Below are 56,123 nucleotides of genomic sequence, written 5' to 3'. Positions count from 1 at the left end.
AGCCGCTGGAAAGCGACCGATCTGTTCCTTAAAGATGTGCAGGTGCTGATCTCCGAGCTGTCGATGGTGGAGTGTACCGACGAATTGCGTGCCCTGGCCGGCGCCGAGGGCGCTCAGGAACCGTACCGTTACCTGATGAAGAAACTGCGCACTCAGCTGATGGAGACCCAGGCCTGGCTGGAAGCGCGCCTGAAAGGTCAGAAGCTGCCGAAACCGGCGGGACTGATCACGCAGAACGAGCAGCTGTGGGAGCCGCTGTACGCCTGCTATAAATCGCTGCAGGCCTGCGGCATGGGCATTATCGCCAACGGCGAACTGCTCGACACCCTGCGCCGCGTGAAGTCTTTCGGCGTACCGCTGGTGCGTATTGATATCCGTCAGGAAAGCACTCGCCATACCGAAGCGCTGGGCGAAATGACCCGTTACCTCGGGATCGGCGATTACGAAAGCTGGTCAGAAGCCGACAAACAGGCTTTCCTGATCCGCGAACTGAATTCCAAACGTCCGCTGCTGCCGCGCCAGTGGGAGCCGAGCGAAGAGACCCGCGAAGTTCTCGACACCTGCAGAGTGATCGCCGAGGCGCCGCGCGGATCGATCGCCGCCTACGTGATCTCGATGGCCAAAACGCCGTCCGACGTGCTGGCGGTTCACCTGCTGCTGAAAGAGGCCGGGATTGGCTTCGCCCTGCCGGTGGCTCCGCTGTTCGAAACGCTGGACGACCTGAACAACGCCAACGACGTCATGACCCAGTTGCTGAATATTGACTGGTACCGCGGCTTTATCCAGGGCAAACAGATGGTCATGATCGGCTACTCTGATTCCGCGAAAGACGCAGGGGTGATGGCCGCCTCCTGGGCGCAGTACCAGGCGCAGGATGCGTTGATCAAAACCTGTGAGAAAGCCGGGATCGAACTGACGCTGTTCCACGGTCGCGGTGGCTCCATTGGCCGCGGCGGCGCGCCGGCCCACGCCGCGCTCCTCTCGCAGCCGCCGGGAAGCCTGAAAGGCGGCCTGCGCGTTACCGAGCAGGGTGAGATGATCCGCTTTAAGTACGGCCTGCCGGAAGTCACCATCAGCAGCCTGTCGCTCTATACCAGCGCGATCCTCGAAGCCAACCTGCTGCCGCCGCCGGAACCCAAACCGCAGTGGCGCGACATCATGGCCGAGCTGTCCGACGTGTCGTGCAAGATGTATCGCGGCTATGTGCGTGAAAACAAAGATTTCGTACCTTACTTCCGCTCCGCCACTCCGGAGCAGGAGCTGGGCAAACTGCCGCTGGGTTCGCGCCCGGCAAAACGTCGCCCGACCGGCGGCGTCGAGTCGCTGCGCGCCATTCCGTGGATCTTCGCCTGGACCCAGAACCGCCTGATGCTTCCGGCCTGGCTGGGCGCTGGCGCTGCGCTGCAGAAGGTAGTCGAAGGCGGAAAACAGAGTGAACTGGAAGCGATGTGTCGCGACTGGCCGTTCTTCTCCACCCGCCTCGGCATGCTGGAGATGGTTTACTCGAAGGCCGACCTGTGGCTGGCGGAGTATTACGATCAGCGCCTGGTGAAACCGGAGCTGTGGGCGCTGGGTACCGAGCTGCGCAAGCTGCTGGCTGCCGATATCAACGTCGTGCTGGCCATCGCCAACGACTCCCATCTGATGGCCGACCTGCCGTGGATCGCCGAGTCTATCCAGCTGCGTAATATCTATACCGATCCGCTGAACGTCCTGCAGGCGGAACTGCTGCACCGTTCACGCCAGGCTGAAGAAGAGGGCAAAGACCCGGATCCGCGCGTTGAACAAGCGCTGATGGTCACCATCGCCGGCGTCGCCGCCGGTATGCGTAACACCGGCTAATCGATGTCTTCCCCCGGCCGCCCGGCCGGGGGATTTTTCACCCGTTTTAGTGGTGCAACATCTCATCAACGATCTGTTCTTTATGCAGCGCATACGGATAATAGGTCGGCCAGTTATCCATCTCTTTCAACAACGCTTCCTGTGATTCATTACCCATGAAAATATGGAAATGCTGCGATTTACGCGGACCAATGATATGGTCGCTGAACTGGACATATTTTGGCGCGTTGGCATCGCCCTGCTGGCACTCGAACAGATAACGTACGCCCTTCTTACCGGAGGCGTAATGCAGAATTTTGTAGCCTGAATAGCGGTATTTGCAGCTGTTGACGGCCTCGCCGACGTGGAACTCAATCACGTCATCTTCAATGCCAATCTGTTCCACATCGGTGGCGTAGCCCTTCTTATAATAGGCGCGATACTCCTCCACGCTCTTGCCGCCGGGCTTTTTCGCCTTCTGCTCCAGCACCGGATCGAGATCGCCGTTGAGCAGATATGGGTTCACCGACTGCCAGACGCCCTCCCAGTCGCTCAGCGCGCGGTCCTGCACATCTTTATCCGCAAAAATGCCTTCGCTGGCCTGACGCTCCACTTCGGTTAGCGCCGGCCCATGGCTATGGTTGCCGTGGGCGAACGCCTGGGCGCTGGCGAGCGCCATGCCGAGTCCCAAGGCCAGCAGGGGGATCTTTCTGGTCATTACTCTCTCCTGAGTTTGTTATCAATGGCGACAAATTGTTACGATATAACATATCTTAAGTGAGAAGCAATAGCGACAGGCTGGCGCTTTTACCGCTGGAATAATGTCCGGTATGATGAAAAGGTTGATGCGCGGGGCGGAACAATGATGGACAACGATATCAATCAACTTATTGATGCATTGCTAAAAAAGCAGACCAGCCTCGGCCGGGTTTATTTCGCCGGCGAGACGCGCTCGCCTGCTGAACCGGTGGTGCAGGTTGATTTTCCCCGTCTGAATATCCTCCTCGATGGGCAATTGCGCGACCAGGCGCTCGGCGATAACGCCCCGCCCCTGGAGACCCATGACGTGCTCTATATTCCTGGCGATAGCTGGAACTGCCCACAGTGGCAGGCGCCCTGCCTGCTGTTAAGCATCCTGTTCGCTAAGCAGCAGCTGGAGTGCTCGCTGCAGCACTGGAATGGCAAGACGATCGCCGTTGTTGAAAAACTACAGGCGCTGCGTCGCGGGCCGCGCGTCGGTTCCTTTCTGCTGCAGGCGCTCAACGAGATCCGGATGCAGCCGCAGGAGCAGCAAACCGCCCGCAGCATCGTCATCAGCCTGCTCAGCCACTGCCATGATCTTCTCGGCAGCCAGGCGCAAACCTCCTCGCGCAGCCAGGCGCTGTTCGAGGCAATCCGTCAGTACATCGAGGTCCATTACCCGGAGCCGCTGAGCCGGGAATCGGTCGCCCAGGCGTTCTATCTCTCTCCTAACTATCTTTCTCATCTGTTCCAGAAATGTGGGCCAATGGGCTTCAATGAATATCTGAACCACATTCGTCTCGAACAGGCCCGTATGCTGCTGAAGGGCCACGATATGAAAGTGAAAGACATCGCCCACGCCTGCGGCTTCGCCGACAGTAACTACTTCTGCCGCCTGTTCCGCAAAACCACGGAACGCTCGCCGTCTGAATACCGCCGCCAGTACCATAGCCAGCTGACGGAAAAATCATCCCCGGTAAAAAACTAGATTTTTGTGTGTTAAACCTGACTTTTGCGCGCGCTATAGTTTCCTCTCATCCCCGTCAGTGCCGATAAATGTGATCTAAATCATCCTTAATCGCGATGCGTACATTTATCCAGTTTTTGGCAAATTTGTCATCTGGCGATCCTTCAAACGAAAGCCGTATGCTTACCTCAACGACAGCACCGAATTAAGCATTGAGGAAAACACTATGGAACTCTATCTGGATACCGCCAACGTCGCCGAAGTGGAACGCCTGGCCCGCATCTACCCGCTGGCCGGGGTGACCACCAACCCGAGCATTATCGCCGCCGGAAAAACACCGATCTGGGATGTACTGCCGCGCTTGCAAAAAGCCGTTGGCCCGGAAGGGATTCTGTTCGCGCAGACCATGAGCCGCGATGCGCAGGGCATGGTGGCAGAAGCCAAACGCCTGAGCAACGCCGTGCCGGGCATCGTGGTCAAAATCCCGGTCACCGCCGAAGGCCTCGCCGCTATCAAGCTGCTGAAGAAAGAAGGCATCCCAACCCTTGGCACCGCCGTCTACAGCGCCTCACAGGGTCTGCTGGCCGCGCTGGCCGGCGCAAAGTACGTCGCGCCTTACGTTAACCGCGTCGACGCTCAGGGCGGGGACGGCATCCGCATGGTGCAGGAGCTGCAATCCCTGCTGGAAATGCATGCGCCCGAAAGCAAAGTGCTGGCGGCGAGCTTCAAAACGCCCCGTCAGGCGCTGGATTGCCTGCTGGCTGGCTGCGAAGCCATCACCCTTCCATTAGATGTAGCGCAACAAATGCTCGGCACCCCTGCGGTAGAGTCAGCCATAGAGAAATTTGAACAGGACTGGAATAACGCCTTTGGCACGCTGAACCTGTAACCGGACCCGCGCGCCGCCTGCGGGCGGCATCACGGTCATCGAGGAGGAATCGTAATGGATCGCATTATTCAATCACCAGGCAAATACATTCAGGGCGCAGGTGCCATCAAGCGCCTTGGCGACTATCTGAAACCGCTGGCCGAACGCTGGCTGGTCGTTGGCGATAAATTCGTGCTGGGATTCGCGGAAGAGATGCTACGCAAAAGCCTGGCCGATGCCGGCCTGGCGGCGGAAATCGCGCCGTTTGGCGGTGAATGTTCGCATAATGAAATCAATCGCCTGCGCGATATCGCCGGCAGTGCGAAATGCACCGCCGTGCTGGGGATCGGCGGTGGTAAAACCCTGGATACCGCGAAAGCCCTGGCCCATTTTATGAAGGTGCCGGTGGCGATCGCCCCCACCATCGCCTCCACCGATGCGCCGTGCAGCGCACTGTCGGTGATTTACACCGACGAAGGGGAGTTCGACAGCTATCTGATGCTACCGCATAACCCTAACATGGTCATTGTCGATACGCAGATCGTTGCCGGCGCGCCGGCTCGCCTGCTGGCAGCCGGAATTGGCGATGCGCTGGCCACCTGGTTCGAAGCCCGCGCCTGCTCACGCAGCGGCGCCACCACCATGGCGGGCGGGAAATGCACCCAGGCGGCGCTGGCGCTGGCCGAGCTGTGCTACAACACCTTACTCGAAGAGGGTGAAAAAGCGATGCTGGCCGCCGAACAGCACGTGGTCACTCCGGCGCTGGAGCGGGTGGTGGAAGCCAACACCTATCTGAGCGGCGTCGGTTTTGAAAGCGGTGGCCTGGCGGCAGCCCACGCAATTCATAACGGCATGACGGCCATCCCTGACGCTCACCACTATTATCACGGTGAAAAAGTGGCGTTCGGCACCCTGACGCAGCTGGTGCTGGAAAACGCGCCGGTGGAAGAGATCGAGACCGTCGCCGCGCTATGTCACAGCGTTGGGCTGCCGATCACCCTGGCGCAGCTGGATATCAAAGGCGACATCCCGACCAAAATGCGCCTGGTGGCGGAAGCCGCCTGCGCTGAAGGCGAAACCATTCACAATATGCCGGGCGGGGTTAACTCCGACCAGGTCTACGCCGCGCTGCTGGTCGCCGACCAATATGGCCAGCGCTTCCTGCAGGAATGGGAATAATCCAGAGCAAAACAAAACACCCGGCGTCAGCCGGGTGTTTTTTATGTTTATCTGCCGGACGTGTCGCCCACTGGCGGCGGAAACGACAAGCACTCAGGCCGGACGCACGCCCAGCGTATGGCAGATGGCGTAGCTCATTTCGGCGCGGTTCAGGGTGTAGAAGTGGAAATCTTTTACCCCTTCCCGGCTTAAAATCTTCACCATGTCCATAGCGATGTTAGCCCCCACCAGCTGACGGGTTTCGGCATCGTTATCCAGACCTTCGAACATTTTCGACATCCACACCGGGATACGAACGTTGGTCATATCCGCAAACTTTTTCGCCTGTTTAAAGTTGGATACCGGCAGGATACCCGGAATAATTTCCACGTCGATGCCCGCTGAGACGCAGCGATCGCGAAAACGCAGGTAGCTTTCCACATCGAAGAAGAACTGGGTGATCGCGCGGTTGGCGCCTGCCTCGACTTTGCGTTTCAGGTTGAGTAAATCCGCCTGCGCGCTTTTCGCTTCCGGATGCACTTCCGGATACGCGGCGACAGAGATATCGAAATCCCCCACCTCTTTCAGCAGGCTGACCAGATCGGCGGCATACATCTCCGGTTTACCGCTGCCCGGCGGCAGGTCGCCGCGCAGCGCGACGATATGGCGGATGCCGTTGTTCCAGTAATCCTGGGCGATAGTGCGCAGCTCATCGCGAGTCGCATCGATACAGGTCAGGTGCGGCGCCGCTTCCAGACCGGTTCGCTCTTTAATGCCCTTGATGATGCTGTGGGTGCGATCGCGCTCGCCGGAGTTCGCGCCATAGGTCACCGAGACAAACTTCGGTTTCAGACTGCTCAGGCGATCGATGGATTTCCACAGGGTTTGCTCCATTTCACTGGTGCGCGGCGGAAAGAATTCAAAGGACACATTAATCTGGCCCTGGACTTCCGCCAGGCTCTGATTCAGGGCTTCCCGCTGATTGGCGTGAAAAAAGCTCATACCTTACCTCATCAATCGCATGTAATGGCTGTTGTATTGCGAACTTCTATACGTTTAGACGTCCAGATGTAAAAATGACGGAAAAGCGCGCGGGCGTCAATAGAAAAATCTGCGTAAAGAGTGAGGAAAAGGCCGCCAATATGAAAAAAATTCATCTTCCGGCCAGAATGGATGCCGCGCAGGAAGAATTCGATCCGATGAAATTTGAAGCAGTTCAAAAAACCAGCATCTCCCCATGTTGGCCATAGCGATTGTTATTGCAGCCGCTTATCGCTTGGTTCAGAGTAAGTAGAACGTTCTACTAGAACGTTCTACTTACGCAATAATGCTTATAAAATCTATTCGGGGATATCACCATGAGTCTGTGGTCAGGGTTCATAAAATCATTATCAAAACTGTCGATGATCGGCCGCGCCTTGATGCTGCCGATTTCGCTCCTCCCGGCCGCCGGCTTACTGTTGGCCTTCGGGGATAAATTCCATATGCCCTTGATGATGAACGCCGGCGGTATCATTTTTGATAACCTGCCAATGCTGTTTGCAATTGGTTCAGCCGTGGGGCTGGCATCAGAATCGGGTATCGCTGCGCTGTCGGCAGCCGTCTCCGTCTTCATCACTAATATCACCATTAGCACTGTGCTCGGCATTACGCCGGAGATGGCCTCTCAGGGCGGAAAATATGCCATGGTCGTCGGCATCCCGACGCTGCAGATGGGGGTTTTTGGCGGTCTCATCTGCGGTATTCTCGCGGCGTGGTGCTATAACCGCTTCCATGCGATGCAGTTGCCTGAGTTCCTTGGCTTCTTCTCGGGTAAGCGTTTCGTGGCGATCGCCACAGCATTTCTCTCATTTATCCTCGGCCTGCTGTTGCCTTATGTCTGGCAACATATCCAGGCTGGTATTGACTCACTGTCGATGGTGGTAAACGGCGACAACCAGGCTGCATCGACCTTTATTTTCGGCCTTGTTGAACGGGCGCTGATCCCACTGGGACTGCACCACATATGGTATCCCTCTTTCTGGTACTCTTTCGGCGATTACACCACTCAGGCAGGCCAGGTGATCCACGGCGACCAGACCATCTGGTTTAAAATGCTGGAAGAAGGAGTGAAATCTTTTAGCTCCGATAGCTACCAAAACGCTGGGAAGTTTATGCAGGGGGAATTCCCGCTTATGCTGTTCGCGCTTCCAGCTGCCTGTCTGGCGATGTATCACGAAGCGCATACTAAGAATAAAAAAATCGCGGCCGGTATTCTCTTCTCTGCCGCGCTGACCTGCTTCCTGACCGGCATTACCGAACCCGTAGAATTTACCTTTATCTTCGTGGCGCCGATCCTGTACGTCTTCAACGCCATCATGGCGGGGCTCTCGTACATGACAATGTATCTGCTGCATGCGCATATCGCTAAATCCTTCTCGGCGGGGCTAATTGACTATATCTCCTTCGGTATTCTGCCGTCGCTGAATGGCTATCAAACCCACTTCCTCAACGCGGTTATCGTTGGCGTGCCGATGGGGCTGATTTATTATTTCACCTTCCGGTTCGTTATCCGTCGCTTTGATGTGAAAACACCAGGCCGTACCGATATCACTGTCACCGCCGATGATAAAACCGACGCGGAGCTGGCAACGGAGATCGTCAATCTTCTCGGTGGTTCACAAAATATCGATTCCGTCGGGGCTTGTATCACCCGCTTGCGCCTGGAAGTGGCTGAGCGCGATGCGGTTGATAAAGATGGCCTCAACGGCATCGGCGCACGCGGGGTGGTCTTCGTCGGCGATAACGGCATCCAGATTATTTTTGGCGCCAGGGCGCAATTTATCGCGCAAACCATGTCGGGGATGATTGGCAAATAACAAGAAGGTGTTATGGTGTGGAAGTAGGCTTACCGTGGGTAAGCCTATGTCTGCGATCTGACGGTAATACACGCGTTGTCATGGAGCGATTTTGAAGAAAGTCAGCATTATAGATGTGGCGAAACTGGCCGGCGTCTCCGTTTCGACGGTGTCGCTGGTATTACGCCAGAAAGGGAAGATCTCCGACGCCACCATCGAAAAAGTCAACGCGGCCATCCAGGAACTTGGCTATGTACATAACGTCGCCGCCGCTAACCTTCGCGCCAATACCACCAATTTGATCGGCCTGATCCTGCGCGACTTCAACGACAGTTTTTCCATTAAAGTGATGGCGAATATCGTCCAGGAGCTGGAGAAGCAAGGCTATATGGTGATCCTCGGCCAGCCGCGCGACGATCATGACTATCTGGCCCGCTGCCTGCTGTCGTTTAAACAGCAGGGCGTCGCCGGCGTGATATATCTGGATGCCGATACCACCAGCAATGCGCTGCCTGCGGCGTTACAAGCATGTCCTCTGCCGCTGGTCGCCGTCTCGCAAACGCCGCTCTCCGGCCATCATGACCAGGTGGTCCGCGATAATCGCCAGGCCGCCAGTATCGCCGCCCGCTATTTGATTGAACGCGGCCATCGCTACATCGCCTATATTGGCGGACAGGATAATGACCTGATTCGTCAGCAGCGGCTGCTTGGCTTATACAGTACGCTGGAGAAAAACGGCATGACCGTACGGGAGGAATTTGCTCCTGCCTGCAGCGACAATACGCAGGCTGCCAGTATCGCTACCCGCCAGTTGCTGGAAAAAAATAATGCCATTACCGCCCTGCTGTGCCACTCACCGGATGCAATGATTGGCTGCCTCAGCGGCATTCATCAGGTTGGACGCACGGTGGGAAAAGATGTCTTTCTCACTCAGCAGGTGGCGCTGGTGGGTTTTGAAGACATGATGCACGTTAATTTGACCTCGCCATCCTTCACTTATGTCTCTTCCGCCAGCGAAGAGACAGGACGTCAGGTAGCCTCGCTCATTATCCGCAAAATCAAAGAACCTGCCCTGCCGACCCAGCACATTACCCTTTCCGGACAGCTGGTGGCTCGAGAGTCAGCCTGAGGCTAGCCAGTCGTCAGGTGCTCATCCAGCAGTGAGAGCCATTGCTGCACGGATTCTGCCCGGTGAGGCGCATAGATCACCCCAAGGCTTAACGGCATGCTGTCGCCTTCAGCGACAGGACAGAACACCACCCCCTGACGCTGGATTGCGGAAAAGGACGCCGGCAGGAGGATCATGCCTTCCCCACGCGCAATTCGCGCCAGCAGCACATCATGTTCGGCAGGCTCTTCCACATAAGCGGGGGTATAGCCAGCCCGGTCGAAAATGCGTCGCGTATAGTCAAAGAAATCGGGGTTACGCTCACGTTTAAACCAGAACAGCGGCCGGTGATTGAGCGCGCTTAGCGTTAACGCTGATGTGGCGGCTTCCGGCCAGGAGGCTGGCACTGCCGCGATAAGCGGCTCCTGATACGGCAATGGGTGCAGGTGCAGCCCTTCAGTATTGAGCGGCAGCGCAACCAGCGCTGCATCGAGTTTGCCTTTGCGCACCTGCTGAGCCAGCGCCGGTGAAGCGTGGCGGGTGATATGCAACGCGCGGGTATGTTCGCTCAGCGCAGATTCAACAGCGGCGAAAATGCCTTGTTCGAAGGCGGTCGTCATGCCCAGACGCAGAGACGGCGGCGAGTGAACGGAGAGCTCACTCAATGCCGCCAGCGTGCGTTCCTGGAGCGCCAGCATGGGCCGAATCATCGCCAGCACCTCTCTGCCCGCGTCGGTAAGGATCAGGCCTTTGCTATGGCGCTGAAACAGCGTCACCCCCAGCTGCGCTTCCAGATGGCGCATATGGCGACTCAGCGGCGGCTGCGAGATAAATAACCGCTGCGCCGCCCGGCTGATGTTATTTTCCTCCGCCACCACCGCAAAGGCGCGCAGCAGGCGGATATCGAGAGAATGCAATCGCGAAGTTGTCATACTGAAAAGGTATCACGAAAAGGGTATTACTCAAGTCCGGCAAACTTCCCTACCCTTCCTCTCAACGCATCATCACAGAGAGGAAAAAACGATGTCCAGCGAACGTTATATCACCGGTCAGGAAATGCTTCAGCGTGTGGACGGTCGCGGCGGGGAAGCCGTCGTCGACAGCCTGCGGGATATCGCCCCCGACTTCGCCCGCTATCTGATTGAGTTCCCCTTCGGCGATATTTACGCCCGGCCAGGGCTTGATTTGCGCAGCCGGGAAATCGCCACCATCGCCGCGCTCACCGCGCTGGGTAACGCCGAGCCGCAGCTGAAAGTGCATATTGCCGCGGGATTAAATGTTGGTCTGACGCAAGAGGAAATTACGGAAGTGATCATGCAGATGGCGGTCTACGCCGGATTCCCGGCGGCGCTAAACGGCCTGTTTGCCGCTAAAGCGGTTTTTGCGGCGCACTAACAAAAAAGACCAGGCCTGGCCTGGTCTTTTTCTCGGGATTACAGCAGCTGCGCCAGACGGTTAATATCCGACTGGATCGCCCCGGCGGTCACGTCACGCCCGGCGCCGGGCCCGCGGATCACCAACGGATTATCACGATACCAGCGGCTTTCGATAGCAAACACGTTATCGCACGGCAGCAGCGCCGCCAGCGGGTGCTCTTCGCGTACCGCTTCCACGCCGACGCGAGCTTTGCCGTTGGCATCAAAGCGCGCCACGTAGCGGAGCACCAGCCCCATCTCGCGGGCCGCCTCCAGGCGCTGCAGCATCTGCTCGTTCAGCTCTTCGCCATTCTCAAAGAAGTGATCAACCGAACCCTCTTCACAGTGCGCCGGGACCAGTGATTCCACGCGCACCTGATCCGGTTCGATGTCATAGCCCGCTTCCCGCGCGAGGATCACCAGCTTGCGCATCACATCTTTACCGGACAGATCGACACGCGGATCCGGCTCGGTCAGCCCCTGCTGCCACGCCTGATCCACCAGGTCGGTGAACGGCACGGTGCCATCGAACTGCAGGAACAGCCAGGAGAGCGTTCCCGAGAAGATACCGCTCAGGCCGAGGATGGTATCGCCGCTGTCGATCAGGTCGCGCACCGTATGGTTCACCGGCAAGCCGGCGCCCACGGTGGCGTTATACAGCCAGTGGCGCCCCGTCTTCTCAAACGCGTCGTGGATCTGGCGATACTTATCGCTGCTGCTGGCCCCCGCCAGCTTGTTGGCGCTGATCACGTGGAAGCCATGGCTGGCGAAATCAAGATACTGGTCGGCCAGCTGTTCGCTGGCGGTGACGTCCAGCACCACTAAATCATCGTACGGGTGCGCGCGCATCCACAGGAACAGCGACTCTTCATCCTGCTCCACCGCTTCATCGTTGAAGAAAGCTAGCGCCCGGCTGGCGTCCAGCCCGTCATAGTTCAGCAGACTGCGTTTACTGTCGACCACGCCGGCGAGAACAAACTCAAAGCCGGTGCGCGCCGAGAGCGTGGTTTGTTCACGGGCGAACAGCTCCAGCCAGCGGGAACCGATGTTTCCTTTGCCGAACAGCATCAGGCCAATACGCTTTTCGGCACGAAACAAGGACTGGTGCAGCCCCTGGATCAGGCTTTCCGTCGGCCCGGCGCGCAGCACGGCCACCAGGCTGATTCCTTCTTCCGACTGCCAGGTGAACTCCACTGGCTGCCCTTTCAGCTGCTGCCAGAAACGGTGGCAATGCAGGGGGTTACGGGTGACGCCAGCGCCCACCATCGCCACCAGCGCCAGCTTCTGACGCAGACGCAGCTCGCCCGGCAGACCTGCTTCATCGAGCAGCTTCAGCGCGCTGTCGGCCACCTCGGAGGTATAGCAAAACTGCAGCAGCTTGCGGTCGGCATGGACGCCAACGGCTAACGGGCGCAGCTGGGCGCGTTTGAGCAGGGCGTCCAGCTCTTTATGCGCCAGTTTGAAATCTTGACCGGCCGGCACCTGGAACTCCACCAGGCAGACGTCGTCATGGCTGGTGACAATCCGGGCGCCAGTACCGGAGGCCAGTACGCGCTCAATGCGCGTGGAACCCTGTTCCGGCGTATAGCTACAGCGTAACTGCAGATCGATATCGCTGGCGGAAACCGGCTGTAGCGTGCGGGCATGGAGCACCGGCGCGGCCAGACGCGCTAACTCGCTGGCTTCGTCCAGACGCAGCAGCGGCAGCAGACAGGCGTCTTTCACCTTGCGCGGATCCGCGCTGTACACCCCGGCGACGTCGCTCCAGATAGTGACGCGGGAAGCGCCCGCCAGCGCACCGATCTGGGTGGCGGAGTAGTCAGACCCGTTACGGCCCAGCAGGACGGTTTCACCGGCCTGGTTGCGGGAGATAAAGCCGGTCACCACCAGACGTTTGTTAGGATGCTGCGCCATCAGCTGCTGCAGCAGTGGATAGGATAATCCTTCATCCACCTGCGGCTGCGCGGCACGTTCCGCGCGCAGGAACGCGCGCGCGTCAAGCCAGGCGGCTTCCATTCCCAGCTGGTTGAGAACCGCCGCCATCAGGCGCGCGGACCACACTTCCCCATGGCCGACCACTTCCGCATAGACCGCTTCGGAAACCCCGCCGTCCAGCAGACCAGCCAGACGCTCAAGGTCGTGGATAAAGGCGGCTATCAGCGTATCCGCCGCCGCAGGCTCCACCAGACCGCCAATCAGTTCGGTGTGATAGCGGCGAAGCGACTGCTGAACCTGATGCGCAGCAAGGCGATCGCTCTGGCTAAGCTTAAGCCAGCTGATCAGCTGGTTGGTGGTGCTGCCAGCGGCGGAGACGACCATCATGTCCCCCGCCTGCGAATACTCCTTCATGATCCCCGCGACGCGCAGGTAACATTTCGCATCCGCTAAACTACTCCCACCAAATTTGTGCAGCTGACGACCCTTCGCCCCTGCCTGCGCAATCACACTCATCTTTATTCCTCGTTTGCTGCCCGGAAGCCATTTTCCAGGTCGGCAATTAAATCTTCACCATCTTCAATACCGGTCGAAATACGCAGGAGCGTTTCTGAAATTCCGGCGGCGGCACGCGCTTCAGGCGCCATGCCGGCATGCGTCATCGTTGCCGCATGGGAAATCAGGCTTTCAACGCCCCCCAGCGATTCCGCCAGTGTAAACAGCGACAGCCCGCTCAGGAAACGGCGCAGCGTCTGCTCGTCACCGTCCAGCTCGAAGCTTAACATTGCGCCAAAACCTTTTTGCTGACGCGCCGCAATTTCATGCCCCTGGTTTTCCGGCAGCGACGGATGATACAGCTTTTTCACCAGTGGCTGGGTTTTCAGATACTCGACAATCGCCAGGGCATTACGCTGCGCCACTTCCATGCGTGGAGAAAGCGTCCGCAGCCCGCGCAACAGCAGATAGCTGTCGAAGGCGCTGCCGGTGACGCCAATATTATTCGCCCACCATGCCAGTTCGGTGACAGTCGCCGGATCGTTGGCAATCACCACCCCGGCCACCACATCAGAGTGACCATTAAGGTATTTAGTACAGGAGTGCAACACCAGATCGGCGCCCAGCGCCAGCGGGTTTTGCAGCGCCGGACTCAGGAAGGTGTTATCGACCACGCTGATCGCCCCGGCTTCGCGCGCCAGACCACAGATTTTCGCAATATCCACTACCCGCAGCAATGGATTACTTGGGCTTTCGACCAGCACCAGCTTCGGTTTTTCCGCCAACGCCGCCCGCAGCGCCTGCTCATCGTTTTGATCGACGAACTGAACGCGATAGCAGCCGCGCTTCGCCAGGCTATCGAACAGACGGTAGCTGCCGCCGTAGCAGTCATGCGGCGCCACCAGCAGATCGCCAGGCTTAAGGAACACCGTCGTCACCAGCAGGATCGCCGACATACCGGTATTGGTCAGCACCGCGCCAGCGCCGCCCTCCAGCTCCGCTAAGGCACGCTGCACCACATCACGCGTCGGGTTGCCGCGGCGGGAGTAGTCGTGAGCGCGAGGTTCATTAAAGTCGGTGAAGTTATAGGTACTGGAGAGGTGGATCGGCGGGACAACGCAACCGTACTGCTCGTCGTCATTTAAACCGCTACGCACTGCGATGGTGGCCTGTTTACGCGTCATGTTGGGAAGTTCCTGGGCTGAATCGGTGAAAAGTCAGGCTCCAGAGTAATCATTGTCACAATAGACGTCAATACATCTGGACATCTAAACTTCTTTGCGTATAGATTGAGCAAAGTGCAAATAGCCGTTAAAATTATATGCATTAGCGCACGTCGGCGGCGGCTTATCTCATGTCAGAAAGCCTGCGCTTACGGTAAACTACGCGCAATTATAGCCCGGGCGGAATATTCTGGCCCTTCACTAATAAACAGAGGATTAAGGTATCTCATGGCTGAATGGAGCGGCGAATATATCAGCCCATACGCTGAGCACGGTAAGAAGAGTGAGCAAGTAAAGAAAATTACGGTTTCCATTCCTCTGAAGGTGTTAAAAATCCTCACCGATGAACGTACGCGTCGTCAGGTGAATAACCTGCGTCACGCGACCAACAGCGAGCTGCTGTGCGAAGCGTTCCTGCATGCCTTTACCGGACAACCGTTGCCTAACGATGAAGACCTGCGTAAAGAGCGCAGCGATGAGATCCCGGAAGCGGCGAAAGCGATTATGCGTGAACTGGGTATCGACCCGGATACGTGGGAATACTGAGACAATAAAAAGGGCGGAAGCACTCTTCCGCCCTTTTTCTTTCTCGCCCAGGCAGGCGAGAGACACAAAAAAGCCGCCCTGAGGCGGCTTCTTCTGGCAACTTACTTGCTGCCCGGGATGCTGAAGCGCTTGTTGAAGCGGTCAACACGGCCACCGGTAGCAACATCACGCTGTTTGCCGGTGAAGAACGGGTGGCATTTGCCGCACACGTCGAGGTTCAGGTCATGACCTACAGTGGAGCGGATTTTCATGACATTACCGCAAGAACAGGTAGCAGTAATTTCGTCGTAATTTGGGTGAATACCTTTTTTCATGGGAGAACCTCAGTTAAGGCCGCGTCGCTCTTCCAGCCCTAACGCCAGACACCACGCGATATTAGTAATTTCCCGTCGCCCTCTACGCTGCTGACAGCGTGAAGCACACGGTAATGGTCAATCTTCAATGCGATATAAAGCGCATCAAAGGCGGCGAATCATACAGAATTTGACCAGCATATGCAAACTGATCCGCGCCGCCTTATCGTAATGTGTATACTATCCCGCCAGATTTCAAGTCAGGAAGATGACATGCCCGTCGCCCACGTTGCCCTACCCGTTCCGCTACCGCGCACCTTTGACTATCTGCTGCCTGACGGCATGGCGGTCAAAGCGGGCTGTCGGGTGCGGGTGCCGTTCGGCAAACAGGAGCGGATCGGCATTGTCGCGGCGGTCAGCGAGCGCAGCGAGCTGCCGCTGGACGAGCTAAAACCGGTCGCGGAAGCGCTGGACGACGAACCGGTCTTCTCCGGTACCGTCTGGCGGTTGCTGATGTGGGCGGCTGAGTACTACCATCACCCGATCGGCGATGTGCTGTTCCATGCGTTGCCCATTCTGCTGCGCCAGGGCAAACCCGCCAGCGCTACGCCGCTGTGGTACTGGTTCGCCACCGAGCAGGGGCAGGCCGTCGATCTTAACGGTCTGAAACGCTCGCCGAAGCAGCAGCAGGCGCTGGCGGCGCTGCGCCAGGGCAAAATCTGGCGTCATCAGGTCGGCGAACTGGAATTTAATGAAGCGGCGCTGCAGGCGCTGCGCGGCAAAGGGCTGGCGGAGCTGGCCTGCGAAGCGCCTGCCCTCACCGACTGGCGCAGCGCGTATTCGGTGGCTGGCGAACGCCTGCGTCTTAATACCGAGCAGGCCACCGCCGTCGGCGCGATCCACAGCGCCGCCGATCGCTTCTCCGCCTGGCTGCTGGCGGGTATTACCGGCTCCGGGAAAACGGAAGTGTATTTGAGCGTGCTGGAGAATGTGCTGGCGCAGGGGCGCCAGGCGCTGGTGATGGTGCCAGAGATCGGCCTGACGCCGCAAACCATCGCCCGTTTTCGCCAGCGCTTTAACGCGCCGGTGGAAGTCCTGCACTCCGGGCTCAATGACAGCGAACGTCTCTCGGCCTGGCTGAAGGCGAAAAACGGCGAAGCGGCCATTGTGATCGGCACCCGCTCCTCGCTCTTTACCCCGTTTAAAGACCTCGGCGTCATCGTCATCGACGAAGAGCATGACAGCTCCTACAAGCAGCAGGAGGGCTGGCGCTACCATGCCCGCGACCTGGCGGTATGGCGCGCCCACAGCGAACAGATCCCGATAATTCTCGGCTCGGCGACGCCGGCGCTGGAGACCCTGCATAACGTCCGCCAGGGCAAATACCGCCAGTTAACCTTAAGCAAACGCGCGGGCAATGCGCGCCCTGCCCAGCAGCACGTGCTCGATCTCAAAGGGCAACCGCTGCAGGCAGGTCTGTCTCCCGCGCTGATTGGCCGTATGCGTCAGCATCTGCAGGCGGATAACCAGGTGATCCTGTTTCTTAACCGCCGCGGCTTTGCGCCAGCGCTGCTGTGCCACGACTGCGGCTGGATAGCGGAATGTCCGCGCTGCGACAGCTACTATACGTTGCACCAGGCGCAGCACCATCTGCGCTGCCACCATTGCGACAGTCAGCGCCCTATCCCGCGCCAGTGCCCCTCCTGCGGCTCCACGCACCTGGTGCCGGTGGGTATCGGCACCGAACAGCTGGAGCAGGCCCTGGCGCCGCTGTTTCCTGACGTGCCTATCTCGCGTATCGACCGCGATACCACCAGCCGCAAAGGGGCGCTGGAAGAGCATCTCGCCGCCGTCCATCGCGGTGGGGCGCGTATTTTAATTGGCACCCAGATGCTGGCCAAAGGCCACCACTTCCCAGACGTCACCCTAGTCTCCCTGCTGGACGTCGACGGGGCGCTGTTTTCCGCGGATTTCCGCTCCGCCGAGCGTTTCGCTCAGCTCTATACCCAGGTCTCCGGGCGAGCGGGGCGGGCAGGAAAACAGGGCGAAGTGATTCTGCAAACCCACCATCCGGAACACCCTTTGCTGCAGACCCTGCTGTATAAAGGCTACGACGCTTTCGCCGAACAGGCGCTGGCAGAGCGGCAGACAATGCAGCTACCGCCGTGGACCAGCCATGTGCTGATTCGTGCGGAAGACCATAACAACCAGCAGGCGCCGCTGTTTTTACAACAGCTGCGCAATCTGCTGCAGGCCAGTCCGCTGGCCGACGACAAGCTATGGGTGCTCGGTCCGGTTCCGGCGCTGGCGCCGAAGCGCGGCGGCCGCTGGCGGTGGCAGATATTGCTGCAGCATCCTTCGCGGGTGCGCCTGCAGCATATCGTCAGCGGTACGCTGGCGCTGATCAATACGCTGCCGGAGGCGAAAAAAGTGAAGTGGGTGCTGGATGTCGATCCTATTGAAGGGTAAGCCTTCTCTTGCGAGCCGGATCGAAAAATTCAACAAGCATCACGTTTTTCATGAAAATTCTGTAACTCACTGCCGCGACTATCTGATAAAAAAGATGCAGCAGTTAGCGCGCAAGGGAAATGCCAGCGCCATTCAGCGAGGAGAAACCAGGTGAAGCCCAAAAAACAAGTGGTTGCCGCCACCATGAAAGACGTCGCCTTAAAGGCAAACGTTTCCACGGCAACCGTGTCCCGAGCGTTGATGAACCCTGATAAGGTGTCGCAAGCCACCCGTAACCGGGTCGAGCAGGCGGCGCTGGAAGTCGGCTATTTACCGCAGTCGCTCGGACGCAATATGAAGCGCAACAAATCGCGGACGATCCTCGTGATCGTTCCGGATATCTGCGATCCCTTTTTTAGCGAAGTGATCCGCGGTATTGAAGTCACTGCCGCCGAGCATGGATATCTGGTGTTAATCGGCGATTGCGCCCACCAGAATCAGAAAGAAAAAACCTTTATCGACCTTATCATCACCAAGCAGATTGACGGCATGGTGCTGCTCAGCTCGCGCCTGCCGTTTGACGCTAGCGTGGAAGAGCAGCGCAATTTGCCACCGATGGTCATGTCGAACGAGTTCGCGCCGGAACTGGAGCTGCCCACCGTCCACATCGATAACCTGACGGCGGCCTTTAACGCGGTAAACTACCTTCACGAGCTGGGACACCAGCGTATCGGCTGCATCGCCGGCCCGGAAGATATGCCGCTGTGCCATTATCGCCTGCAGGGTTACGTGCAGGCGCTGCGCCGCAGCGGTATCACCGTTGATCCGCACTATATCGCTCGCGGCAACTTTACCTTCGAAGCTGGCGCCAATGCGCTGGAGCAGCTGCTGTCGCAGCCGGTACCGCCCACGGCGGTCTTTTGCCATAGCGATGTGATGGCGCTGGGCGCCTTATCGCTGGCGAAACGCCGCGGTCTGAAAGTGCCGGACGACCTGTCGATTGTCGGCTTCGATAACATCGCGTTGTCTGAATTTTGCGATCCGCCATTGACCACCGTGTCACAGCCGCGTTTTGATATCGGCCGTGAAGGAATGCTGCTATTACTTGAGCAAATGCAGGGTCATAACGTGAACAGCGGCTCGCGCCTGCTCGATTGCGAACTGATAGTTCGCGGCAGTACGCAAAAAATCAGACGATAACCATCAGGCTTTCGGGCCTGCTCTTCTGGTCAAAGGCCCGCCGCTTAAGTAACATGGCGGGCTGACGAACGAATATAAGACAGCGAAACGATAGTGGCACAACGAGATTATGTACGCCGCAGCCAACCGGCTTCTTCGCGGCGCAAAAAGAGCACTACCCGAAGCTCAAGGAATAAGCAAAGCAGCCTTCCGGCAATTTCACCGGCTATGGTGGCGATCGCGGCGGCTGTGCTGGTGGCCTTTATCGGTGGACTCTATTTCATTACGCACCATAAGAAAGAAGAAGCGGAAGCGATGCAAAATCGCCAGGCCGCCGGCAACGGCTTGCCGCCAAAACCGGAAGAGCGTTGGCGCTATATTAAAGAGCTGGAAAGCCGACAGCCGGGCGTTCGCGCGCCGACCGAACCGACCGCCGGCGGCGAAGTGATGAAACCGGAGCAGCTGACTGACGAACAGCGCCAGCTGCTGGCCCAGATGCAGGCCGATATGCGTCAACAGCCGACTCAGCTGACCGAAGTGCCGTGGAACGAACAAACGCCGGCCCAGCGCCAGCAGACGCTACAGCGCCAGCGTTTAGCGCAGCAACAGCAGCAGGCGCAACAGCAACAGTGGGCGCAAACTCAGCCGCAGACCGTGCAGCAGCCGCCGCGCGTTCAGCAGCCGAAGCCGGTCCAGCAGCAACAGCCGAAGCAGACCGCGTCAAACCAGCAGCCGTACCAGGATCTGCTGCAGACGCCAGCGCATACCAATACCACGCAGCCGCGTACCCAGGCCGCGGCGCCGGTAACTCGGGTGGAAGAAGCGCCGAAAACCACCGCCGAGAAGAAAGACGATCGTAGCTGGATGATCCAGTGCGGCTCCTTTAAAGGCGCCGAGCAGGCCGAAACCGTCCGCGCTCAGCTGGCTTTCGAAGGGTTTGCTTCGCACATCACCACCAACAACGGCTGGAACCGCGTGGTCATTGGCCCGCTGAAAGGCAAAGAAAGCGCCAACGAGATGATCACCCGCCTGAAGATGGCTGGACACGCGAACTGCATTCGTCTCGCCGCCAGGGGTTGAAACCCTCAAAAACCCCCCCATCTATAATTGCATTCGGCCCCGCGGACAGCGCGGGGCCCCTGTTCCGCTTTTGCAACCAAGGGGTCTGCTCGTGACTACAATTGTAAGTGTTCGCCGTAACGGCCATGTTGTTATTGCCGGTGATGGCCAGGCCACGCTGGGCAACACCGTAATGAAGGGCAACGTGAAAAAAGTGCGTCGTCTGTACAACGACAAAGTGATTGCCGGTTTCGCTGGTGGCACCGCCGACGCCTTCACGCTGTTCGAACTGTTTGAACGTAAACTGGAAATGCACCAGGGCCATCTGGTGAAGGCCGCCGTTGAGCTGGCTAAAGACTGGCGAACCGATCGGATGTTGCGCAAGCTGGAAGCGCTGCTGGCCGTCGCGGACGAAAACGCGTCGCTTATCATCACCGGTAACGGTGACGTGGTACAGCCGGAAAACGATTTGATTGCTATCGGCTCCGGCGGTCCTTACGCCCAGGCCGCGGCCCGCGCGCTGCTGGAAAACACCGATATGGGCGCGCGCGATATCGCCGAGAAAGCGTTGGATATTGCAGGTGATATCTGCATCTATACCAACCATTTCCACACCATCGAAGAATTACCTTCTAAAGCGTAAGGATCTCCCATGTCTGAAATGACCCCACGCGAAATTGTCAGCGAACTGGACAAACACATTATCGGCCAGGACGCCGCCAAGCGTTCTGTTGCTATCGCCCTGCGTAACCGCTGGCGCCGGATGCAGCTTAACGAAGAGCTGCGTCATGAAGTCACGCCGAAAAACATTCTGATGATCGGCCCAACCGGCGTCGGTAAAACCGAAATCGCTCGTCGTCTGGCGAAACTGGCCAACGCGCCGTTTATTAAAGTTGAAGCGACGAAGTTCACCGAAGTGGGCTATGTCGGTAAAGAAGTGGATTCTATCATCCGCGATCTGACCGATGCGGCGATCAAAATGGTGCGTATGCAGTCCATCGAAAAGAACCGTTACCGCGCGGAAGAGCTGGCTGAAGAGCGCGTACTTGACGTGCTGATCCCACCGGCGAAGAACAACTGGGGCCAGACTGAGCCGTCGCAGGAACCGTCTGCGGCGCGCCAGGCGTTCCGTAAGAAACTGCGTGAAGGCCAGCTGGACGATAAAGAGATTGAAATCGATCTCGCCGCGGCGCCGATGGGCGTTGAAATCATGTCCCCTCCGGGCATGGAAGAGATGACCAGCCAGCTGCAGTCCATGTTCCAGAACCTCGGCGGCCAGAAGCAGAAACCGCGTAAGCTGAAAATCAAAGACGCGATGAAGCTGCTGATTGAAGAAGAAGCGGCCAAACTGGTCAATCCGGAAGAGCTGAAGCAGGAAGCCATCGACGCTGTAGAGCAACACGGTATCGTCTTTATCGACGAAATCGACAAAATCTGTAAGCGCGGCGGCAACACCTCCGGCCCGGACGTCTCCCGTGAAGGCGTACAGCGCGACCTGCTGCCGCTGGTGGAAGGCTGCACCGTCTCCACCAAGCACGGGATGGTCAAGACCGACCACATCCTGTTCATCGCCTCCGGCGCGTTCCAGGTGGCCAGCCCGTCCGATCTGATCCCGGAACTGCAGGGGCGTCTGCCGATCCGCGTTGAGCTGAAGGCGCTGACCACCCACGACTTTGAGCGCATCCTGACCGAACCAAACGCCTCCATCACCGTGCAGTACAAGGCGCTGATGGCGACCGAAGGGGTGAATATCGAATTCACCGAAGACGGTATCAAGCGTATCGCTCAGGCCGCATGGCAGGTAAACGAAACCACCGAGAACATCGGCGCGCGCCGTCTGCACACCGTGCTGGAGCGCCTGGTGGAAGATATCTCCTATGATGCCAGCGAGATGAACGGCCAGACCGTCACTATCGATGCCGAATATGTGAGTAAGCACCTGGATGTTCTGGTGGCAGATGAAGATCTGAGCCGTTTTATCCTATAATCCGGTGCAATGCATTTTCATCACTGTTGATGGGGGCTATCGCCCCCATTTTTATTGGCTAGAATAACTATGACTGATATCAGCCGTTCTCAGGCGTGGCTGGAAAGCCTGCGTCCTAAAACGTTACCGCTGGCATTTGCCGCGATTATTGTTGGCACCGTCCTTGCCTGGGAGCAGGGACATTTTGATCCCTGGGTCGCCCTGCTGGCGCTGATCACCGCCGGCTTGCTGCAAATTCTTTCCAACCTCGCCAATGACTACGGCGACGCGGTCAAGGGGAGCGATAAACCGGACCGCATCGGGCCGCTGCGCGGGATGCAGAAAGGGGTGATTACCCCCCAGCAGATGAAGCGCGCCCTGATTGTCACCGTCGCGCTGATCTGTCTGTTTGGTCTGGCGCTGCTGTGCGTCGCCTGGCAGAGCGTCGGCGATTTCATCGGCTTCCTCGCGCTGGGTGGCTTGTCGATCGTGGCCGCCATCACCTACACGGTGGGCACCCGCCCGTATGGTTATATCGGCCTTGGTGATATTTCGGTACTCGTTTTCTTCGGCTGGCTGAGCGTCCTCGGCAGCTGGTATCTGCAAGCGCATAATGTGGAAGCGGCCATCTTTCTGCCGGCAACGGCCTGCGGTCTGCTGGCGACCGCCGTGCTGAACATCAATAACCTGCGTGATATCGACAGCGACCGGCAGAACGGGAAGAACACCCTCGCCGTGCGCCTGGGGCCGGTGAATGCCCGCCGCTATCATGCCTGCCTGCTGCTCGGCGCCCTGCTGTGTCTGGCGCTGTTTAACCTGCTGGCGCTGCATTCAGCCTGGGGCTGGCTGTTTATTCTCGCCACGCCGCTGCTGGTCAAACAGGCGCGTTACGTCCTGCGCGAATCCGATCCGCTGGCGATGCGGCCGATGCTCGAAAAGACGGTCAAAGGGGCTTTACTGACCAACCTGCTGTTTGTTATCGGGATTATTGCCAGTAAGCTGGCGGCTTAACTGACAAATATCAATTAACAATTGATGATTTTGCCAACAATGCGATTCGCGGGATATACTAAAAACTCTCGCAGCAACTGAACGTTAAGCCTATGAAATACGATACTTCCGAGCTTTGTGACATCTACCAGGAAGATGTCAACGTCGTGGAACCGCTGTTCTCTAACTTTGGAGGACGGTCGTCGTTTGGTGGACAGATCATTACGGTAAAATGTTTCGAGGATAACGGGTTGCTCTACGATCTGCTCGAGCAGAATGGCCGTGGTCATATTCTCCTGATCGACGGCGGCGGCTCAGTACGACGCGCGTTAATTGACGCTGACCTGGCGCGTCTGGCCGTACAGAATGAATGGGAAGGGTTGGTGGTCTATGGCGCGGTGCGCCAGGTTGACGACCTTGAGGAACTGGATATCGGCATCCAGGCGCTGGCGGCCATTCCGGTCGGCGCAGCTGGCGAAGGCATCGGCGAAAGCGACGTGCGCGTCAATTTCGGCGGCGTGACCTTCTTCAGCGGCGACCATCTGTATGCCGATAACACCGGGATGATCCTGTCGGAAGACCCGCTGGATATCGAATAAGCCTTGCGCCATAAAAAAGGCCTTCTCCATGAGAAGGCCTTTTGTTTATCCGGCGCGTAACTTAGTACAGTTTCTTCGCGCAATCCAGCCAGTCGTTCTTGAACGGACGCTTCATGTTCTCGATGGCATCGATGATGTCGTGGTGCACCAGCTTCTCGTTCTGGATGCCGACGCAACGGCCGCCATGGCCCTGCAGCAGCAGCTCAATCGCATAGGCGCCCATGCGGGAAGCCAGGATACGGTCGTAAGGAACCGGGGAACCGCCGCGCTGAATGTGGCCGAGGACGGTGGCGCGGGTTTCACGGCCGGTCTCTTTCTCGATGTAGCTGGCCAGCTCGTCAACGTCGCACATGTGCTCGGTGATCGCCACGATAGCGTGTTTTTTCCCTTTCGCGATGCCGGCTTTGATTTCAGCCACCAGATCGTCGCGGGTATATTCCACTTCCGGCACCATGATGAACTCACAGCCGCCAGCAATCGCCGCCGCCAGAGTCAGGTCGCCGCAGTAACGGCCCATCACTTCCACCACGGAGATACGCTGGTGCGAAGAGGAGGTGTCGCGCAGACGGTCAATCGCTTCCACCACGGTGCTCAGAGCGGTGAAGAAGCCGATGGTGTAGTCAGTGCCTTTGATATCGTTGTCGATGGTGCCCGGCAGGCCGATGCACGGGAAGCCCATCTCGGTCAGGCGCATCGCCCCCATGTAGGACCCGTCACCACCGATAACCACCAGCGCGTCCAGGCCACGCTTCTTCATGTTTTCGATAGCCACAGCGCGGATGTGTTCTTCGCGGAATTCCGGGAAGCGAGCGGAGCCCAGGAAGGTGCCGCCGCGGTTGATCATGTCGGAAACGCTGTAACGGTCGAGCTGAACCATACGGTCTTCGTACAAGCCGAGGTAACCGTCATAGATTCCAAAAACTTCCAGACCTTCCGTTAATGCCGCGCGCACAACGCCACGAATTGCTGCGTTCATGCCCGGCGCATCACCGCCACTTGTCAACACACCGATTTTCTTAATCATGACTACCTCTGAACTTAGGAAGCAAAAAATAATTCTGTTGCCTGAAGCGCTCCCTCACCAGGAGTGCACGACGCTAATGACAATAGTATATCAAACGCTTCAAGCTGAATTGATTCAGGTCAGACCAAACGGCGGTAATTTATACAAAAAATGCCGAGCTGACCCACATTTTTACATCGAATTTACAGACTATAACCTAACGCTCAAAAAAGCCCTGCTGCGCCGCTGGCACCACAGAACTGGGATCCTGATGGATAATGACATCGGATCCCGGGAAACGGCGCAGAATCGCCTGCTCCACCTGGTCTGCAATCACGTGGGCTTGCACCAGCGGGAGGTTATCTTCCATTTCCAAATGAATCTGAATAAAGCGGGTCGGCCCTGACTGCCGCGTTCGTAGATCGTGCGCCCCGCGGATGCCGGGCCATGCGGTCACGATGGTGATAATGTCCTGACGCTCCTCGTCAGGCAAAGCGCGGTCGAGTAACGACTGAACCGCCTCATAGCCCATCCGCAGCGCGCTATATAAAATATAGATGCCAATTCCTAAGGCAAACAACGCATCGGCGCGATGCCAGCCGTACCAGGATAGGCCCAGCGCCACCAGAATGGCGCCGTTCATCATAACATCAGACTGATAATGAAGCATATCCGCCCGCACCGCCTGGCTCTGGGTTTTTCGCACCACCCAGCGCTGGAAAGTCACCAGCGCCAGCGTGCTGACGAGAGCGATCAGCGTCACAACGACCCCGACGCCGGCGGCCTGCAGCGGCTCCGGACGCACCAGGTGCTGAATACCGGTGAGAAACAGGAACAGCGCCGAGCCGGAGATAAACATGCTTTGCGCCAGCGCCGCCAGCGACTCCGCTTTGCCGTGGCCAAAGGTGTGTTCTTCATCAGCCGGTTGCAGCGAATAGCGAACCACCAGCAGGTTGGTCAGCGAGGCGGCAATATCCACCAGCGAATCCACCAGCGCAGCCAGAATACTGACTGAACCGGTATACCACCACGCAAAAATTTTGATCAAAAGTAACGCAGAGGCCATCGCTGTCGCAGCGATAGCGGCGCGGCTGACCAACCGGCCATAAGATTGATTCATATAGGCTCCTTCTCCTGCACTGCGCTTAGTATAACCTGAACTTGTGACGCTCACGGGAAAGGCGAAGAAGTTGATTTGCCGAAAAAAGGGCAAAAAAAACCCCCTCATCATGAGGGGGGAAGACAGGGATGGTGTCTATGGCAAGGAAAACAGGGTTTGTTACTGGGGTTGCAGGGTGTTGCTACTACTCGAAAGCATCATCGCTGAGCCTTTCTGCATCCTTGCAACCTCACGCAACTGATCCATACGTTGCTGGTGCTTAGCATTTAAAACCGCTTGCTGCTCTGGCGTAAGCAGGTGGTACATCTGGTTGCGGACCTTAGCCATCTCGACCTGGCGAGCAACCTGTTCCTGCGCCATCTTTTCTGCCTGAGCGCGCACAGCGTTTTCATCAAAATTTTCTGCGGTGACAAGGCGATGCATTGTCTCCATTTCGCTAACATTAACGGGGAGCCTGTCGTGGCGTGCCCGTTGCATAAGATCCCGTAACTGCTGACGTTGCTGCTCGGTTAAACTTATGCCGTCAAACATATGGCTCTGGCTACCGCGCTGTCCCCCTTCGTCTCCGGGGAGCCAGTTAACGCTGGTAACGACTTCAGCGGCCTGGCTAATTGCACTTAGCGCCAGCGTTGAGGCCATGACGGCAGCGATAACATTGCGCATCACATACTCCCAAAACGTTTGTGTCGCGATTCAACGAGAGACAGTCTACGATTCAGGCTGCAAACATGCGTCAGGGGGTGTAAAACAACGTAAAGTCATGGATTAGCGGGCCTTGATGACGTAATTTCTGCCTCGGAGGTATTTAAACAATGAATAAAATCCTGTTAGTTGATGATGACCGGGAGCTCACCTCCCTGTTAAAAGAGCTGCTCGATATGGAAGGTTTTAACGTGCTGGTGGCCCATGATGGGGAACAGGCGCTGGCCCTTCTGGACGACAGCATTGATTTATTGCTGCTCGACGTAATGATGCCGAAGAAAAACGGTATCGATACGCTTAAAGAGCTGCGTCAGACACACCAGACACCGGTTATCATGCTAACAGCGCGCGGGAGCGAGCTGGATCGCGTTCTCGGCCTCGAGCTGGGCGCAGATGACTATTTGCCTAAGCCGTTCAACGATCGTGAACTGGTGGCGCGTATACGCGCGATTCTGCGCCGTTCCCACTGGAGCGAACAGCAGCAGACGACCGAAGCCGGTTCGCCGACCCTGGAAGTGGATGCCTTAAGCCTCAATCCGGGCCGTCAGGAAGCCAATTTCGATGGCCAGACGCTGGAGCTCACCGGCACCGAGTTCACCCTGCTCTATCTGTTAGCGCAGCATCTCGGCCAGGTGGTGTCACGCGAACATTTAAGCCAGGAAGTGTTAGGCAAGCGCCTGACGCCGTTCGACCGCGCTATCGATATGCATATTTCCAACCTGCGGCGTAAGCTGCCGGAGCGCAAAGATGGCCATCCGTGGTTTAAAACGCTGCGTGGCCGCGGGTATCTGATGGTTTCCGCTTCATGATTGGAAGTTTGACTGCACGCATCTTCGCCATCTTCTGGCTCACGCTGGCGCTGGTGTTGATGCTGGTGCTGATGTTGCCCAAACTGGACTCCCGGCAGATGACCGAGCTGCTGGAAAGCGAGCAGCGTCAAGGCATCATGATCGAGCAGCACGTTGAGGCCGAGCTGGCCAACGATCCGCCGAACGACCTGATGTGGTGGCGTCGTCTGTTTCGCGCCATCGATAAATGGGCGCCTCCTGGGCAACGCCTGCTGCTGGTGACCAGCGAAGGCCGCGTGATCGGCGCAGAACGCAACGAGATGCAGATCATTCGCAACTTTATCGGCCAGGCCGATAACGCCGATCATCCGCAGAAAAAACGCTATGGCCGCCTGGAAATGGTGGGCCCGTTCTCCGTCAGGGATGGGGAGGATAACTATCAGCTGTATCTGATCCGTCCCGCCAGCACCTCACAATCCGACTTTATCAACCTGCTGTTTGACCGGCCGCTGCTGCTGCTGATCGTCACAATGCTGGTTAGCGCCCCGCTGCTGCTGTGGCTGGCGTGGAGCCTGGCGAAACCAGCGCGTAAGCTGAAAAATGCCGCCGACGAGGTCGCCCAGGGCAACCTGCGGCAGCATCCGGAGCTGGAAGCTGGACCGCAGGAGTTTTTAGCCGCCGGCGCCAGCTTTAACCAGATGGTGACGGCCCTGGAGCGGATGATGACCAGCCAGCAACGGCTACTGTCCGATATCTCGCACGAGCTGCGCACGCCGCTTACGCGCCTGCAGCTGGGCACCGCCCTGCTGCGCCGCCGCAGCGGTGAGAGCAAAGAGCTGGAGCGCATCGAAACTGAAGCGCACCGGCTGGACAGCATGATCAACGACCTGCTGGTGATGTCGCGCAATCAGGCGAAAAACGCCCTGGTGAGCGAGACGGTCAAAGCCAATCAGCTGTGGAGCGAAGTGCTGGACAACGCGGCGTTTGAAGCCGAGCAGATGGGTAAATCCTTCACCGTTGAGTATCCGCCGGGCCCGTGGCCGCTGTACGGTAACCCCAATGCGCTGGAAAGCGCGCTGGAGAACATCGTCCGCAACGCCCTGCGCTACTCGCACACGAAGATTTCCGTCAGCTTCTCGGTGGATAAAGACGGGATTACGGTTAACGTCGATGACGACGGCCCGGGAGTCAGTCCGGAGGATCGCGAGCAGATTTTCCGGCCATTCTACCGGACCGACGAGGCGCGCGACCGCGAGTCCGGCGGCACCGGCCTGGGGCTGGCGATTGTCGAAACCGCTATTCAGCAGCACCGTGGCTGGGTGAAGGCCGACGACAGCCCGCTGGGCGGTCTGCGCTTAACCCTCTGGCTGCCGCTGTATAAGCGCACCTGATGCTATCCCGGCTTGCGCTACGCTAAGCCGGGAGCATCCCCGGAAATACTCAATATGGGGGAATTATTTCCCCCATAATCTCCGTGAATTATCTTCGATCTTGCCGCTTAAACGGCGCTTCTGCATGGTTCTGCTCCAGCTCACCGACAGGCCCGCGGCCGACAATAAGCGGTGGTACTGATCGTCATCAAACGGCATATGCCAGGCAATCGCCCCGGCCTCATGGACGCTGACCTCACTCAGGCGAGAGACCAGCTCGAGCGGCGCATCGCTGGAGACTTTCCCCCCGGCGATCACCCGATACAACCAGCCGGTCTTCCCGCTGTTTTGCATCAGCTGAGCCATGTCATTGATCGAAAAATGAAAGTTGAGCTTGAAGCACGGAGAGCGCGGCTGGGTGACCTGGATCAGCGCCTCGCCCCAGCGAAAGATATCGCCAATGTAGACGTTTTGTTCGGTGAGCCCGGTGGTGGAGAGGTTTTCGCCGAACGCCGGGGCGCAGAACCGATCGGCCTGCTGGGGGAATTCACGGATCCAGTCGGCATAGTGTTCGCGCGGATAGTGACACAGCGCGCGGTCCGGCCCGCCGTGTATTTTCTTCTCCGCCTGCTCATCCCCTTCGAGACCGAGATCGCCGAGCTGCAACTCGCCGTCAACCTGGATTTTGCCGATCGCGCTGGGACGACTGCCCGTGTAGTCCCTGATTTTGCCAACAAAGACATTCACCGGATAATGCATCTCTGCTCTCCTTGCTACCGATATAAAAAAAGCGAGCCATCAGACTCGCTTCTCTCTTAGCACATTGCAACCTTATTTTTTGGCGGCAAAACGCGCTGCAGCTTCGTCCCAGTTCACCACATCCCAGAAGGCTTTGATGTAGTCCGGGCGACGGTTCTGGAATTTCAGGTAGTAAGCGTGTTCCCACACGTCCAGACCCAGGATCGGGAAGCCAGAAGCGCCGGAAATGGCTTCGCCCATCAGCGGAGAATCCTGGTTAGCGGTGGAGACAACGGCCAGTTTGTCACCTTTCAGGACCAGCCACGCCCAGCCGGAACCGAAACGGGTAGCAGCGGCTTTTTCAAATTCCGCTTTGAAGTTGTCCACAGAGCCGAAATCGCGCTCGATAGCCGCTTTCAGGTCGCCCTGCAGGGTGGTACCGGTTTTCAGGCCTTTCCAGAACAGGCTGTGGTTCGCGTGGCCGCCGGCGTTGTTACGCAGTACGGTTTTTTTGTCAGCCGGCAGCTGATCCAGCTTGGTGATCAGCTCTTCAGCGGACAGGTTAGCGAACTCCGGCAGGCTTTCCAGCGCGGCGTTGGCATTGTTCACGTAGGTCTGATGGTGTTTGGTGTGATGGATCTCCATCGTCTGCTTGTCGAAGTGCGGTTCCAGAGCATCGTAAGCGTACGGCAGGGATGGCAGGGTATAGCTCATAATCATCTCCATTATTGTCGAGCGGCTCAAGTGTTAACGCCGCGTAAGCAGTTTGTCCATTATAGTTAATTAAATGGTATTGAAAATGCTTATCAATGCCGTATTTTTCATATGGATATAACCAGAAGAAATACCCGCCGTTTTGTGATGTAGAACAACTAATTAAGCCCATGGTTGCCAGAGTTCGCCATCCTGTGGCAACGTCCTGAAGGCGGCCAAAGCGGCTAATTTTTACACTCATCGCATCGGAAGCCGCCGTCTCCGATAAAAAAAGATGAGGATAAAATCAATGAACCACGCGATTACGATGGGTATTTTTTGGCATTTGATAGGGGCCGCCAGTGCCGCCTGTTTCTATGCCCCGTTCAAGAAAGTAAAACACTGGTCGTGGGAAACCATGTGGTCGGTCGGGGGGATCGTCTCCTGGCTGATCCTGCCCTGGGCCATCAGCGCCACGCTGTTACCCGATTTCTGGGCCTACTACCGCTCCTTTAACGCCTCCACGCTGCTGCCGGTCTTTCTGTTCGGCGCCATGTGGGGTATCGGTAATATCAACTATGGCCTGACCATGCGCTATCTCGGCATGTCGATGGGGATTGGCATCGCCATTGGCATCACGTTGATTGTCGGTACGCTGATGACGCCGATTATTAACGGTCAGTTTTCAGTGCTGATGCACACCCAGGGCGGTCAAATGACGCTGCTCGGCGTGCTGGTGGCGGTGGTTGGCGTTGGCATCGTCACCCGCGCGGGCCAGCTGAAAGAGCGCAAAATGGGCATCAAAGCCGAAGAGTTCAATCTGAAGAGAGGGCTTCTGCTGGCAGTGATGTGCGGTATCTTCTCGGCAGGGATGTCGTTCGCGATGAACGCCGCCAAACCGATGCATGATGCCGCCGCGGCGCTCGGCGTCGACCCGTTATATGCGGCGCTGCCAAGCTACGTGGTGATTATGGGCGGCGGGGCGCTGGTTAACCTTGGCTTCTGCTTTATTCGTTTGGCAAAAGTGAAGAGCCTGTCCGTCAAAGCCGATTTCTCGCTGGCCAAACCCCTCATCATCAGCAACCTGCTGCTTTCCGCCCTCGGCGGCCTGATGTGGTATCTCCAGTTCTTCTTCTATGCCTGGGGCCACGCCAGCATTCCGGCGCAGTATGACTATATGAGCTGGATGCTGCACATGAGCTTCTACGTACTGTGCGGCGGTCTGGTGGGTCTGGTGCTGAAGGAGTGGAACAACGCCGGTCGTCGTCCGGTGAGCGTCCTGAGCCTCGGCTGCGTGGTGATCATCATCGCCGCCAACATCGTCGGTCTGGGAATGGCCCGTTAAGCACCGGAGCATTTGCCTGACAAAGACGCGCTTCAGGCGGCGGCGCGACTGCGCTGCCGCCACTGCCCCGGCGACATGCCGATTTCCCGGCTGAACACCACCGAAAAGTAGTTACTGTCCTCAAAGCCGCACTGCATGGCGATATCGCCGATTAAGCGCTCGGTATGCTGCAACAGATACTGCGCATGGCAGATCCGCAGCTGGCGTAAATAGTGATTGATGGTCATCCCGGTTTGCTGGCGAAACTGCTGACGTAGCGCCCGCTCGCTGCCGCCCTCCTGCTCGCAGAAACGCTCCAGGACAAAGGGGCGGCTCAGGCTGGCCGCCAGCGCGGCCAGCAGTTTGTCCAACAGCGCTTCGCGCTGCGTCGCCGCCAGATTATCCGTCGCGTAGCGATGCCGCTGGAGGGTCAGCGCCAGCTGAGCAAACAACAGCTCGGCCATCGCATTCCCCTGCGCATCGTGCCGGGAACACTCATGCTCAAGCTGACTAATCACCTGACGCGCCTGCGCCATACCGGTGCTGCCCATGCGCCAGTGGGGCTTCCACGGGGTGCCGAAGAGGCCAGGGATCGCCCCCGCCCAGTCGAAATTGAGCTGCAGTCGCTCCGGGCAATAGATTATGTTCTGCAGAACCAGATCGTTAACGGAAGCATAGGAGTGTTTATCTTCGGCGCGAATATAGAACAGATCGCCGCGGGTAATGCGCCAGGGACGGTCGTTGAGAACATGCAGCCCGTTGCCCCGCCACACCAGCACCAGCTCGCAGAACTCATGGGTGTGTTCAGCGAAGACGTTTTGCGGGTAGCGGTCAGCCACCGCCACCGCCTGCGTGGCGGAAGGGAAAAATTCCTCTTTACGTAGAATCAAACCGGCCACGGCTCACACTCCCAACGCGGATAACGGCGCATTATTCGCGTTTTTGCTCCGCAATACGTTGACTCCTCTCGCGTTACTGAAGAATAGCGTCGCGCCCCTGGCGGATATCGCGCGGCGACCAGGAAAACTCGCGGCGAAAAAGCGTCGAAAAGTGGTTACTGTCGCCGAATCCGCAGCGATAGGCGATATCCGTCACGCTTTCATCGCTGTGGCGCAGCAGGTGGCGGGCTTTCATCAGGCGCACCCGATTGAGATAGCGCTGCGGCGTCAGGCCGGTCTGCTGCTTCAGCTGACGGTGTAGTGTACGCAGCGACAGCGAAAACTGCGCCGCCACCTCCTCCCAGCAGATCTCCTGCGCAAAATGGTCTTCCAGCCAGGCCAGCAGCTGATTAAGCCGTGCATCGTTGTTGGTGGCCTCTTCCGCAAGGCTGCTTTTCCGCAGCAGCACCAATAGCTGCATAAACAGGATCTCACGGCTGGCGACGGCATGGGTATCCGTTTCGCTCCCCATGGCCTCCATCTGCGCCACGATATGCCGCACCTGCTGCAGAACCGTCTGGTTCACCCGCCAGTGCGACGGGTAGTTGCCCTCCTGCTCCTGGGGCAACAGCTGGCTGACCCCGGCGAGAAACCGAAACGCATCCGGCGCGCGATAAAGCACGTTGGTCAGACACAGATTGTCCGTGTGCTCGTAAAGATGCCGGTCGTGATCGCGAATAAAGCAGACCGAGCCGCCGCCGATGGTATAGGGCTGGCCATTGAAGACGTGAATGCCCGTACCCTGCTCAACGATGACAATTTCATGAAAATCATGGTGATGCTCAGGAAAGGCCGACTGAGGGAGGCGGGGTTCAATAGCCACCGTCGAGATCCCGGCCTTAAAGAAATCCGTACTGTGCAATATGGTCATGATGCCACCCTCGTAATGAGAAAAATTATCAGTCACCGGCTGATAGTAATGAAGGGTTGGCTATCCGGCCTTCAATTTTTGACCGCAAAATTCGTAAATCCTGCCGCTTTTTCAAGAATCAGCCGGAAAGATGCGGAACTGCGGACCCCATCACATCCTCCTCACCACCGCCCAAAACCGCAATTTGTGATTTTCCTCACGGTCACCTTTGCTTTCTTGCCAGCGGCCAGTTTCGGCTGTCCGTAGCGAGAAGGTGTGAGTCAGCGCCCTTTTTTAGACTGCGGACAATGATTTTAAGAAGGGTCTTTCCATGAGTATTCGTCATTGTGTCGCCGTCGATTTAGGCGCCTCCAGCGGGCGGGTCATGCTCGCCAGCTATCAGTCCGGGCCGCGCGCCCTGACGCTGCGTGAAATTCATCGCTTCACCAACAGCCTGCAGAAGGTGGATGGCTTCGACTGCTGGGATCTCGATAGCCTCGAAGGCGAGATCCGCCGCGGGCTGGAGAAAGTGTGTGAGCAGGGCATCCTGATCGACAGCATCGGCATCGATACCTGGGGCGTGGATTATGTCCTGCTGGATAAGCAGGGTCAGCGCGTCGGGCTGCCGGTCTCCTATCGTGACGATCGCACCCAGGGCCTGCTACGTCACGCTGAAGAACAGCTGGGCCGGGCGGAGATCTATCGCCGCAGTGGCATTCAGTTTCTGCCGTTTAACACCCTTTATCAGCTGCGCGCCCTGGTGGAACAGCAGCCGGAGCTGGTCAGTCAGGCCGCCCATGCCCTGCTGATCCCCGACTATTTCAGCTTCCGCCTGACCGGCAATCTGAACTGGGAATATACCAACGCCACCACCACCCAGCTGGTCAACATCCACAGCGATAACTGGGATGAGACGCTGCTGAACTGGACCGGCGCGCCGCGCGAGTGGTTTGGCACCCCGACGCATCCCGGCAATGTGACAGGCCACTGGATCTGCCCGCAAGGCAACCGTATTCCGGTGGTCGCCGTCGCCAGTCACGACACCGCCAGCGCGGTGATCGCCTCCCCGCTGGCCGACGGCCACGCCGCCTATCTCTCCTCCGGCACCTGGTCGCTGATGGGGTTTGAAAGCCTGACCCCTTACACCTGCGACGCGGCGCTGCAGGCCAATATCACCAACGAAGGCGGAGCCGAAGGCCGCTATCGGGTGCTGAAAAATATCATGGGCCTGTGGCTGCTGCAGCGGGTGCTGAAAGAACAAAACGTCAGCGACCTGCAGGGGCTGATCGCCCGCACTGCCGCGCTGCCGGCGTGTCGCTTCATCATTGACTGCAATGACGACCGCTTTATCAACCCGGCCAGTATGAGCGCCGAGATCCAGGCCGCCTGCCGCGGATCCGGCCAGCCGGTTCCTCACAGCGACGCCGAACTGGCGCGCTGCATTTTCGACAGCCTGGCGCTGCTTTACGCCCGGGTGCTTAACGAGCTGGCGGCGCTGCGCGGCCAGCCCTTCAGCCAGCTGCATATCGTCGGCGGCGGCTGCCAGAACGAACTGCTCAACCAGCTGTGCGCCGACGCCTGCGGGATCGCCGTCGTGGCCGGCCCGACAGAGGCCTCCACCCTCGGCAATATCGGCATCCAGTTAATGACCCTCGACGAGCTGGCCAGCGTCGATGAGTTTCGTCAGGTGGTGCGCGGCAATGCGTCCCTCACCGCCTTTACCCCCAATCCTGATAGTGAAATTGCCCGTTTCGTGGCGCAGTTTCAGCCACAACAGACCAAGGAGCTTTGCGCATGACCACTCAACTTGAACAAGCCTGGGAAATTGCTAAGCAGCGCTACGCCGCCGTCGGCGTGGATGTCGAGGAGGCCCTGCGCCAGCTGGACCGTCTGCCCGTCTCCATGCACTGCTGGCAGGGTGACGACGTCGCCGGTTTCGAAAACCCGGCGGGAAGCCTGACCGGCGGCATCCAGGCCACCGGCAATTACCCGGGCAAAGCGCGCAATGCTCAGGAGCTACGCGCCGACCTTGAGCAGGCGCTGAGCCTGATTCCGGGGCCAAAACGTCTCAACCTGCACGCTATTTATCTGGAAGCCGACGCGCCGGTGGCGCGCAATGAGATAAAGCCGGAGCACTTTAAAAACTGGGTCGAGTGGGCGAAAGCCAACAAACTGGGGCTGGATTTCAACCCCTCCTGCTTCTCGCATCCGCTGAGCGCCGACGGCTTTACCCTGTCGCATGCCAACGATGAGATCCGCCAGTTCTGGATCGACCACTGCAAAGCCAGCCGCCGCGTATCCGCTTATTTTGGCGAACAGCTGGGCACCCCGTCGGTGATGAATATCTGGGTGCCGGACGGCATGAAGGACATTACCGTTGACCGCTTCGCGCCGCGCCAGCGGCTGCTGAACGCGCTGGATGAAGTCATCAGCGAAAAATTCGACCCGGCGCACCACATTGACGCCGTCGAGAGCAAGCTGTTCGGTATCGGCGCCGAAAGCTACACCGTCGGCTCCAACGAGTTCTATATGGGCTATGCCACCAGCCGCCAGACGGCGCTGTGCCTGGATGCCGGCCACTTCCACCCGACGGAGGTCATCTCCGACAAGATCTCCGCCGCCATGCTCTACATCCCGCGCCTGCTGCTGCACGTCAGCCGCCCGGTGCGCTGGGACAGCGACCACGTGGTACTGCTGGATGATGAGACTCAGGCCATCGCCAGCGAAATCATTCGCCATAACCTGTTTGACCGCGTGCACATCGGCCTCGACTTCTTCGATGCCTCCATCAACCGCATCGCGGCCTGGGTGATTGGTACCCGCAATATGAAAAAAGCGTTGCTGCGCGCCCTGCTGGAACCGACCAACCAGCTGCGCCAGCTGGAGAACGACGGCGATTACACCGCCCGCCTGGCGCTGCTCGAAGAGCAAAAATCCCTGCCGTGGCAGGCCATCTGGGAGATGTACTGCCAGCGTCACGACACGCCGGCGGGCAGCCAGTGGCTGGACAACGTGCGGGCTTATGAAAATGCGGTTCTGAGCCAGCGCGGGTAATGCACGGGCTTCCTCGGGTCGCGGCTGACGCCTTACCCGGGCTACGAACTGCGCGATGTTGCCAGAGCGCACCGAACCGTTCCCTCTCCCCTGTGGGGAGAGGGTTAGGGTGAGGGGCTACCCCCACCGAATTAACAGGAAAGACAAGACTATGCAGACCATTATCGACGCCTGGTTCGTCCAGGGCATGATCAAAGCCACCTCCGACGCCTGGCTGAAAGGCTGGGACGAGCGCAACGGCGGCAACCTGACGCTGCGTCTGGATGAGGCGGATATCGAACCTTACGCGGCAGATTTCCACGCTAAACCCCGCTATATCGCCCTCAGCCAGCCGATGCCAACCCTGGCCAACCAGCCGTTTATCGTCACCGGTTCCGGCAAATTCTTCCGTAATGTCCAGCTCGACCCGGCCGCTAACCTTGGCGTGGTGAAAGTCGACAGCGACGGCGCGGGATACCATATCCTGTGGGGTCTGACGGAGGATGCGGTGCCGACCTCCGAGCTGCCGGCACACTTCCTGTCGCACAGCGAGCGCATCAAACTGACCGACGGCAAGGACCGGGTGATCATGCACTGTCATGCCACCAATCTGATCGCCCTGACCTACGTCCTGGAGAACCACAGCGATCTGTTCACCCGTAAGCTGTGGGAAGGTAGCACCGAATGTCTGGTGGTCTTCCCGGATGGCGTCGGCATTCTGCCGTGGATGGTGCCAGGCACCGATGAAATCGGCCAGGCGACTGCGGAAACCATGCAAAAACACTCGCTGGTGCTGTGGCCGTTCCACGGCGTCTTCGGCAGCGGCCCAACCCTGGATGAGACCTTCGGCCTGATCGACACTGCCGAGAAGTCCGCCGAAGTGCTGGTGAAAGTTCTGTCCATGGGCGGGATGAAGCAGACCATCACTCGCGAAGAGCTTATCGCTCTTGGCAAACGCTTCAACGTCCAGCCGCTGCAGTCCGCGTTAGATCTTTATCCATAACAACATCGCGCCCCGCTCACCGAGACGGGGCGAAGCCTCACCTGCAAACCCTACAAAACTGACTCATGTGGAGTAAAAGCAATGAAAACAAAGACAAGCTTGATCCTCACCGTTGCCGCCCTGGCGTTGTCCGGTTCCGCCTTAGCAGAAGTTAAAATCGCCCTCGTGGCGAAATCGCTGGGAAATGGCTTCTTCGAAGCCGCCAACGTTGGCGCCCAACAGGCCGCCAAAGAGTTAGGTGATGTCAAAGTGATCTACACCGGCCCGACCACCACCACCGCCGAAGCGCAGATCGATGTGCTGAACGGGTTGATCGCCCAGGGGGTGGATGCGATCGCCATTTCCGCCAACGATCCGGACGCGGTGGTGCCGGTGCTGAAAAAAGCGATGCAGCGCGGCATCAAAGTGGTTTCCTGGGACTCCGGCGTGGCGCCGGCAGGCCGCCAGATCCATCTTAATCCTTCCAATAACGCCTTAATTGGCGAGACCAACGTCAAGCTCGCCGCCGATGCGCTGAAGGCGCTGAACGTGGAGAAGGGGGATGTGGCGGTGTTAAGCGCCACCCCGACCTCCACTAACCAGAATATCTGGATTGAGGAGATGAAAAAGGTGCTGCCGCAGTATCCGTCCGTCAATCTGGTGACCGTCGCCTACGGTGACGATCTGTCGGATAAAAGCTACCGCGAAGCGGTGGGCCTGCTGAAATCATATCCGGACCTGAAAGTCATTGTTTCGCCGTCATCGGTGGGGATTGTTGCCGCCGCGCAGGCGGTGAAGGACCAGGGAAAAATTGGCAAAGTCTATGTCACCGGGCTGGGGCTGCCGTCGGAAATGGCCGGCGCGATCAAGTCTGGCGCCAGCAAAAGCTTCGCCATCTGGAACCCGATTGACCTCGGTTACGCCGCCACCTATCTGGCCGACGATTTAGTCAAAGGCACGGCGACCAAAACCGAAGCCAGTATGGGCAAGCTGGGCAAAGTGAAGCTGGACGCCGAAGGGAATGGCGCGATGGCCGAGCCGTTTGTCTACGATGCGAGCAACATCGATAAGTTCTCGAAAATTTTCTAACCCTTGTTCCCTCACCCCGGCCCTCTCCCAGAGGGAGAGGGGGAACGGCTGGCCCTCTGCGCGATGCGGCCTGCGGGCGCCGGACCGTTCCCTCTCCCCAGGGGAGAGGGGGAAAGACTGGTCCTCTGCGCAATGCGGCCTGCGGGCGCCAGACCGTTCCCTCTCCCCTTTGGGGAGAGGGTTAGGGTGAGGGGCGATTTTACGGAGAACTATCATGTCAGCATCAACACCACTGCTGTCGCTGAAGGGGATCACCAAGATTTTTCCCGGTGTGCGCGCCCTTGAGAACGTGCAGCTCGATCTCTGGCCCGGCAAAGTGACCGCCCTCATCGGCGAAAACGGCGCGGGGAAATCCACGCTGGTCAAAGTGATGACCGGTATTTATCAGCCCGAAGAGGGGGAGATCCTCTATAAAGCGATTCCCATTCATCTGCCGACGCCGGAGTCGGCGCACAAGATGGGGATCACCGCCATCCACCAGGAAACCATACTGTTTGACGAACTTTCGGTCAGCGAAAACATTTTCGTCGGCCAGTATCTGTATAAGGGACTGCTCAAAACGCTCGACTGGCCGGCGATGCACCGCCGGGCTGGCGAGATCCTCGCCCGGCTGGAAGTCCAGATCGACCCGCGGGCAACGTTAAAAACACTCAGCATCGCCCAGCGGCACATGGTGGCGATTGCCCGGGCGCTGGCTTTCGACGCCCAGGCGGTGATCCTCGATGAGCCGACCGCCGCGCTTTCCCAGCATGAAATCCTGGAGTTTTATCACATCGTTGAGCGTCTGAAGCAGGACGGCAAAGCGATCCTGTTTATCTCGCATAAGTTCGATGAAATTTTCGAGCTGGCCGACTATTACACCATCCTGCGCGATGGGGTGTACGTCAGCTCCGGGATAATGAGCGATATTACCGAAGAGCGGATGGTGTCGATGATGGTGGGCCGGGCGATCAGCCAAACCTACCCGAAAGTCGACTGTACCCCAGGGGAAACGGTGCTGGAGGTCAACGATCTTTGTCATCCTACCGAGTTTGCCGATATCAGCTTCAGCCTGCGCAAGGGGGAAATTCTCGGCTTTTACGGCCTGGTGGGCGCCGGACGCACCGAGCTGATGCAGGCGCTCTCCGGCGTAACGCATCCCTCCTCCGGCGAGATCCGACTGAACGGCAGCCCCATGCGCTTTCGCCAACCCGCCGACGCTATCCGCGCGGGCATCGTCTGCGTACCGGAAGAGCGACAGAAACAGGGGGCGATCATCGCCCTGCCTATCGCCCAGAACATCAGTCTGCCGCAGCTGAGCAAGCTCAATCCTAACGGCGTCCTGAACGACGCCCGGGAATGGCGGCTGGCGGACGAGTACGCCTCGCGCCTGCAGGTTAAAGCCTCCAGCTGGCGGCAGCCGGTGGAGACCCTCTCTGGCGGCAACCAGCAGAAAGTGGTGATCGGCAAATGGCTGGCGACCCAGCCCGAGGTGATCATCCTCGATGAGCCGACCAAAGGCATCGATATCGGCTCAAAAGCCGCTGTGCATCAGTTTATGTCCGAGCTGGTCAGCCAAGGGCTGGCGGTGATTATGGTCTCGTCAGAGCTGCCGGAAGTCATGGGCATGGCCGACCGGATTATCGTGATGCACGAAGGGCTGATGGTCGCCGAGTACCGGGCCGGGGAAGCGACGGCGGAAACCATCGTTAGCGCCGCCAGCGGCATCGGCCAGGAGGCAGCATGATGGGACACGCATGGCTGAAGCATCGCGAAGCGCTGCTGGCGCTGGTCATCATTTTGATGATCGGCGCCATTGGCAGCCGGGCGCCGTCGTTCGTTTCACCGGGTAATCTGGTGGAGATGTTTAACGATACTGCCATCCTTATCATTCTCGCCCTCGGACAGATGATGGTGCTGCTCACCAAAGGCATCGATTTGTCGATGGCCGCCAACCTGGCGCTGACCGGGATGATCGTCGCCCTGCTCAATGCCCATAATCCGGGTATTCCGGTGGTAGCGCTGCTGGCGCTGGCAACCCTGCTGGGCCTGCTGATGGGGATGATTAACGGCCTGCTGGTCTGGCGCCTCGGCATTCCCGCCATCGTGGTGACCCTGGGCACCATGAGCATTTATCGCGGCATTATCTTCCTGCTGACCGACGGTGGCTGGGTTAACTCACATCAGATGAGCGCTGATTTTCTCAGTCTGCCGCGCAGCACCCTCCTGGGATTGCCGCTGCTGAGCTGGTGCGCCATCGCCGCGCTGCTGCTGGTGGGTTACTTCCTGCGCTACAGCCGCACCGGCCGGGCCTTGTATACCGCGGGCGGCAACGCGACGGCGGCGTATTACACCGGCATTAACGCCGGGAAAATGCAGTTCGTCAGCTTCTGCCTCTCCGGCGCGCTGGCTGGCTTCTGCGGCTATCTGTGGATCTCGCGCTTCGCTGTCGCCTATGTCGATGTGGCGAACGGCTTTGAGCTGCAGGTGGTCGCCGCCTGCGTGATCGGCGGTATCAGCACCATGGGCGGAAGCGGACGGGTACTGGGCTGCCTGTGCGGCGCGCTGTTCCTCGGGGTCATCAATAATGCCCTGCCGGTGATCGGCATTTCGCCGTTCTGGCAAATGGCGATTTCCGGGGCAGTGATCGTCATGGCGGTGCTGCTTAACGAGCGCGGCAATCGCGGTCACGGGCGGTTAATCCTGCGTAACGCGGCGTTAGCCCGGCAGAAACAAGGGATGAAATCATGAGCAAGATGATGGTATCTGAAGAGATGAAAAACGCCCCGGCCGCGCCGTCGCCGCTGCGCCGCCTGCTGTGCTGGGAAGGGTTTTTACTGGCGGTGACCCTCGCGGTATTTATCGGCAACGCCCTGGCTTCCCCTTACTTCCTCAATATCTGGAACCTGTCGGACGCCACCTTCACCTTTACTGAGAAGGCGATCGTCGTTCTGCCGATGGCGATGCTGATTATCGCCCGCGAAATTGACCTTTCGGTAGCCTCGACGATGGCGCTCAGCTCAACGGTGATGGGCTTTTGCGCGGCGGCGGGGATGGATACGCCGCTGCTGGTATTGGTCGGATTGGGCGTGGGTCTGCTATGCGGTCTGTTCAACGGTATCCTGGTGACGCGTTTTAACCTGTCGTCGATCGTGATCACCATCGGCACCATGAGCCTGTATCGCGGCATCACCTATATCCTGCTGGGCGATCAGGCGCTCAACCACTACCCGGAGAGCTTTGCCTGGTTCGGCCAGGGGTACGTGTGGGGGGCGCTCTCTTTTGAGTTTGCGCTGTTTATCCTCCTCGCGGCCGCCTTCACCTTCCTGCTGCATAAAACTAACTTTGGCCGCCGAACCTATGCCATCGGCAATAACCCGACCGGCGCCTGGTACTCCGGGATCAACGTGAAGCGACATAACCTCGCGCTGTTCGCGCTGGTCGGGCTGATGGCCGGGCTGGCGGCGATCCTGTTGACCTCACGGCTCGGCAGTACCCGCCCCACTTTGGCGATGGGCTGGGAGCTGGCGGTTGTCACCATGGCGGTGCTCGGCGGCGTCAATATTCTTGGCGGTTCCGGCAGCATGCCCGGGGTGATCATCGCCGCCTTTCTGATGGGGCTGGTGACCTTCGGCCTGAGCCTGCTGAACGTACCCGGCATCGTGATGTCGGTGATTATCGGCGCGATGCTGATCGTGGTGATCTCCCTGCCGATTATGGCCCGGCGGATGCTGCAGCGAAGACGATGTTAATTTCCCCCTCGCCCTGGCCCTCTCCCAAGGGAGAAGGGCGGGGTGAGGGGAAACGGATTTCCCAAAATCAACATTAAGGAGAATTATCATGAGTTTTATGTTGGCACTACCTAAAATCAGCCTCCACGGCGCAGGCGCTATCGGTGATATGGTCAAGCTGGTAGCGGGCAAACAGTGGGGCAAGGCGCTGATCGTCACCGACGGTCAACTGGTGAAGCTGGGCCTGCTGGACAGTCTGTTTTCCGCGCTGGATGAACAGCAGATGGCTTATCAGCTGTTTGACGGCGTGTACCCTAATCCCACCGAAGCGCTGGTGCAGCAAGGCTATGCGGCGTACCAGGCGGCCCGCTGCGATTACCTGATCGCCTTCGGCGGCGGCAGCCCGATTGATACCGCCAAGGCGATAAAAATCCTCACCGCCAACCCTGGCCCCTCCACAGCCTACTCCGGCGTCGGCAAAGTGAAAAACGCTGGCGTGCCGCTGGTGGCCATCAACACCACCGCCGGCACGGCGGCGGAGATGACCAGCAACGCCGTGATTATCGATAGCGAGCGTCAGGTAAAAGAGGTGATTATCGACCCGAACCTGATCCCGGATATCGCCGTCGACGACGCCAGCGTGATGCTCGACATCCCACCAGCCGTTACCGCCGCCACCGGCATGGACGCCCTGACCCACGCCATCGAGGCCTTTGTCTCCGTTGGCGCCCATCCCCTCACCGACGCCAACGCCCTCGAGGCCATCCGCCTGATCAACCTGTGGCTGCCAAAAGCGGTAGAGGAGGGACACGATCTGCAGGCCCGCGAACAGATGGCCTTTGGCCAGTATCTGGCGGGCATGGCGTTCAACAGCGCCGGCCTCGGGCTGGTACACGCCCTGGCCCATCAGCCTGGCGCCACCCACAACCTGCCACACGGCGTGTGCAACGCCATCCTGCTGCCGATCATCGAAAACTTTAACCGCCCGAACGCGGTGGCGCGCTTCGCCCGCGTGGCGCAGGCGATGGGTGTCGATACCCACGGCATGAGCGATGAAGCCGCCAGCATGGAGGCCATCAACGCCATTCGCGCGCTGAGCAAACGCGTAGGGATCCCCCAGGGCTTCAGCCAGCTTGGCGTCAGCAAAGCCGATATCGAAGGCTGGCTGGACAAAGCGCTGGCCGACCCGTGCGCGCCGTGTAACCCGCGCCCCGCCAGCCGCGATGAGGTACGCGAGCTCTATCTGGAGGCATTATGATCCGCAAAGCCTTTGTGATGCAGGTGAACCCTGACGCGCACGAGGAGTATGCACGTCGCCACAACCCCATCTGGCCGGAGCTGGAGGCGGTGCTGAAAACGCACGGCGCGCACCACTACGCCATTTATCTCGATAAAGAGCGCAACCTGCTGTTCGCCACGGTGGAGATTGAGTCGGAAGCCCGCTGGGAGGCGGTCGCCAGCACGGAAGTGTGCCAGCGCTGGTGGAAATACATGCGCGAGGTGATGCCCAGCAACCCGGACAACAGCCCGCTGAGCGCGGAGCTCAAAGAAGTGTTTTATCTGGCGTGAAACCCCGCGACGCCGGAGAGTACTTTCCCCGGCCTCCCCCCATGCGGGCTGGAGGCCGGTTCAACGGCGATAATGCAAAACAGGGGACACGATCCTTTACGCTCCCCTGTTTCTCTCGTCCATCATCCGGGGAAAAGTGCGTATTTGTCTTTATCCGCATCGGTAATTTCTCTTAATACCCGGCAAGGTACGCCAGCGGCAACCACATTCGCCGGTATAGAGCGATTTACCACACTGCCCGCGCCTATGACTGAATTCTGGCCAATCGTTACCCCGGGATTAATAATCACCCCCGTGCCTAACCAGACCCCATCTTCAATCACTACCGGTAATGAAAACTGTTGATGCGTATGGCGCAGCGCGGGGTGGATGGGATGCCCGGCGGTGGAGATAGTGACATTTGGCGCAAACATGACGTTATTGCCGATGATAATGTCCGCATCGTCGACCAGCGTGAGGTTAAAATTGGCATAAAAATTATCACCAATCGTCGTATGGATCCCATAGGCAATATTGATCGGCGGCTCTATCCAGCATTGTTCGCCGACTTTCGCGAACATGCGCTGAATAATATCGTTGCGCAATTCCTGATTAAACGGATGCGAATGATTATATTCATAGGCCCGCGCTTTACCCATCAGCCGCTGCTCCGGCAAGCCATATCCTGCATCCAGGTAAAGCTCACCGCTGTTCATACGTTTTTTCATATCCATCATGACATCTTCCTTCTCTGTCAGGCACCACCCTGTGCCACGGAATGTTGATAATTAAACGGTCATCGCATTATCGCGCAGCGGCTCACTTTTCGCCTTGCCCGCTAACGTAAACGCGGATATTAAGGTGACCGTCAGGGCTATTCCGCCGAGGATCATATAGGTCTCCTGGAAGCCGATCCGATCATACATATTGCCGGCGAAGGCGGAGAGGAAGATCGCCGCCACCTGCTTGGCGAACTGGAAGCCCACCAGATAAATGGTCGCCGACAGCCGGACATCAAACACGCCGGTGATGTATTTAAAGGCGCCCACCAGCAGGAACGGCACTTCCAGCGCATGGAGCATCTTCAGCGCCACCACTTCCGCGGCGGTGGTGGCGAAGGAAGAGCCAATCATTCTGGCCGCCATCACCATCCCGGCGATCAGCAGGGTATTCTTCGCTCCGATGCGGTTAATAATCCACGGCGAGCTGAACATAATGATGGCGTTACATATTTCTCCCGCGGTGGTGGCGAAACCAAAGGCACGGGTGCCTGCTTCCGGGGTCGCAAAGAACGATTTGAAGAAGGTGGCGAACTGCTGATCGAAAACGTCATACACGCAGGCTACGCCGATAACATACAGAATAAACATCCACATCTTCCGCTGACGGAACATGCGCACCGCCGTTTTTAAATCGATCGCCGGGCGATTGGCGCCGAGCGAGTCCATTACCTGCGCGGACTGACTGGCCTGCGGTTTGGCGATAGCCACCAGCACCACCAGCAGCAGCGCGGCGGCCGACCCCATCCAGAACACCCATTCGGGATTAATGCTGAACAGCATGCCGGCGGTGGTGGCGCACAGCGCCCATCCCAGACAACCAAAGGTGCGCGCCTTGCCGTATTCAAACCCGCTGTTGCGGCTTACCCGTTCGATATAGGCCTCCATCGCGCCGGCGCCTGCGGAGAATACAAAGCCGATATAGGCGCCGCCGCTCAGCGCCCCGAGCCAGATGTTGGTTTTCAGCAGCGGCGCGAAAACATAGAGGAAGAAGGGAGCAATCAGCACCAGCAGAACGGTCACGATCCACATCAGATGTTTTTTCAGCCCCAGCTTGTCTGAGATCACCCCGAGAACCGGCTGGAAACAGATGGCGAACAGCGACAGGCTGGAGAAAACGAGGCCGGTTTCAGTTTTATTCAGGCCGATAACATCCGACAGCCAGATCGGCAGAAACGGAAAGCAGGTGGCCATGATGAAGAAGTAGAGAAAGAAGAACAGCCCGAAAATCCAGAAGTTGGGGTTGTTTTTGTGGGTACAGACGGTCGGGTTCATTATATTTTCCTCAAGAAGGGCCGCGACGCGGCCCGATACCATCACACGCGTTGCAGGCCAATCAGAATGGCGCTTTCCGGGTCGAGGATGGGCAGCGCCAGCCCCGCCTGCTGTAGCCACTCACCGCTCACCGTCTGCGGCGTCGTCATCCATGCCGGCAGCTTCCGCATGGTGTGGCCGCCCTCGCCGGTGATCTGAATGTTCGGATGATCGAGGAGCGTCACCTGATAGCGGGCGCTCGCCTCCAGCCCCGCCAGGCGCAGCGGCGCCATCAGGGTGTAGTCCGGCATCGCCAGCTGGCTGACGAGGAAAATCGCCTGCGCTTTATCCGGGCTGACGACGCCATGGGCAAGGGTGGTGGCGTCCGGCATATCCATCCGCCACTGCACGCCGTGATGGATCACGTCGCGCCACTGCTTATGCAGAGCCGCGTATTTCCTATACCCGGCGCGCTCTTCTTCATCGGCGCTCACCGGATCCAGCTCAAGCCCCATATGACCGAACAGCGCCGTCAGGCCGCGGAAGGCGATACTGTGCTGGCGGAAGGTGGCATGACAGTGGCGATTACCGATATGCGCGCCCATCACCTCCGGCGGGAAGAAGTAGCTCATGCCGCGCTGGATGGTGTTGCGCTCAAGGGCGTCATTGTTGTCAGAAGCCCAGAAGCGATGGCTGCGCTTGAGGACTTCATAATCGATACGACCGCCGCCGGAGGAGCAGGATTCAAATTCAATATGCGGGAAGCGGGCCACCAGCGTATCCAGCAGGCGGTAGAACTGGCGAGTCTGCGCATCGGCGGCGGCTTTGCCGTTATGGCCCGGCTGCACCAGCTCGCGGTTCATATCCCATTTCACGTAGTCCACCGCGTGTTCGCCCAGCAGCCAGCTCATCCGCTCCAGCAGATAATCAAAGGCTTCCGGAATATTCAGGTTCAGGACAAACTGATGACGCCCGGGAAGCGGCGTATAGCCCGGAAGCGCCAGCACCCAATCAGGGTGTGCCCGATACAGATCGGAATCCGGGTTAATCATCTCAGGCTCCACCCAGATACCGAACTCCATCCCCAGCGATTTCACGTGGTTGATAACCGGCGTCAGGCCGTGGGGGTATTTTTTCTCATCGAGATACCAGTCGCCGAGCGCCGCCCAGTCGTCGTTGCGTCCTTTAAACCAGCCGTCGTCAATGATAAAACGCTCCACGCCCAGGGCCGCCGCTTCATCCGCCATGCGCATGATGTAGTCCGGATCGTGGTCGAAATAGATCCCCTCCCAGGTGTTGAGATGCACCGGGCGCGGCTTGTTGCCCGGGAAGCGAATAATCCGTTCGCGCAGATAACGATGGAACTGCTGGCTCATGCCGTTCAGCCCGTTCGCCGAGTAGCTGGCATACAGGTAAGGCGTCCACAAGGTTTCCCCTTCTGCCAGCGCCATTTCGCCCGGCAGATAGAGCGCCTCGGCCTGCAGATAGCGGCGGCCATCGGTTTTCACCTCCGCCCGCAGGCGATGATTACCGCTCCAGGCCAGATGCACGCCCCAGACTTCACCCTGCATCTCGCTAAAGGCGTGGCTGCCGGTGATCAGGGCCGGGAAATGTTCGTGAGAGGTGCGCCCGCGGCGGTTCTCCAGCACAAAGCTGTCGTGCTCCAGGGTCAGGCGGTGAGGCTGAAACTCGCGGATCCAGCGGCCATGGAAAGCCATTACCTCACGAGCGCGTTCGGCGACCGGCAGCGTGACCGCCAGGCGATCCACCTGCCATGGGCTGACGCGCAGATTGGTCACGCCATGGCGCACGCTCAACACACCGCTGGCATCCAATGCGATCTCGCTGTACAAACGCAGGCCGGCATGCGGGTCTTCGCTGACCAGGGTTAGCGTCTGGCCCTCGTGCCGCACTTTGCTGGTGGCGAAAATCGGCGAGGCATCCAGCCCCTGGCGATGGCCTTCAATGCCCGGCGCGCCAAACAGACCATGGCCCAGTTCCGCCATTAAAGTGACCGGGGAATCGACATCGAGGCGGCCATTGGCGACCGGTCGCGTCAGGCTGTCGGCATCCTGCGGCGAAAAGTGGCTTAAATGCGGCCCCCAGTAGATAATTTCGGCGAAAGGGCGGGCTTTGATCACCACGTCAACCGTTGCGCTTTGCAGGCGTATAATCGAATCTGACATTAGACATCTCCATATCAAGGAATGTCTTACTGTTGATCCGAAACGTTTCGGACGCCAACCAAAACGTTTCGGATCCGTGATCGAGTTCAGGAAATTAATCTGTGGAGAAAATTATCAGGCGGTTTCGCCGGGAATGAATTCGGGCTGCCAGAGCACCTGAAGCGAGGTCAGATCTTCGCCGGCAATTAAGCGGCGGACCATCGTGGCTATCTGGCGGCCCACCCCCTGTCGGGTGGATTGAACCACCGCGCCCACCGGGGTGTCGATGATGCTATCCTGCGGCAAACCGTCGTAGACCACCAGTGAGACGCGATCGGCGCCGGTAAGACGTCCGAGCTGAGCCAGGGCCATCGCCGCGCCGTCGCCATGGGTATTGCAGTCGGTGACAATCGCCGTTGGCGGTTCAGGCAAGCGCAGCAGCTCCATCGTTGCCTGAAACCCGCCGCGGCGGGTGGGCGGCACGCTGCGCAGCCAGGTTTCCGCCAGGCCCGCTTCGCGCAGCGCTTCCAGGTAACCGTTGCGGCGTTGGGTAATAAACGCCTGATTATTATTTTCGCTCAGCAGCGCGATGCGCCGGTGCCCCTGGCTAATCAGATGACGGGTGGCGCGATACGTGCCCGCCTGGTTATCGAAATCAAACCAGGCGTAGGGCTGCGGCAGGCGGCTACGGCCCAGCGCGAGAAAAGGAAAGCCGGAAGAGAGCAGCTGAATCAGGCGCGGGTCGTCGTCCAGGGTATGCGCGACGATCAGCGCATCGACGCGACGGCTCTGCACCATGCGCATATAGCCGTGTTTATCGGCCTGTTCATCATCGGCGATCAGCAGTAAATCAATCTCATAGCGCGCCAGCTCGTGGCTGATTTCTCCCACCATTTCGAGAAAGACGTTGTTATTCAGCGGCGCGGGGCGCACGGGGAAAACGAGGCCAACGGCGTCGATTTTGCCCATTTTCAGGCGACGCGCGAACGTGTTTGGCCGATATCCGCGACGCTGCGCTTCAGCCTCCACGCGAGCACGGGTCTCCTGCGACACATCATCATAGCCGTTTAACGCGCGGCTGACGGTCGTTACCGAGATCCCAAGTTCTTTAGCAATGGCTTTCAGCGACATAGGTATGCCTGTCTTCGCGGAAGAATGCGGCTAGTGTCCCGCAATACGGCTATGGCGTCCAGCGAGAGCGCGACGCCCGCCGGTGCGATGTCAGTTTTGCTCAGCGATCAGCAGGGCCTGCGTATCCGGCTCCAGGGCCTGAAACACATGCTCCTGATCCGCCGGATAGCAGATGTAGTCGCCCTCGCCGAGCTCTTCCGGCGCCGACGTCAGCCCTACCCGCGCCCGCCCCTGGGTCACGATAATATGTTCCACCGAGCCTGGCGGATGCGGATGCGAAATGCGGTCGGCGCCGGGCTGGGTGAGCAGCAAATAGATGTCCCGACGCGCGCCGGGTGGACAGGCGGCCAGCAAAATAGCCTGATAGTTCGCCTGCTCCGCCACCACTTTTGTCCCCTCGCCGCGGCGGATCACCTGCGTTTTGTTCACCTGCGGCTCAAGCAGCCTGGCAAATGGAATATCCAGCGCTACGCAGAGCGACCACAGCGTTTCCAGACTCGGATTACCGTTGCCGGACTCCAGTTGCGATAGCGTGGATTTTGCGATACCCGCCCGACGCGCGACTTCCGCCAGCGAAAGCCCGGTCCGCGCCCGCTCCCGCACCAGACTTTTGGCGATAACGCTGATTGGCTGTGTCATACCCGCCCCTTGTTTTTTATATCGAACGATTTGTTCGCCTTGAAAAACGATCATTATGTGTTCATTATAATGGAAATTCGTTCGATATGGCTAAGTGATATGAAACAAACTCTCTCCAGTCTCAGCGGAGACACGATAAAAGCGATTGTTTTAGTTTGCCTCGCCGTCGGGGTGGTAGGCATGTCCTATGGGTCGCTGGCGGTGGCTTACGGCTTTCCCTTATGGGTGCCGCTCGTACTTTCGATGTCCGTGCTGGCGGGCGCCTCTGAATTTATGTTTATCGGTATTGTCGCCAGCGGCGGTAGCCCGCTGGCCGCCGCCGCCGCCGGCCTGTTAGTCAACGCGCGCCATATCCCTTTCGGGGTGACTGTGCGCGAACTGGTTGGTCGGCGCGCCTTAAGCTTTATCGGGTGCCACATTATGAACGACGAGAGCGTGGTCTTTGGCTTGTCGCAGCCCACCCCCGCGCAGCGCAAAGCGGCCTACTGGCTGTGCGGCGCCGGCGTAGCGCTGATCTGGCCTTTGGGTACGCTCACCGGCGCCGCCGTCGGCAAACTGCTGCCGGCGCCGGAAACCATCGGGCTTGACGCGGTCTTCCCGGCAATCCTGCTGGCGCTGGTGATCCCGGCCTTTAAAAACCGTACCACGCTGATCCGCGCCGTCAGCGGCGCCGCGCTGGCGCTTGCTGCCGTGCCGTTTGCGCCTACCGGGCTGCCGGTGCTGCTCTCGTTGTTTGGTTTACTGTCGAGGAAAAAATAATGGGCAATATGACGCTGTTTATCGCCGGTATCGCCATCCTGTCGCTGGGAACCTATCTGATGCGTCTTGGCGGCGCGAAGCTTGGTAATCGGCTGGCATTTTCCGAGCGCTCGCAGGCGCTGCTTTCCGATGCGGCGACGGTGCTGCTTTTTTCCGTCGCCCTGGCCACCACTTTCTATGAAGGCGCGCATTTCGCCGGCATGGCGCGCGTTCTGGGCGTGGCTGTCGCTGTATTTCTCGCCTGGCGCAAGGTGCCGCTGATCGGTGTGATTATCGCCGCGGCGGTGGTGACGGCGCTGCTGCGGCTGGCGGGTATGTCCTAGGACGGGTAGGCGTAATTCGCCAAACCGGTGCGTTGTCCGCTAATTGTGCCTTCAAGCCAGTGAATAACCGCCGTTATCTCCAGCGGGCGCTGCTGGTCTATCGTCAGAAGGGGTCCTAAAGACATGGGCTGCGCACGCCCGGCCAGCTGGGCCAGCTCGGGCAGATACTCTTCGCCGGGGTGGCCCGGCGGCCGCGTCGCCAGCCGCGAGGCATAGCGCGCGACCGCCAGCTCGGGGGAGATATGGTTCCAGATCTCAATCACCTGCTCCACGCCCGCCTGCCGCAGCAATTTTTGCAAGGTCTCCCGGGGCTGAAAGCCGAACCAGGCGTCGATCAACCAAACCATGCTGGCAGGCGACGCGCCGACAATCGACCAGATCACCTCATACGCCGCACAGCCCAGCTGGCGATTCATTGGCCGGTCGACCGGGGCCAGACGCGCCATAAACGGCTCTTTGATGCCGTCGATCGTCAATACCGGCAGGCTGAAGGTCTCCGCCAGCAAACGGGTGATGGTACTCTTCCCCGAGGCCGGAATGCCGTTGATTAAAATAGCCGTTTTGCAGACTGGGGTCAGATGTCTGTTCATAGTAATGCGACAACCTCCTCCCGGCTGCGGGCCATCCGCAGTTTGGCCATCGTGTCATTGTTATCCAGCAGCGCGACGATGGAGCGGATCCCCTCCTCGATATGCGCATTGCTGTCCCGGGCGCCAAACATAATGACAATGTCGGCTTTTTCACTGTCCGCAAAAGGAATCGGCTTTTCCAGCAGCACCAGGCTAAAGCAGTTGCGTCTGACGCCGCACTCGGGTCGGGCATGGGGGATAGCAATACCTTCATCGAAGACGTAATAGGCGCCATGGTTCAGGGTATTGTCGATCACCGCCTGGCTATATTCCGTCGAAATAAAGCCTTTTGCCTCCAGCGGGCGGGCAGCCAGCTTTATTACCCGCTGCCAGTCGGACTCCACAACGCCAACCTGAATGGCATCGGCCTCAATAAGCAGTTCTTTTATGGTCATTCTGTATTCCTAAATGTTGCGGCGAATAATATTGCGTAAATTATCAATCTGCAGAAACAGCGTATCGATATCCTGCCGGTGGGTGGTGCTTTTGGCATATATCGATAGCGCCCGGTTGTAAGTCAGCATTAATGTTTTTTGCACCTCGCTATTGCCAGGCTGGCGCTGTAGTTCGCCTTCCAGTCTGGCAATTTCCTCCGCCAACTGACGGGACTGTTGATCATAATCCTGCAGCGGGGTTTGCTCTTTTTTCCACAACGTTTTCAATGATTCAAACATAGCAAGTTCCCTCCCTGGCGGAAGACAGGGCAATGAAATAGAGAGTGAAGGAGAAAACGTTATTTAAATAACGCCATTTTTTCCATTAAGACATCAGTGACCGCCTGGTTGGCGGGAATTAAGAATTTCCGTACGCTGTCATTCACCTTCCCTTTCTCAAACGTCGTTTTACAGCGGTCAACCCACTGCACGTTCATTTCCGTCCCGACGTTCACTTTATTAATCCCTTCGGTGACGGCCAGCCGCATATCCTCATCGCTGACGCCGGTACCGCCATGCAGCACCAGCGGCACGCCGGTCGCCGCGCTAATCTGTTTCAGCCGTTGGTGCTGTATCTGCGCTTTACCGGTGTAGAGGCCATGCACGGTGCCTACCGAAACGGCCAGCATATCGACCTGGGTCTCCTCCACAAAGCGTTTCGCATCTTCGACGGTGGTAAAACAGATATCTTCCGCCGCCACCGCTTTTCCATCCTCTGACCCGCCGATCGCCCCCAGCTCACCTTCTACCGTAATATTCCGCGGCCGGGCCATTTCCACCACAATCCGCGTGTTACCGATATTTTCCTCGAGGCTTAAATGTGAGCCGTCGTACATCACCGACGAAAAGCCCGCGTTCATTGCCGTCTCGATGGCCTTAATATCTGAGCAGTGGTCAAGATGCAGACAGGCTGGAATATTTTCACTGTCCGCTAATGAACGCACGGCGTCGACCAGCAAACGATAGCCGAGGTACTCCGCGGTCCCGGTTGAAATTTGGATCATTAACGGGCTGTGGCTGTTTTGCGCGGCTTTGAAAAACGCCGGCAGCATCTCAATACAGTGCAAGTTAAACGAGCCAATCGCTTTAAAATTTCTCGCTTGGGCAATTTTTAAAATCTCATTGAAATTATACAGACTCATGAACATTTTCCCCTTTCGGCTTAGCGGATTTCCCGTTGACAAACCATGCCAGTGCGGCGACAAACACAATAAATAAGGCGACAAAGAGCCAGTTATTCTGGAAGGCGTGGCCTAATACCAGACCCGAGCTGATGACGTCAGAGTCGCTGAAGGTGACGCCCGTAAAGCCATAGCTCTCCAGCATGGGCACCAGAATGGCCGGCAGAAACGTGATAAACAGGCCGTGAATAACCCCGCCGATCATCGCCCCGCGGCGTCCGCCCAGCGCGTTGCCAAAAACCCCTGCCGTGCCGCCGGCGAAAAAGTTGGTTAACAGCCCGGGGAGGATCATCGCCAGACCGAACATCGGGAAAACCAGCATGCCGATAATCGAGCCGACGGTCGTCGCCAGAAATCCGACAATCACCGCATTCGGCGCATAAGGAAACAGTACCGGGCAATCAAGAGCCGGCTTCGCATCCGGGACAATACGCATCGCGATACCGCGAAAGGCCGGCACCAGCTCATTGAGCAATAAACGCACGCCGCTATAGAGGACAAAGACCCCGGCGACAAACTGAATGGACTGCATAAAGGCATACATCAGGTAGTTAATCCCGCCGGAGAACTGCGCGATGTACTGGGGGCCCGCCGCGATAGCCGGGATGAGATACATCGGCACCATCACCACCGCCATGGCCAGATAGGTATCCTGCAGAAACTTAAAGTTATCAGGCAGCTCGAGATCTTCCGTGGAGCGGGAGCCTTTGCCGACGACCTTTGCGACGGCGGCCTGCACCAGATAACCGATGGTACAGAAGTGCCCCAGGGCCACGTCGTCAGATCCGGTAATGCGCCTGACCACCGGCTGCGCCAGGGCCGGCATTAACACCGCCATCACGCCGCCGAAGATGCCCCCGGTTAAAATCAGCGGTACGCCGGTGAGCCCGGACTTATAGCCAATCACGGCGCCGATCGTCGCCATCCACAGCAGCGCCTGGCCGGTCAGGAAAATATATTTAAGCGGCGTCAGACGGGCGATAATAATATTGACGGCAAAGATCACCAGCAGCGTCAGCGCCACTTCCGAACCTAATTCCCGATTCGCTAACCCGGCGATGGCGGCCACATCGGTAATATAGCCTTTCATGCCAAATCCCTGGGTGAAGATATCGTTCAGAAAGGTTAGCGTGGCGACAATGATGTTGATCCCCGCCATCATAATTAAGAAGCCAAGCAGCGTTTTAAACGTCCCTTCCGCGGTTTTGCCCGGCGATTTCTTTTGCAGGATCAGGCCAAGCATGGCAATAAAAGCAATAAGAATGGATGCCTGGCCAAGTAAATCCTTAACGATAAACGCAACGAAGCTATTCATAATCAGCCACCTTCAGATGACGTTCTTTTAAGAATGCGACGATCTTGGTTTCAATTTCCTCTTTATCCGTAAGCTTATTGAGCACCACGACGCGTTTAATTTCCTCTTCAGTAGCATCGGCGGTTAAGATGTCGGCAAAGGTTTTTTGCGTCAAAATCATATCCGATTTAAAGGCTCCGGCTTCGGATACGGTGGTGTGTTCAATATGAGCGGGAATTTCCAGCTTTTTTAAAACTGCCTTCGCCGTCATTTCAATGGCAAAGCTTGAACCGAGGCCGCAGCCACATACGCATAAAATTTTCAGCATGGAGGGTCTCCTCAAATAATATTGAGTTGCTTGGCAAGTTTATAATGATGTCCTTCAGTATCGACCAGACGTTTTTTCATACTGACTAAATCAATCGGAATAGGTTTGTTACTGGAATTAATTATTATGGCTTTATTTTTCATACCTGACTGAATACAGCGAACCACTTCACTGGCCATAATGGTGCCCTGATAAATCTCTTCACAGGTCGGGTCACCGCTGCGTAGGCCATAACCGACAATCGTTTTACGGATACGGACGCCAATTTGCGGTTCCAGCTGTTTGATCATGGTATCAATGGCTCCCTGAAAGCTGGGAGAGTATTCTTTGGTGTAGCCTTCTGAGCAGAGGATAACGACGCTGTTCTGCGTGCTCAGCTTCCGGGTAATCCGCTCCGCAAGCATGGCCAGCGGCATCTGCGCCTCCGGGATCAGGGCAATATCCGCATTGCATTTAATGGCGGACTGTAACGTTAATTCTCCACAATAACCTCCTAATATCTCAACCATAAAAACCCGCCCCGGCAGCGCTCTTCCGGTATTTCTTAAACGGGAGACTTCTTTAATAATCTGCTCGCAGGCCGTGGAAAAACCAATCGTATAATCACTGCCATACACATCATTATCGATAGTCATTCCCACGCCAAAGCAATTAATATCAAATTCACTTAGGGTATTGAGAAACTGCAGGCTGCCGTCCCCCCCGGCCATAATAAGCACGTCAATACGCAGCGATTTCAGTTTTTTAGCAATCATTTCATATTCGCTGCGCTGCAGTTTGCGACTGGTGCGTCCGGAGGTAATGATCGGCACCGCGGTAATGGAGAAATCAACCAGATCGCGCCACGCCATATCCTGATGACTTTTCTCCAGTAGCCCTGGAATACCGCCATTAAACAGCGTGATATCGGCATTAGCCTGCCTGGCTATCTGGAATATAAAATTATTCATTCCCGAAACATCCCCGCCGCTAATAACGATGCCAATTTTCATGACGCTTCCTCGCTCATTTGCCTGACAACATTTTTCCCTGAGTACAAGCCTTCTATTTGCAATAAAGATCACATAATGCGTATTAAATTACGTCAGTGAATGGTTGACAGTAGCAGTGACACGCTTATTTCTGTGATAAACATCTCATTTAAAGAGGGTGATCGCCATCGCTTTCTGTTTTTAATATCTTTATATTTCATAGCGTTAAAATATCGAGATATTCAGGCGTGCAGACCTTTCCTTTGCCGTTAATATGGGGATTTAAGAAAAGAGCGGAAACGTGATTACTGCCACATTTTTTCGTAGCAGAGGGGAATATCGGGTAATTTCGCCGATGCGGGAAGCGAAACAAAAAAAGCGCCCTGAGGCGCTCTTTCGACAGTAGCGTTACGCTTATTTGTTCAGTTCGGCAGTCATATGCACGCGGTTGCCGGTAAACGCTTCGGTAATTTTGTAAGACGACGCGCCTGCTGCCTGGGCCTGTGCGGCGATTTTCGCTTCCGCGCCGTCCATCGTTGCAGCGGTAGCGGTGACGGTTTCAGCGGCGAAGGAAGCAAAAGAGGCGGCCATAGCGATTACTGCGACAAAAGTTTTGATGCTTTTCATGATATAAACCCTTTCATTTAGTTGTTTAGATAAGGCGTTGTGCCTTGATGTGTTAAATAGTAGCCCGCACATC

General features: G+C 57.9%; 56 protein-coding genes (1 of these 56 only partly in view). 30 read left to right on the top strand and 26 right to left on the bottom strand.

Translation table 11 applies throughout. The annotated features are described in order from the left end of the window. A protein-coding gene (gene ppc, locus CE636_RS15620) for a phosphoenolpyruvate carboxylase (protein ID WP_017899812.1) crosses the window boundary here: on the top strand, positions 1-1,842 show its 3' portion. Its footprint begins 810 nt before the window's first position; 1,842 of the gene's 2,652 nt are visible here — the last part of the coding sequence; the start codon falls outside the window, past its left edge; its stop codon occupies positions 1,840-1,842. 46 nt (positions 1,843-1,888) lie between these two features. Here ppc and zinT read toward each other — a convergent pair whose 3' ends face one another. After that, on the bottom strand, positions 1,889-2,539 hold the full coding sequence (gene zinT, locus CE636_RS15615; protein WP_017899813.1) for a metal-binding protein ZinT: 651 nt from the start codon (positions 2,537-2,539) through the stop codon (positions 1,889-1,891). A gap of 69 nt (positions 2,540-2,608) precedes the next feature. Here zinT and CE636_RS15610 point away from each other — a divergent pair, with 69 nt between their 5' ends. The 3 genes from CE636_RS15610 (at position 2,609) to gldA (ending at position 5,576) form a co-directional block, all read left to right on the top strand. Then, a complete protein-coding gene (locus CE636_RS15610) occupies positions 2,609-3,550 on the top strand; it encodes an AraC family transcriptional regulator (protein ID WP_224232316.1) in 942 nt (313 codons plus the stop codon). Between the two features lie 205 nt (positions 3,551-3,755). Beyond that, entirely contained in the window at positions 3,756-4,418 is a 663-nt protein-coding gene (gene fsa / locus CE636_RS15605) for a fructose-6-phosphate aldolase (RefSeq protein ID WP_017899815.1), read from the top strand. 54 nt (positions 4,419-4,472) lie between these two features. After that, positions 4,473-5,576: a bifunctional L-1,2-propanediol dehydrogenase/glycerol dehydrogenase gene (gldA, locus tag CE636_RS15600; protein ID WP_004203683.1), complete on the top strand. Its 1,104-nt coding sequence runs from the start codon at positions 4,473-4,475 to the stop codon at positions 5,574-5,576. 93 nt (positions 5,577-5,669) lie between these two features. Here gldA and metF read toward each other — a convergent pair whose 3' ends face one another. After that, positions 5,670-6,557, bottom strand: a complete 888-nt coding sequence (metF, locus tag CE636_RS15595) for a methylenetetrahydrofolate reductase (protein ID WP_004203682.1) — start codon at positions 6,555-6,557, stop codon at positions 5,670-5,672. A gap of 74 nt (positions 6,558-6,631) precedes the next feature. Here metF and CE636_RS28780 point away from each other — a divergent pair, with 74 nt between their 5' ends. The 3 genes from CE636_RS28780 to CE636_RS15585 all read left to right on the top strand — a co-directional run bounded on the left by CE636_RS28780 (position 6,632) and on the right by CE636_RS15585 (position 9,521). Continuing rightward, a complete protein-coding gene (locus CE636_RS28780; RefSeq protein ID WP_017899816.1) occupies positions 6,632-6,805 on the top strand; it encodes a hypothetical protein in 174 nt (57 codons plus the stop codon). Between the two features lie 108 nt (positions 6,806-6,913). Beyond that, positions 6,914-8,413: a PTS transporter subunit EIIC gene (locus CE636_RS15590; RefSeq protein WP_023319432.1), complete on the top strand. Its 1,500-nt coding sequence runs from the start codon at positions 6,914-6,916 to the stop codon at positions 8,411-8,413. A 91-nt stretch (positions 8,414-8,504) separates the two neighbouring features. After that, the gene (locus CE636_RS15585; protein ID WP_017899818.1) at positions 8,505-9,521 is read left to right on the top strand and encodes a substrate-binding domain-containing protein; all 1,017 of its coding nucleotides are present in this window, start codon (positions 8,505-8,507) and stop codon (positions 9,519-9,521) included. A gap of 2 nt (positions 9,522-9,523) precedes the next feature. On the opposite strand, the gene CE636_RS15580 is transcribed toward CE636_RS15585, so the two are convergent. Next, complete coding sequence (locus tag CE636_RS15580; protein ID WP_017899819.1) at positions 9,524-10,432, bottom strand: LysR family transcriptional regulator; 909 nt, start codon at positions 10,430-10,432, stop codon at positions 9,524-9,526. 91 nt (positions 10,433-10,523) lie between these two features. On the opposite strand from CE636_RS15580, the gene CE636_RS15575 reads away from it, so the two are divergent. Continuing rightward, positions 10,524-10,895: a carboxymuconolactone decarboxylase family protein gene (locus CE636_RS15575; RefSeq protein ID WP_017899820.1), complete on the top strand. Its 372-nt coding sequence runs from the start codon at positions 10,524-10,526 to the stop codon at positions 10,893-10,895. A gap of 38 nt (positions 10,896-10,933) precedes the next feature. On the opposite strand, the gene CE636_RS15570 is transcribed toward CE636_RS15575, so the two are convergent. Together CE636_RS15570 and metB are read right to left on the bottom strand one after the other, a co-directional pair. Beyond that, positions 10,934-13,366 (bottom strand): bifunctional aspartate kinase/homoserine dehydrogenase II, encoded by a 2,433-nt coding sequence (locus CE636_RS15570; RefSeq protein WP_017899821.1) that lies wholly within the window; start codon positions 13,364-13,366, stop codon positions 10,934-10,936. A 2-nt stretch (positions 13,367-13,368) separates the two neighbouring features. Beyond that, the gene (metB, locus tag CE636_RS15565; RefSeq protein WP_004203678.1) at positions 13,369-14,529 is read right to left on the bottom strand and encodes a cystathionine gamma-synthase; all 1,161 of its coding nucleotides are present in this window, start codon (positions 14,527-14,529) and stop codon (positions 13,369-13,371) included. 267 nt (positions 14,530-14,796) lie between these two features. Between metB and metJ the strand changes: the two genes are divergently transcribed. After that, positions 14,797-15,114, top strand: coding sequence for a met regulon transcriptional regulator MetJ (metJ, locus tag CE636_RS15560; RefSeq protein WP_002882924.1), 318 nt, complete (start codon positions 14,797-14,799; stop codon positions 15,112-15,114). Positions 15,115-15,215: 101 nt separating this feature from the next. On the opposite strand, the gene rpmE is transcribed toward metJ, so the two are convergent. Further along, entirely contained in the window at positions 15,216-15,428 is a 213-nt protein-coding gene (rpmE, locus tag CE636_RS15555; RefSeq protein ID WP_002882922.1) for a 50S ribosomal protein L31, read from the bottom strand. A gap of 252 nt (positions 15,429-15,680) precedes the next feature. Between rpmE and priA the strand changes: the two genes are divergently transcribed. The 7 genes from priA (at position 15,681) to rraA (ending at position 23,648) form a co-directional block, all read left to right on the top strand. Beyond that, complete coding sequence (priA, locus tag CE636_RS15550) at positions 15,681-17,876, top strand: primosomal protein N' (RefSeq protein ID WP_004203677.1); 2,196 nt, start codon at positions 15,681-15,683, stop codon at positions 17,874-17,876. Positions 17,877-18,026: 150 nt separating this feature from the next. After that, entirely contained in the window at positions 18,027-19,055 is a 1,029-nt protein-coding gene (gene cytR / locus CE636_RS15545; RefSeq protein ID WP_017899822.1) for a DNA-binding transcriptional regulator CytR, read from the top strand. Between the two features lie 93 nt (positions 19,056-19,148). After that, positions 19,149-20,114 (top strand): cell division protein FtsN, encoded by a 966-nt coding sequence (ftsN, locus tag CE636_RS15540; protein WP_004203675.1) that lies wholly within the window; start codon positions 19,149-19,151, stop codon positions 20,112-20,114. 91 nt (positions 20,115-20,205) lie between these two features. Beyond that, positions 20,206-20,736, top strand: coding sequence for an ATP-dependent protease subunit HslV (gene hslV, locus CE636_RS15535; protein ID WP_002882918.1), 531 nt, complete (start codon positions 20,206-20,208; stop codon positions 20,734-20,736). A gap of 9 nt (positions 20,737-20,745) precedes the next feature. Then, on the top strand, positions 20,746-22,080 hold the full coding sequence (gene hslU / locus CE636_RS15530) for an HslU--HslV peptidase ATPase subunit (RefSeq protein ID WP_004203674.1): 1,335 nt from the start codon (positions 20,746-20,748) through the stop codon (positions 22,078-22,080). 69 nt (positions 22,081-22,149) lie between these two features. After that, positions 22,150-23,070: a 1,4-dihydroxy-2-naphthoate polyprenyltransferase gene (gene menA / locus CE636_RS15525; protein WP_004203673.1), complete on the top strand. Its 921-nt coding sequence runs from the start codon at positions 22,150-22,152 to the stop codon at positions 23,068-23,070. A 92-nt stretch (positions 23,071-23,162) separates the two neighbouring features. Further along, on the top strand, positions 23,163-23,648 hold the full coding sequence (rraA, locus tag CE636_RS15520; RefSeq protein WP_002882913.1) for a ribonuclease E activity regulator RraA: 486 nt from the start codon (positions 23,163-23,165) through the stop codon (positions 23,646-23,648). 61 nt (positions 23,649-23,709) lie between these two features. On the opposite strand, the gene pfkA is transcribed toward rraA, so the two are convergent. The 3 genes from pfkA to cpxP form a co-directional block, all read right to left on the bottom strand. Continuing rightward, positions 23,710-24,672, bottom strand: a complete 963-nt coding sequence (pfkA, locus tag CE636_RS15515; RefSeq protein ID WP_002882911.1) for a 6-phosphofructokinase — start codon at positions 24,670-24,672, stop codon at positions 23,710-23,712. A 196-nt stretch (positions 24,673-24,868) separates the two neighbouring features. Further along, positions 24,869-25,771 (bottom strand): CDF family cation-efflux transporter FieF, encoded by a 903-nt coding sequence (gene fieF / locus CE636_RS15510; RefSeq protein ID WP_002882907.1) that lies wholly within the window; start codon positions 25,769-25,771, stop codon positions 24,869-24,871. A gap of 159 nt (positions 25,772-25,930) precedes the next feature. Then, entirely contained in the window at positions 25,931-26,434 is a 504-nt protein-coding gene (gene cpxP, locus CE636_RS15505) for a cell-envelope stress modulator CpxP (protein ID WP_004203672.1), read from the bottom strand. Between the two features lie 149 nt (positions 26,435-26,583). Here cpxP and cpxR point away from each other — a divergent pair, with 149 nt between their 5' ends. Both cpxR and cpxA read left to right on the top strand, forming a co-directional pair. Further along, the gene (cpxR, locus tag CE636_RS15500; RefSeq protein WP_004203671.1) at positions 26,584-27,282 is read left to right on the top strand and encodes an envelope stress response regulator transcription factor CpxR; all 699 of its coding nucleotides are present in this window, start codon (positions 26,584-26,586) and stop codon (positions 27,280-27,282) included. Continuing rightward, positions 27,279-28,652: an envelope stress sensor histidine kinase CpxA gene (gene cpxA, locus CE636_RS15495; RefSeq protein ID WP_004203670.1), complete on the top strand. Its 1,374-nt coding sequence runs from the start codon at positions 27,279-27,281 to the stop codon at positions 28,650-28,652. Before cpxR ends, cpxA begins: the two co-directional genes overlap by 4 nt. Positions 28,653-28,715: 63 nt before the next feature. On the opposite strand, the gene yiiM is transcribed toward cpxA, so the two are convergent. Together yiiM and sodA are read right to left on the bottom strand one after the other, a co-directional pair. Beyond that, complete coding sequence (gene yiiM, locus CE636_RS15490) at positions 28,716-29,390, bottom strand: 6-hydroxyaminopurine reductase (RefSeq protein WP_017899824.1); 675 nt, start codon at positions 29,388-29,390, stop codon at positions 28,716-28,718. A gap of 72 nt (positions 29,391-29,462) precedes the next feature. Next, a complete protein-coding gene (gene sodA / locus CE636_RS15485) occupies positions 29,463-30,083 on the bottom strand; it encodes a superoxide dismutase [Mn] (protein ID WP_004203668.1) in 621 nt (206 codons plus the stop codon). A gap of 289 nt (positions 30,084-30,372) precedes the next feature. On the opposite strand from sodA, the gene rhaT reads away from it, so the two are divergent. After that, entirely contained in the window at positions 30,373-31,407 is a 1,035-nt protein-coding gene (gene rhaT / locus CE636_RS15480; RefSeq protein ID WP_004203667.1) for an L-rhamnose/proton symporter RhaT, read from the top strand. Between the two features lie 32 nt (positions 31,408-31,439). Here the strand turns inward: rhaT and rhaR are convergent, their stop codons facing one another. Together rhaR and rhaS (CE636_RS15470) are read right to left on the bottom strand one after the other, a co-directional pair. Beyond that, positions 31,440-32,285 (bottom strand): HTH-type transcriptional activator RhaR, encoded by an 846-nt coding sequence (rhaR, locus tag CE636_RS15475; RefSeq protein ID WP_004203666.1) that lies wholly within the window; start codon positions 32,283-32,285, stop codon positions 31,440-31,442. A gap of 73 nt (positions 32,286-32,358) precedes the next feature. Then, positions 32,359-33,195, bottom strand: a complete 837-nt coding sequence (gene rhaS, locus CE636_RS15470) for an HTH-type transcriptional activator RhaS (RefSeq protein WP_004203665.1) — start codon at positions 33,193-33,195, stop codon at positions 32,359-32,361. A 310-nt stretch (positions 33,196-33,505) separates the two neighbouring features. On the opposite strand from rhaS (CE636_RS15470), the gene rhaB reads away from it, so the two are divergent. The 9 genes from rhaB to rhaM all read left to right on the top strand — a co-directional run bounded on the left by rhaB (position 33,506) and on the right by rhaM (position 43,557). Further along, positions 33,506-34,972 carry a rhamnulokinase gene (gene rhaB, locus CE636_RS15460; RefSeq protein ID WP_017899825.1) on the top strand — a complete coding sequence of 489 codons (1,467 nt, stop codon included), beginning with the start codon at positions 33,506-33,508 and terminating at the stop codon, positions 34,970-34,972. After that, entirely contained in the window at positions 34,969-36,228 is a 1,260-nt protein-coding gene (locus CE636_RS15455) for an L-rhamnose isomerase (RefSeq protein WP_004203663.1), read from the top strand. Before rhaB ends, CE636_RS15455 begins: the two co-directional genes overlap by 4 nt. Positions 36,229-36,379: 151 nt before the next feature. Further along, positions 36,380-37,210 carry a rhamnulose-1-phosphate aldolase gene (gene rhaD, locus CE636_RS15450; protein WP_004203662.1) on the top strand — a complete coding sequence of 277 codons (831 nt, stop codon included), beginning with the start codon at positions 36,380-36,382 and terminating at the stop codon, positions 37,208-37,210. Between the two features lie 81 nt (positions 37,211-37,291). Then, positions 37,292-38,278 carry a rhamnose ABC transporter substrate-binding protein gene (rhaS, locus tag CE636_RS15445; RefSeq protein WP_004203661.1) on the top strand — a complete coding sequence of 329 codons (987 nt, stop codon included), beginning with the start codon at positions 37,292-37,294 and terminating at the stop codon, positions 38,276-38,278. A 214-nt stretch (positions 38,279-38,492) separates the two neighbouring features. Beyond that, positions 38,493-40,004: a sugar ABC transporter ATP-binding protein gene (locus CE636_RS15440; protein ID WP_017899826.1), complete on the top strand. Its 1,512-nt coding sequence runs from the start codon at positions 38,493-38,495 to the stop codon at positions 40,002-40,004. Further along, a complete protein-coding gene (locus CE636_RS15435; protein WP_017899827.1) occupies positions 40,001-41,008 on the top strand; it encodes an ABC transporter permease in 1,008 nt (335 codons plus the stop codon). Before CE636_RS15440 ends, CE636_RS15435 begins: the two co-directional genes overlap by 4 nt. Next, the gene (locus CE636_RS15430; protein ID WP_017899828.1) at positions 41,005-42,009 is read left to right on the top strand and encodes an ABC transporter permease; all 1,005 of its coding nucleotides are present in this window, start codon (positions 41,005-41,007) and stop codon (positions 42,007-42,009) included. Before CE636_RS15435 ends, CE636_RS15430 begins: the two co-directional genes overlap by 4 nt. Positions 42,010-42,097: 88 nt before the next feature. After that, positions 42,098-43,246 carry a lactaldehyde reductase gene (gene fucO, locus CE636_RS15425; protein WP_017899829.1) on the top strand — a complete coding sequence of 383 codons (1,149 nt, stop codon included), beginning with the start codon at positions 42,098-42,100 and terminating at the stop codon, positions 43,244-43,246. Beyond that, entirely contained in the window at positions 43,243-43,557 is a 315-nt protein-coding gene (gene rhaM, locus CE636_RS15420; protein ID WP_017899830.1) for an L-rhamnose mutarotase, read from the top strand. Before fucO ends, rhaM begins: the two co-directional genes overlap by 4 nt. 122 nt (positions 43,558-43,679) lie before the next feature. Here the strand turns inward: rhaM and CE636_RS15415 are convergent, their stop codons facing one another. The 5 genes from CE636_RS15415 to CE636_RS15395 all read right to left on the bottom strand — a co-directional run bounded on the left by CE636_RS15415 (position 43,680) and on the right by CE636_RS15395 (position 49,504). Beyond that, positions 43,680-44,273 (bottom strand): maltose acetyltransferase domain-containing protein, encoded by a 594-nt coding sequence (locus CE636_RS15415; protein WP_017899831.1) that lies wholly within the window; start codon positions 44,271-44,273, stop codon positions 43,680-43,682. A gap of 51 nt (positions 44,274-44,324) precedes the next feature. Further along, positions 44,325-45,590 (bottom strand): MFS transporter, encoded by a 1,266-nt coding sequence (locus tag CE636_RS15410; protein ID WP_004203654.1) that lies wholly within the window; start codon positions 45,588-45,590, stop codon positions 44,325-44,327. Between the two features lie 41 nt (positions 45,591-45,631). Then, positions 45,632-47,755: an alpha-galactosidase gene (locus CE636_RS15405; protein ID WP_004203653.1), complete on the bottom strand. Its 2,124-nt coding sequence runs from the start codon at positions 47,753-47,755 to the stop codon at positions 45,632-45,634. Between the two features lie 114 nt (positions 47,756-47,869). Next, a complete protein-coding gene (locus tag CE636_RS15400) occupies positions 47,870-48,865 on the bottom strand; it encodes a substrate-binding domain-containing protein (RefSeq protein ID WP_004203649.1) in 996 nt (331 codons plus the stop codon). A 90-nt stretch (positions 48,866-48,955) separates the two neighbouring features. After that, positions 48,956-49,504, bottom strand: coding sequence for a helix-turn-helix domain-containing protein (locus CE636_RS15395; protein ID WP_002882865.1), 549 nt, complete (start codon positions 49,502-49,504; stop codon positions 48,956-48,958). A gap of 99 nt (positions 49,505-49,603) precedes the next feature. Here CE636_RS15395 and CE636_RS15390 point away from each other — a divergent pair, with 99 nt between their 5' ends. Continuing rightward, positions 49,604-50,263, top strand: coding sequence for an AzlC family ABC transporter permease (locus tag CE636_RS15390; protein ID WP_004203648.1), 660 nt, complete (start codon positions 49,604-49,606; stop codon positions 50,261-50,263). Then, on the top strand, positions 50,263-50,586 hold the full coding sequence (locus CE636_RS15385) for an AzlD domain-containing protein (RefSeq protein ID WP_004203647.1): 324 nt from the start codon (positions 50,263-50,265) through the stop codon (positions 50,584-50,586). Before CE636_RS15390 ends, CE636_RS15385 begins: the two co-directional genes overlap by 1 nt. Here CE636_RS15385 and CE636_RS15380 read toward each other — a convergent pair. The 8 genes from CE636_RS15380 to CE636_RS15345 all read right to left on the bottom strand — a co-directional run bounded on the left by CE636_RS15380 (position 50,583) and on the right by CE636_RS15345 (position 56,050). Continuing rightward, a complete protein-coding gene (locus tag CE636_RS15380; RefSeq protein ID WP_004203646.1) occupies positions 50,583-51,176 on the bottom strand; it encodes an AAA family ATPase in 594 nt (197 codons plus the stop codon). The genes CE636_RS15385 and CE636_RS15380 overlap by 4 nt on opposite strands. Continuing rightward, on the bottom strand, positions 51,173-51,610 hold the full coding sequence (locus tag CE636_RS15375) for a PTS sugar transporter subunit IIA (protein WP_004203645.1): 438 nt from the start codon (positions 51,608-51,610) through the stop codon (positions 51,173-51,175). The genes CE636_RS15380 and CE636_RS15375 overlap by 4 nt, the downstream gene beginning before the upstream one ends. A gap of 9 nt (positions 51,611-51,619) precedes the next feature. After that, a complete protein-coding gene (locus tag CE636_RS15370) occupies positions 51,620-51,889 on the bottom strand; it encodes a hypothetical protein (protein ID WP_017899833.1) in 270 nt (89 codons plus the stop codon). Between the two features lie 59 nt (positions 51,890-51,948). Further along, positions 51,949-52,791: a class II fructose-bisphosphate aldolase gene (locus tag CE636_RS15365; RefSeq protein WP_025999201.1), complete on the bottom strand. Its 843-nt coding sequence runs from the start codon at positions 52,789-52,791 to the stop codon at positions 51,949-51,951. Beyond that, on the bottom strand, positions 52,778-54,145 hold the full coding sequence (locus CE636_RS15360; RefSeq protein WP_004203642.1) for a PTS sugar transporter subunit IIC: 1,368 nt from the start codon (positions 54,143-54,145) through the stop codon (positions 52,778-52,780). Before CE636_RS15360 ends, CE636_RS15365 begins: the two co-directional genes overlap by 14 nt. Then, positions 54,138-54,452 carry a PTS sugar transporter subunit IIB gene (locus CE636_RS15355; protein ID WP_004203640.1) on the bottom strand — a complete coding sequence of 105 codons (315 nt, stop codon included), beginning with the start codon at positions 54,450-54,452 and terminating at the stop codon, positions 54,138-54,140. The genes CE636_RS15360 and CE636_RS15355 overlap by 8 nt, the downstream gene beginning before the upstream one ends. Positions 54,453-54,463: 11 nt before the next feature. Next, positions 54,464-55,444: a 6-phosphofructokinase gene (locus CE636_RS15350; RefSeq protein WP_017899835.1), complete on the bottom strand. Its 981-nt coding sequence runs from the start codon at positions 55,442-55,444 to the stop codon at positions 54,464-54,466. 393 nt (positions 55,445-55,837) lie between these two features. Then, positions 55,838-56,050 (bottom strand): YdgH/BhsA/McbA-like domain containing protein, encoded by a 213-nt coding sequence (locus CE636_RS15345; RefSeq protein ID WP_004203637.1) that lies wholly within the window; start codon positions 56,048-56,050, stop codon positions 55,838-55,840. Between the last annotated feature and the right edge of the window lie 73 nt (positions 56,051-56,123).

The sequence above is a fragment of the Klebsiella sp. LY genome (genome assembly GCF_004010915.1).
Lineage (GTDB): Bacteria > Pseudomonadota > Gammaproteobacteria > Enterobacterales > Enterobacteriaceae > Klebsiella > Klebsiella quasipneumoniae.
Note: the sequence above shows the minus strand (reverse complement) of the source record. Positions and strands in the feature narration are given on the sequence as shown.

What these genes read in the sequence shown, in the direction of transcription:
- zinT (WP_017899813.1), bottom strand. Translation starts at nt 2,539, where the DNA reads ATGACCAGAAAGATCCCCCTGCTGGCCTTGGGACTCGGCATGGCGCTC.
- fsa (WP_017899815.1), top strand. Translation starts at nt 3,756, where the DNA reads ATGGAACTCTATCTGGATACCGCCAACGTCGCCGAAGTGGAACGCCTG.
- gldA (WP_004203683.1), top strand. Translation starts at nt 4,473, where the DNA reads ATGGATCGCATTATTCAATCACCAGGCAAATACATTCAGGGCGCAGGT.
- metF (WP_004203682.1), bottom strand. Translation starts at nt 6,557, where the DNA reads ATGAGCTTTTTTCACGCCAATCAGCGGGAAGCCCTGAATCAGAGCCTG.
- CE636_RS28780 (WP_017899816.1), top strand. Translation starts at nt 6,632, where the DNA reads ATGACGGAAAAGCGCGCGGGCGTCAATAGAAAAATCTGCGTAAAGAGT.
- CE636_RS15590 (WP_023319432.1), top strand. Translation starts at nt 6,914, where the DNA reads ATGAGTCTGTGGTCAGGGTTCATAAAATCATTATCAAAACTGTCGATG.
- CE636_RS15580 (WP_017899819.1), bottom strand. Translation starts at nt 10,432, where the DNA reads ATGACAACTTCGCGATTGCATTCTCTCGATATCCGCCTGCTGCGCGCC.
- CE636_RS15575 (WP_017899820.1), top strand. Translation starts at nt 10,524, where the DNA reads ATGTCCAGCGAACGTTATATCACCGGTCAGGAAATGCTTCAGCGTGTG.
- CE636_RS15570 (WP_017899821.1), bottom strand. Translation starts at nt 13,366, where the DNA reads ATGAGTGTGATTGCGCAGGCAGGGGCGAAGGGTCGTCAGCTGCACAAA.
- metB (WP_004203678.1), bottom strand. Translation starts at nt 14,529, where the DNA reads ATGACGCGTAAACAGGCCACCATCGCAGTGCGTAGCGGTTTAAATGAC.
- metJ (WP_002882924.1), top strand. Translation starts at nt 14,797, where the DNA reads ATGGCTGAATGGAGCGGCGAATATATCAGCCCATACGCTGAGCACGGT.
- rpmE (WP_002882922.1), bottom strand. Translation starts at nt 15,428, where the DNA reads ATGAAAAAAGGTATTCACCCAAATTACGACGAAATTACTGCTACCTGT.
- priA (WP_004203677.1), top strand. Translation starts at nt 15,681, where the DNA reads ATGCCCGTCGCCCACGTTGCCCTACCCGTTCCGCTACCGCGCACCTTT.
- hslU (WP_004203674.1), top strand. Translation starts at nt 20,746, where the DNA reads ATGTCTGAAATGACCCCACGCGAAATTGTCAGCGAACTGGACAAACAC.
- menA (WP_004203673.1), top strand. Translation starts at nt 22,150, where the DNA reads ATGACTGATATCAGCCGTTCTCAGGCGTGGCTGGAAAGCCTGCGTCCT.
- rraA (WP_002882913.1), top strand. Translation starts at nt 23,163, where the DNA reads ATGAAATACGATACTTCCGAGCTTTGTGACATCTACCAGGAAGATGTC.
- pfkA (WP_002882911.1), bottom strand. Translation starts at nt 24,672, where the DNA reads ATGATTAAGAAAATCGGTGTGTTGACAAGTGGCGGTGATGCGCCGGGC.
- fieF (WP_002882907.1), bottom strand. Translation starts at nt 25,771, where the DNA reads ATGAATCAATCTTATGGCCGGTTGGTCAGCCGCGCCGCTATCGCTGCG.
- cpxP (WP_004203672.1), bottom strand. Translation starts at nt 26,434, where the DNA reads ATGCGCAATGTTATCGCTGCCGTCATGGCCTCAACGCTGGCGCTAAGT.
- cpxR (WP_004203671.1), top strand. Translation starts at nt 26,584, where the DNA reads ATGAATAAAATCCTGTTAGTTGATGATGACCGGGAGCTCACCTCCCTG.
- cpxA (WP_004203670.1), top strand. Translation starts at nt 27,279, where the DNA reads ATGATTGGAAGTTTGACTGCACGCATCTTCGCCATCTTCTGGCTCACG.
- yiiM (WP_017899824.1), bottom strand. Translation starts at nt 29,390, where the DNA reads ATGCATTATCCGGTGAATGTCTTTGTTGGCAAAATCAGGGACTACACG.
- sodA (WP_004203668.1), bottom strand. Translation starts at nt 30,083, where the DNA reads ATGAGCTATACCCTGCCATCCCTGCCGTACGCTTACGATGCTCTGGAA.
- rhaT (WP_004203667.1), top strand. Translation starts at nt 30,373, where the DNA reads ATGAACCACGCGATTACGATGGGTATTTTTTGGCATTTGATAGGGGCC.
- rhaS (WP_004203665.1), bottom strand. Translation starts at nt 33,195, where the DNA reads ATGACCATATTGCACAGTACGGATTTCTTTAAGGCCGGGATCTCGACG.
- rhaB (WP_017899825.1), top strand. Translation starts at nt 33,506, where the DNA reads ATGAGTATTCGTCATTGTGTCGCCGTCGATTTAGGCGCCTCCAGCGGG.
- CE636_RS15455 (WP_004203663.1), top strand. Translation starts at nt 34,969, where the DNA reads ATGACCACTCAACTTGAACAAGCCTGGGAAATTGCTAAGCAGCGCTAC.
- rhaD (WP_004203662.1), top strand. Translation starts at nt 36,380, where the DNA reads ATGCAGACCATTATCGACGCCTGGTTCGTCCAGGGCATGATCAAAGCC.
- rhaS (WP_004203661.1), top strand. Translation starts at nt 37,292, where the DNA reads ATGAAAACAAAGACAAGCTTGATCCTCACCGTTGCCGCCCTGGCGTTG.
- CE636_RS15440 (WP_017899826.1), top strand. Translation starts at nt 38,493, where the DNA reads ATGTCAGCATCAACACCACTGCTGTCGCTGAAGGGGATCACCAAGATT.
- CE636_RS15435 (WP_017899827.1), top strand. Translation starts at nt 40,001, where the DNA reads ATGATGGGACACGCATGGCTGAAGCATCGCGAAGCGCTGCTGGCGCTG.
- CE636_RS15430 (WP_017899828.1), top strand. Translation starts at nt 41,005, where the DNA reads ATGAGCAAGATGATGGTATCTGAAGAGATGAAAAACGCCCCGGCCGCG.
- fucO (WP_017899829.1), top strand. Translation starts at nt 42,098, where the DNA reads ATGAGTTTTATGTTGGCACTACCTAAAATCAGCCTCCACGGCGCAGGC.
- rhaM (WP_017899830.1), top strand. Translation starts at nt 43,243, where the DNA reads ATGATCCGCAAAGCCTTTGTGATGCAGGTGAACCCTGACGCGCACGAG.
- CE636_RS15415 (WP_017899831.1), bottom strand. Translation starts at nt 44,273, where the DNA reads ATGATGGATATGAAAAAACGTATGAACAGCGGTGAGCTTTACCTGGAT.
- CE636_RS15410 (WP_004203654.1), bottom strand. Translation starts at nt 45,590, where the DNA reads ATGAACCCGACCGTCTGTACCCACAAAAACAACCCCAACTTCTGGATT.
- CE636_RS15405 (WP_004203653.1), bottom strand. Translation starts at nt 47,755, where the DNA reads ATGTCAGATTCGATTATACGCCTGCAAAGCGCAACGGTTGACGTGGTG.
- CE636_RS15400 (WP_004203649.1), bottom strand. Translation starts at nt 48,865, where the DNA reads ATGTCGCTGAAAGCCATTGCTAAAGAACTTGGGATCTCGGTAACGACC.
- CE636_RS15395 (WP_002882865.1), bottom strand. Translation starts at nt 49,504, where the DNA reads ATGACACAGCCAATCAGCGTTATCGCCAAAAGTCTGGTGCGGGAGCGG.
- CE636_RS15390 (WP_004203648.1), top strand. Translation starts at nt 49,604, where the DNA reads ATGAAACAAACTCTCTCCAGTCTCAGCGGAGACACGATAAAAGCGATT.
- CE636_RS15385 (WP_004203647.1), top strand. Translation starts at nt 50,263, where the DNA reads ATGGGCAATATGACGCTGTTTATCGCCGGTATCGCCATCCTGTCGCTG.
- CE636_RS15380 (WP_004203646.1), bottom strand. Translation starts at nt 51,176, where the DNA reads ATGAACAGACATCTGACCCCAGTCTGCAAAACGGCTATTTTAATCAAC.
- CE636_RS15375 (WP_004203645.1), bottom strand. Translation starts at nt 51,610, where the DNA reads ATGACCATAAAAGAACTGCTTATTGAGGCCGATGCCATTCAGGTTGGC.
- CE636_RS15370 (WP_017899833.1), bottom strand. Translation starts at nt 51,889, where the DNA reads ATGTTTGAATCATTGAAAACGTTGTGGAAAAAAGAGCAAACCCCGCTG.
- CE636_RS15365 (WP_025999201.1), bottom strand. Translation starts at nt 52,791, where the DNA reads ATGAGTCTGTATAATTTCAATGAGATTTTAAAAATTGCCCAAGCGAGA.
- CE636_RS15360 (WP_004203642.1), bottom strand. Translation starts at nt 54,145, where the DNA reads ATGAATAGCTTCGTTGCGTTTATCGTTAAGGATTTACTTGGCCAGGCA.
- CE636_RS15355 (WP_004203640.1), bottom strand. Translation starts at nt 54,452, where the DNA reads ATGCTGAAAATTTTATGCGTATGTGGCTGCGGCCTCGGTTCAAGCTTT.
- CE636_RS15350 (WP_017899835.1), bottom strand. Translation starts at nt 55,444, where the DNA reads ATGAAAATTGGCATCGTTATTAGCGGCGGGGATGTTTCGGGAATGAAT.
- CE636_RS15345 (WP_004203637.1), bottom strand. Translation starts at nt 56,050, where the DNA reads ATGAAAAGCATCAAAACTTTTGTCGCAGTAATCGCTATGGCCGCCTCT.